This window comes from Treponema sp. UBA3813, from assembly GCA_002368605.1.
Classification (GTDB): Bacteria; Spirochaetota; Spirochaetia; order Treponematales; family Treponemataceae; genus Treponema_D.
This window is the reverse complement of sequence record DFEB01000050.1, coordinates 26,583-84,253: the sequence shown is the minus strand read 5'-3', so window position 1 is coordinate 84,253 and position 57,671 is coordinate 26,583. Positions and strand designations below refer to the sequence as shown.

The following is a 57,671-nucleotide window of genomic DNA, read 5'->3' as shown; positions in this document are numbered from 1 at the left end:
ATTTTCGCTTTCAGTTGACAGAAGCAGAAACGGATAATTTGCGGTCAAATTTTTTGACCGCAAATTATAGTAAAATGAGCAGAGTTCTTCCGTACGCATTCACTGAGCAGGGAATTTACATGCTCATGACCGTGCTGAAAGGCGAACTTGCCGTCACGCAAAGCAAAATGCTCATCAGAATGTTCAAGGAAATGAAGCATTTTCTTCAAAACAACGCAAATCTCTTCGTGGAAATCGACGGGATAAAAAAGCATCTGCTCGAATCAGACATTCATCAAAAAGAAACCGACAAAAAAGTCTCGGAAATCTTCACGCTCCTTGACAAGTACCATGTAAACGACACGCAGGGCATTTTTTTTCAAGGGCAGATTTTCGATGCCTACGCGAAATTTGAATCTTTTATCGCGCAGGCACAGAAAGAAATCATTTTGGTGGATAACTATGTCGATTTAAGCGTTTTGGAGCGGCTCGCGAAAAAGCAAGCAAATGTGACCGTCACTATTTTTACCGCCCCGAAAACGCCTCTGACCGCACAGGACATTCAGAAATTCAACGCGCAATATCCGAGCCTGACCGTAAATCACACGGCGAAAATGCACGACCGATTCCTGATTATCGACCAAAAAACGCTCTACCACATCGGCGCGTCGCTCAAAGACTTGGGAAAGAAATGCTTTGCGTTTGAAGTGCTCGACAATTCACTTATCCCGCATCTTTTGCAGAATGTGTAGACAGTCCAGCCACCACGCTCGCGATTCCGTTCACGGTGAAATTACGAGCGCAAGTAGCGGGAAAATAAAATGCCGATTCATTAGTATAAAGTATCTTTAAACTGCGGGCTTTTCTTCACATTGTCATATTCTTTCAGCAACTCGTTCGCCATGATACTTGCGAAGTAATCATAAATCTTCTGTTTTCCGATTTCTGACGAACGGTACCAAATACCTTTAAATTCTTTTTCGGCAGTTGAGGAAACATTCTTTTTGTAGATGATTTCCTTGATTTGCGCGTCATACACATAGATGTTTGCATTTGTCTTCATATACATTGTTGTTTTATACGGATGGGCAATAAGCAAAAGTCCGATTGGAAGACCGACTCCCGTACTACAAAAAACAATTCCCGCGATTCTCGCACCGTCCATCTCATTTGTCGTGTAGGTCAAATCAAAGTCAGGAATTTCAATAAAAGTGATGTATCGTTTTTTGTTCTTGTATTCTTTGATTTCCTGAAAACTATAGACGCCGAAATAAGAACTGCTTTCGTCAACCGCGATTCCGCCAAACTGCAGGGCAGAACCAACAGACCGAATCGACTGCGTGTTTTTTATCTGCCCCCAATCCGTGCGCGAAGAATTACCCCACTGTGCGTCGCCCGCCTTGAATCCGATGAATTCCATATTTGGCGTTTTATAACTTTCCTCAAATTGGTATGAATCAATACTTTCTGTAAGTTCCATTTCTGTCTGACAACTGATAAAAGCGAGCAAAGACAACAGTAAAGCAAAACCGAACATTTTGTGTGAAAAAAGTTTCATAAAGAATCTCCTTGTTTACCCTCGAATGGGAAAATGTATTTCAATTACACAATTTTATATTATGTAATTACATCTTATTTTAATATCAATTACATCACCTGTCAAATTGTAAAACCATAATCATGTTAGATTTTTTCCATGTCTGATGTAGAAAAATCGTTTAAAGAGCGACTTACAGAAGAATTGAATTATCAAGGGCTTTCAAATAAGGAATTCGCGCAAAAAGTTGGAATCAATATCGGAACACTCGGCATGTACCTCTACCGTGGCTCAATTCCTGCGGCGGATGTGGCGGTAAAAATGGCGCAGGTGCTCAACACAACGGTGGAATACCTTGTGCTTGGGACTGATAAGAATGTGCCCGTCTCAAAAACGAACACAAAATCCGAATGGCAGAAAAAAGAAATCAACACGATTCTGAACGCACTCTCGCCCGCACAACTCACCGCATTCTTGGAAATCGCACGCGCCTATAAACGAGGCGTAGAAAGTGAGGAAGTGTGAATCACATTCATCATTTTGCATTACGCATCATGACTTCAGCAGTGCCCATTACCTCAGCACGCTTCCCCGAATCCGCTTGACGAATTTCGCCTGACCTACGGCAAATTCCTTAACAAGAGACTCTTCATCCACCCGCTCAGGGTTTACCCGCATGAGAACAGTGGCGTCGCTCCCCTCTTTTGAAAGAGAAATCGGCACGCCTACGATTATGCGCTCCCCGAACTGAAGCTCCACCATACAGTTATTTGCGATTGAATCCTCAATGATGTGGACTTTTCCCGAAAAATCCATGCCACCGGCCTCAAACCGCTCATACTTTACGCTATCGGCGCGAAGTTGCACTGGAGAAAGGATGATTTTATGCTGAATTCGCTCCTCAAGACCTTCTTTTTTTTCGGGGGGAATGTTCATGCTTTCAAGGCAGGCACGCATGGCCTCAAAATGGGCAGCTCTCTCTTTGTCTGATGTAGGCTTGGCCTCTTCATCCGAGTCATAGCGATCTGTTTTTTGCGGAACTTCAAATTCCGGGAAGCCCACGCTTTCATAATTCTTTTCGGGAGTTTTGATTTTTCCGATGAAATCCAGTCCGCTCCGTGCGATAATATTCGCCGCCTGTTCGTCGCTTTCAACCGAAAGCAGGTAAATTCCCGCGCCCAATTTTTGTGCGATAAAGGGAGAAATTGCGGGATTGTTTTCTGTCATGGCCGCATTTTCTGCACTGACCTGAAGGACATAGCCCTTGTAAATCGTGGCAGATGAATATGAGCGGCTCCAGTCATCCACAGAAATTTCAAGGTTCTGGGGAATTTCATAAGGACTGTATTTTTTGAGAAGGGAGAAAATTCTGTTCTCGCTTAAACCTGCATCAAAGCCCCGCATTACAGACTTTCGGTTGATTTCAAAAACCGCCGCCGTGTCGAACTGGCGCAATTCCATGAAATCCATGAGGGGAATAAGATTTTCCAGGGAAAGGCCAGGCAAAATGGTTACGGTAAATCCCGCGTCAACACTCAGGCATTTTGGTCTGTCTTCAAATTTTTCGTTCTCGTCAAAAATCGCACCGGAAACAAAAATCTCCTCGCCTTTTACATCGACTCCTTTTTTTGAAAGAATCCCGAAAAGTGAAGCGCAATCAATCAGCCTGTCCAAAACGGAAGACAAATCCCCCTCATGCTCGACGATTGCCGAGTCAATGTTTTTCGCCCGGTTCAGGATTGAATTAAAACGGGAAGTCGAGCCAAAAGACGAAAGCCCCGCCGCATCACTCTGATCTTCAGAAATGATATGCGCAAGTCTTAAAATTATACTTCGTGAAAAGCCTCCGTGAGGAATTGAAGTCGCAACATCAAGCAGCAATTTTGCCTGCCGAATCAATCCGTTACGAGAAAAGCGCCCCTGACTGGCAACGCACAAATATGCGTACTGCAAGCGAGGATCCAGCCGGGCAAAAGCCAGCAATTTAGTTTTGTCGATTTCGTAACCGTCAGGAATTTCCCTAAGCAGAGACAAATTGATAAAAGCCTTGGTAAGATTAAAAAGAAGCTCCGTCTTGGAAGGAAAAAGTCGTTCGATTTCAGCCTGGGTTCGCTTTTTAAATGTACCGTCAGCCTTGCACAAATCTTGATTTTTGTTGATGAAAGAAATAAAGGCTGCAATCAGCTCCGGACTGAGCTTGGAAGGAGTTTCATAAGAAAGCTCTGCATAATCAGGATTTTCAAGAAGAACGGTCTGCTTCGTGTAAGGCTCAAGATCGTCTTCAAGATGAGGATTAAGAAGAATAATTGTTTTGTCCGTGTTTTTATCAGTCTTTCGATAAAGAATAAGGCGTTCCTCAAGATTCAGAATACGCTCATACAATTCGGCGTAAGAAAAGGAACCTGCAAAAAAAGAAAAGAGTTTTTCAAGAGTAGCGCGGGAAATGTACTTGACCGCCGAAATAATGCGCAAATCGGTCTCGCTGAGCAAGGAAACCAGCGTTTTTCGGCTTTCTTCCTTGCGGATAAAAGCCCCCAGCTCCTCGATGAGTTTCTGCTTGTTGAAAGGAGTCTTGATTTCACCCAAATACATGCGGATAATCTCGAAAAAATGATTATCAGGCAGGACGGCTATGCTCTCCCGCCAGTCGATGATTCTCTGTACTTTGGGATCTAATGTCATAATTCACTCCTTATTTTAAACAAACCTGCTCGCCATCCAAATATTCGCCCAAGTCCGCCGCGTCCTTGCAGCGCAGGAGCCGGTACTGGTAGCCCTGCTCCGCCAGAAATTTCTGACGGTTGGAACCAAATTCTTCTTCTACGGTGTTTCGTGTAATCAGTGTGAAGAAGCGGGATTTTCGTTCTTTCGGACGCAAGATTCGCCCCAATCGCTGGGCCTCTTCCTGACGGCTGCCGAATGTTCCGCTCACCTGAATTGCCATGCTGGCATCAGGTAAATCAATCGCAAAGTTGGCAACTTTACTTACAACGAGGACACGGATTTTGCCACTTCTAAAATCAGCGTAGATTTTATCCCTCTCATCGTTTGGAGTTTTCCCAGTGATAATCGGGCAAGAAAGCATTTTTGAAAGTTCGTCCAGCTGGCTCAAATACTGACCGATGACAAGAATCTTGTCCTGAGGGGATTTTTCCACCAGCATTTTGACAAATTCGGGCTTTTTGGGATTTTCGCTGGCGATTCTGTGCTTTTTGCGCAAATCTGCCACGGCGTATTCAATTTCTTTTTCTTCGCCCAGATCAATTCTCACTTCAATACATTCTGCCGTAGCGATAAAACCGCTGGTCTCCAAGTCCTTCCAGGGAACATCGTATCGCTTTGGGCCTACAAGAGAGAAAACATTGCCCTCGCAGCCGTCCTCGCGGACAAGGGTTGCCGTAAGACCGACCCGGCGCACTGCCTGAATCTCTGCGGCGACACGGAAAACAGGAGCCGGCAGGGTGTGAACCTCATCGTAAATGATAAGGCCCCAATTTCGCTTTCGGAACAAAGAAAAATGAGGATAAGGACCGTCCTTTTCGGGCCGCCATGTGAGAATCTGATAAGTGGCCACGGTAACGGGCTTGATTGTCTTGTTTTCGCCAGTGTACTCGGCTATGTCCTCGTCAGTCAGATTGGTTTTGTCTTTGAGCTCTTCAATCCACTGGTGGACGGCGGAAATGTTCGTGGTGACGATTAAAGTGCTGGTTTTGAGAAGATCCATGACCGTCATGCCCACGATTGTTTTACCCGCACCACAAGGAAGAACAATGGTGCCGAAGCCTGTTCCGGGGCCTTTGTTGCCCACGATGGCAGAAGCGGCTTCTTTCTGGTACTGGCGCAAAAGAAAGGGCTTACCCGAAAGAGTGGTCTCCCGGAGATTGATTTCCAGAGGCTCACCGTCAATGAGGGGAACATCGTCCTTAACAGGCCAGCCCATGCGCAAAAGTTCCTGCTTAATCGTTCCCCGGTCAGTGAGGGCAAGGCGGAAACAGTGGGATTTTTCTTCTTCGCTCACCACAGTCTGCTTCATCAGCTCGTCCTGAGGCTGCTCGTATTCGGCAAGGGTAAGATACTTCCGCCCCACCGCGCTGGCCGCAATTTCCTTAAAAACAGGAATGCTTTCCGTTACGAGATAAAGATATTCGATTTTCTGTTTTTCAACTTCTATCCATGGAGCCGGCACCAGGCGCAATTTTCCGAAACGGCCGGCGGTCTCCCGAATCCACATCTCGACGGCCTGGGGAACATCGTAGCGAGCAAATTCGTGGAGGACATTCACCGCGTCTTCTGGAGAAAAACCCGCCGCATTAGCATTCCACAAGGAAAGGGGCGTAAGCCTGTAAGTATGCAAATGTTCGGGCGAACGCTCAAGCTCGGCAAAAGGAATCAGCGCGTTCCGGCAATCTTCGGCGCGACTCGCATGCACATCAAGGAGAAGGGTTCTGTCACTCTGTACGATTAAAGGATTTGAATAGTCCATTTAAAATCCCAGAATTCCCAAACCTGACGGACTTTTTGCCCCGGCCTTGACCCAGGCGACTTTCTGTTTTGGAGAAAGGGGCTTTTTGAGATTGTCGATTGCGTCCATATATTCGCAAAGCCAGACAGAAAGAGAAGAGTCTCTCTTTGAAAGGTCGTTGTTCGGCTCGCAAGAGACTAGAATCGGAATGACGGAATTTCCCTCTGCCAGTTCAGCGGCCATATTCTCAGCGAAAGCCTTGAATGCTCCGCTTGCAGAAGCAACAATCGGATTTGAAAGCTCCACTCCAGAAGACCTAAGAGAAGAAGAATTAATTCCGTCAGCGAGACCATAATTGGATTTGTGAATGAAAGCGATTTTTCCAACTTTTTCAGGAAATCGGGCAAAACGAGAGACCAATTCCTGAGCAAGATACTGATAGCTTGCAATTAGCTCTTCGATAATTTGCGCATTGATATTTGAATCCCGGTACTTTGTCGCAAAATAAAACTCATCGAAAATGAGAACAGCTTCGTCAAGACCGCCTTCATTTTCACATTTGAGGGCAAGAGAGCGACAAGAAAGAGCTGAACCTCTGTTCCACGAAACTGCAATCACACCACTTGTATTAGCATGTTCTTCACCATCGGCAAGCACAGAACTCGTCGCAATTACTTTACGCCCCTGAAAAGAAGCTCCCGACGCAATATCGTTTCCGGCAGGAAGTTCCTTACCGGCAAATAAAATCATCTTTCCCATAGCGGACAATTATAGCATATTTTTTTAACAGGTGGTAGATTCTCTTGCAATTTGTTATAATGACTTCATGAAAGTTTGGATTAAATACATAATTGGAACGCTGCTCGGTATTATTGCAGCTTTTATTCTTCCGCTTAACATTCCGCAGGTAGAATCCGCAGTGTCAAGCATTTCGGAATTTGCCGTTCGTTTTGGTCGATATTCGCTCATTCCGCTCATTTTCTTCGGAACGGCAATGTCCATGTACAATTTGCGCAACAAAAAGCGCATTATGAAGACAAGCCTGTGGACAGCCAGCACAATCATCGGGTCAACCCTTATTTTGCTTCTACTCGGTCTGATTACGATTCTTATCGTTTCTTTGCCTCGAATTCCAATCACAGGCGAAAAGATTTCCGAAGACCCGACAATTAACATCAAAGAGATGATTTTCAGCACTTTCCCCTACTCTGGTTTTGACGCACTCAAGAACGGGCTTTTTCTGCTTCCTGTATTTGTAATCGCAGCCTTCGCAGGAGGTGCATGTGCGTCTGATATCAACGACTCAAAACCCGTCTTGAGTTTGTTTGAGTCTGCGATGAAAGTATGCCAAACCATGTCGGCATTTTTCGTTGAATGGCTTTCCGTTGGAATGATTGCCATTTCTTGTTATTGGATGCTTCAGGCTCGCTCCATTTTCTCAGTCACTACCTTTGTTCCGATTTTCGTAATGCTCCTTGCGGATTTTATAATTGTCGCGGGAGTAATCTATCCAATTATTTTGCGTTTTCTTTGTAAGGACTTACACCCCTACCATATTCTCTACGCCAGCATTTGTCCTATAATAACAGGATTTTTCTCCGGCGACTCAAATCTAACCTTACTCACGGCAAGCCGTCACACAAAAGAAAGCCTCGGTATCCACGATGAGACAAACAATTTCTCTCTCCCCCTCTTTTCGATTTTTGCAAGGGGAGGCACGGCTCTTGTCTCTACAATTTGTTTCGTAACGATTTTCCGCTCTTATACGCCACTTGGATTCACATTTTTTGATGTGTCATGGATTTTTGGAGTGGCGCTCGTCACTTCATTCGCTCTCGGTTCATTCCCGCAAGGAGGCACATTTGTCGCACTCACTGTTATATGCGCAATGTATGGCCGCGGATTTGAAGCTGGATACCTGCTTTTGCGCCCTATGATGCCGATTCTTTGCAGTTTTGCAGGGGCATTCGATGCCCTTTCTGCTATAACAGGAAGCTACATCGTAGCAGTTAAAACAAAATCATTTGATAAGGTGGATTTGAAGCACTATATTTAAGATTATTTCGTCTTTTTGTAAACATCTTTGTTTACATCAAGGCGCAAATGGTGCTCACGGAAATCTATATTGTTGCATGGGCGACCGAAATAGAAGCCCTGGAATTTATCTGGTCCATACTCAATAAGCTTCTCGATATCGCTCTTTTCTTCAATTCCTTCCATGCAGACTAGCATTCCAAGTTCGTGAGCCATTTGAGTAATATGCTTGATAATCTTGCGGTCGCCTTCATTGCCAGCAGTCGCTTTTTGAACGAATGTGTAGTCGAGCTTTAGAGTGTTTGCCTTGAGATATTGCAAGTAACGAAGATTTGAATAGCCTGTACCAAAATCATCGATGTCAACATTTACTCCAAGTTTTGAGAAAGCCTCTGTAAGCGCCTGCAATTCATCGCCATTGTCTATATATCCACTCTCGGTGAGTTCAAGCGTGACATTCTTGGGGTTGACCTCGGAAATAAGCAGAGCCGTCTCAACATCCCGCAAAATATCACTCTTTTTGACTTGAATGAAGGAGAGGTTTACGCTCACCCGAAAATCTTTTTGCAGACGGTTCCATTCAGCGCATTGCATAAAAGCCGTACGCAAAATCCATCGGCCGACCGAAACAATCATGCCAGTTCGTTCCAAAATAGGGATGAATTCATCAGGCGTAAGGATACCGTAACCAGGACAAGTCCAGCGGATGAGGGCTTCGCAACCGATGACATTGAGGACAGTTTTATCAACATCAAGGTAAAGATTTTTTGCATCGACGACAGGCTGGTAATACAATTCGAATCCAGAAAAATCATTTCGGATTGAATCTCGGATTTTTTCCTGAAAATCAAGGGTTTTTAGATGCTGTGTATAATCAACCGCATTGAATGTAACTAGATTATTGCGTCCGTTTCGTTTTGCCGTGTTTATTGAATAATTGACTTTTCGAAATAAGCCATCAAGCTGAGAAGCATCATTCATAAAAGCAACCATTCCGCCAGAGACAGTGAAGATGATGTCGTAACCTAATCCATGTTCGGCTTCTGAAATTTCGCGGCGCAAGTTCTCATACATTTTTTGAGCAACAAGCGCAGACTTTCCTGTAAGGTTCATACAGACAAATTCATCGCTTGACAGTTTATAGGCTTTTGCTGTTCCAGAGCAGACTTTTCGGCAACAATCACCGACTTTCGAGACGATGACATCACCTGTCATAACACCATACTGCTCATTGATTGCGCCAAGATTGTCGATATCAATTTTAAGCAAAAATCCTGAAACATTTTGCTTTTTTGTCCATACAGAGCCGAAGTCAATACGAAGCTGGGACTCTGTGGCAAGCCCAGTAAGCAAGTCGGTCTTATCTTCATCGGTGACGATTGAGACTTCCCCGACCAAAATGCGGCTTTCGTCATTATCATTGGGAAGAAGACGCCCACGGCAACGAATCCAAACCGGCTTTCCGTTTTTGTTAACCCAACGGTAATCAAGATTGTGCTCAGTTTTTTTACCAGTTTTAAGCAAATCAAGGTCAGCGCGCAAAGAAGGCTGATCCTCGGAGTAGACAATCTTCATGATTTCCTGCGTGGCGTTTTCTATTTTTTCTTCTGGGAAATTAAAAATATTGCGGGCATACGAAGATATAAAGTAAGTGTCTTTTGACAAATCGAACACAAAGAGAAAGGAATCCGTACATTGATTGAGTATCGTAACAAGGCCTTCGAGTTGCCTTGTTTCCAAATTTTCCAAACCGTAACTCATTTAAACCACGCGCTAAATTCAGTATAACACAAAAGCTGGAGTTTTCATATTTTTTTTGGAAAAAAAAGTTATATTTTTTTCAGTGAAAAATGGAAATTTGATTTTTTAGAGAGATGACCAATTTTCGTACAGAATTTTGTATTCAAAAGGAAAATTTGGCGAAAATGAAACCGTTCGGTTCTTTTCAATAAAGATAACATAAAAATCTTCACGGAAATTCTGCTCAATACGAGGCATAAGGGCAAGGGAAGCCTGTTTTCCAAGAACAAAGAAAGCCGTCGTAAGAGCATCGGCAAGCATGGAATTCTCGGAAATGACTGTAACAGAAGCCAATTCATTTTCGATTGGATAACCATCTTTGGGGGAAAGAATATGATGATAGCGTTTTTCGCCTTCTTCAAAAAAGCGCTCGTACATTCCGCTAGTCACGACAGCCATTTGCGGAATGGAAATTTTCAGCAAAGGCGCGGAAACATCTGGAAATTCTGGATTTTTTACGCCGACATTCCACAGGGCATTTTTTGCTTTTTTTCCATATACATAGACATTGCCGCCTAAATCTATGACAGCTCTGCGGATTTTATGCTTTTTACAGATTTTTGCAACTTCATCAGCCACATAGCCTTTTGCTATTCCGCCAAAATCAAGCTGCATTCCAGGCTTTAAGAGCCGAACTGATTTTTCCTCAGGATTAAGTTCAATATTTTTATAATCCACAAGGGGCAACAAGTCATCGATTTCTGATTGAGAAGCAACATGTGGGGATGGTGAATTTACATGCCAAAGGGATACCAAAGGCTCTATCGAAACATCAAAAGCACCGTCCGTAAGTGCTGCGATTTTTTGCGCTGTTTCAAGAACCTTAAACACATCATTCCCGACAAACACCTTTTCGTGAGAGGCAAAATGATTAATATTAAATAAATCAGACTCTGCTTTATTGAGGCTGAATTCAGTATTCAACTGATCGATACGAGCAAAAATTTCATCATAAATGGCTTCTGTGCCCTGATTGTACAAATCGACATAGCAGATTGTACCTAATGCCTGCTCAAAACGCGGGTCAGCCTTACTGCAAGAAGAAAAAGAAAAAAGCAGAAGCAAAAGCAGCAAGGGGGCAAAAGACTTCAAGTCTATTTTCATTCTATTTCAATATTACATTTTTACAATTCAAATTACAAGACTACAGGCAGATTCCAAGAAAAAACTTATTTTACAACCCCCTTTGCGAGAATAATATCAATTCCGGCTCTCTCATCCCTGCTGCCTTATCCTTCGGATCCATATCCATGAGACGAGCCGCATATTCAGGAACATGGTCAAGGGGAAAGAGCGGCAGAATCGCCTTGAGTAAATCATCAGCCCTTATGCCAGGAAATTGAAGGACTCGCTTTCCGTTAGTATTTGCCGGAAAATTTGCGTCAACAATAGCAATTTTATCCCCATGCCCCATATCAGAATTTTCAATAATCAATATTATTCTACATCGTTTTTGTTCTAATTTACAAGATTTTTCTCATTTTCCGACATTTTTCTTGACAATATCAAAATTCATGATATTCTAGAATTACAAAACAGCGTTCTCTATTTCAGAACATCGTTTTGTAAAACAAGGATGTCAAAATGGTCGTTTCAGATTTCAAAAATCTTCATCGCTACGATTCTCTAAACCCGCTTTTTAAAAAAGCTTTCGACTGGATTCAAAACACGAATCTTATTTCTCTTTCTCTGGGAAAACATGAAATTCAAGGCTCGGATTTATTCGTAAATGTTCAAGAATATGAAACAAAATCTATAGCGGAGAGTTTTTTTGAGGCTCATCGCTCCTACATTGACATTCAATTCCTAATAGAGGGGAGCGAGAATATTGGTTGGGCAGACACGGCCTCTCTTTCTGAGCTTGAGCCTTACAATCCAGAGTCTGACTTTCACAAACTCTCAGGAAAGGCAAAAGAAACGGTAACAATCGGCGGCAAAATTGCCTGCATTCTCTTTCCGGAAGATGCCCACATGCCCTGTCTCAAGGCAAGCGAAGGCAAAAAGGCAAAAGTCCGAAAAATCTGCATGAAAATCAAGTTATAGGAAGTTTTATGGAAGCGGAAGGCAAAGTCAAATCATTACATAAAGCCCTTAAAGTTCTCGAATGTTTCACGCCAAAAGCAAGGGAGCTTGGCGTTTCGGAAATAGCCCGTCTTCTCGATCTCAACAAAAGCAATGTCTACAATATTCTCGCCACCCTTGAAGAATGTGGCTATGTCAAAAAAAATAAGACCTCTGAAAAATACAGCCTCGACTTCAAGATGGTGCAATTCTCCTACACGGTCATGTCCAGCTACCCCTACACAAACCTCATCGTGCCGGTCATAAAAGATTTGGCAAGCGACTTAAATGCAATCGTCTATTTTGGAATTCCTCACGGAGACAAAGTTCTATATCTCTTTTCGGCATATCCAAAGAGTTACGGGAAAAACATTCCATACCGCTCAATTCTTGGGGAAACGGCCCCCTATTACTGCACTTCACTAGGCAAAGCTTTGCTCATATCAATGGAAGAAAACGAAATAATGCACCTCATCTCAGGTGAAAAAATCAAATACACGGAAAATACGCTAGTCGAAACAGAGGATATCCTCGCTGACATTAAACAATCAAAAGAACGGGGATATGCCATTGACAACATCGAGCATGAAATCGGCGTTCGCTGTGTGGGAGTTCCCGTAACTGACAGAAACGGCTCCCTAATTGGGGCAATCAGCGCATCAGGTCCTACCAGCATCGTCACAGAAGAAAAAATCGAGAGTTTCAGTCAAAAAATAATGACTGCGGCTTTTGAGATACAGTCACGGCTTTAGCCGTAAAAAGGTGGAAAGGCTTCAACAGGAGAGGCTTTTATATATTTTTTTTCATAAACAGAGGAGGCTAATTATGAAAAAAATTCTTGCTGCGTCATTGTGCGCGCTTCTTTCAATGGGTCTTCTTCTTTCCTGCAACGAAAAAGGAGAGAAGAAAGTCAATCATCGCGGAGACTTTCATTCTTCAGATTCTGAGCCTCTACCTTCAGATGGATTATGACCTTGACCCCAAACAGTATGTCAAATGGCATCCGGGCGGAAGTCTGGGTAAACTCCGTGAAAACGAAAAATAAGATTTAAAAGAGAAGTGCTGTATGGACTCAAAAGATTTTCTCAAGCTCCAGAACGGAAGCGACATCCGTGGAATTGCGATAGAAGGCATTGACGGCGAGCATGTAAACCTTACTTCCGAAGCCGTAAACAAAATCGCCCAAAGTTTCGCCCTTTGGCTTTCAAAAAAGACAGGCAAAGATATTTCTGCCCTTAGAATCGGCATCGGGCGGGATTCCCGCATTACCGGAGAAAATCTTGCTTATGCCTCTGCGGCGGGGCTTTCATACTGCGGAGTGCATGTCATCGACTGCGGCTTGTCTACGACTCCTGCCATGTTCATGAGCATAGTCTTTGAGGAAACGAATTTTGACGGCTCAATTATGATTACGGCCAGCCACCTCCCCTTCAACCGCAACGGACTGAAATTCTTTGACAAGAATGGAGGACTTGAGCACGAGGATATAAGGAATATTCTCGAAAATAGCTGTAATTTTAAAGAAAAATCTCAGCCGACAAACGAAGAACGATTTGATTTAATTTCCCTCTACGCTGGATTTCTTTCAAATAAGATTAAAAAAGAATTTGATTCCATCAGCCAGCAGGAAAATGACGGTAAAAAAGAAAAGCCTCTTTCTGGCCTGAAAATCTTAGTGGACGCAGGGAACGGAGCCGGCGGATTTTTCGTCTCAAAGATTCTCGAACCGCTGGGAGCCGACACGACCGGGAGCCAGTTTCTGGAGCCGGACGGAACTTTTCCCAATCACATTCCCAATCCCGAAAACAATGAGGCAATGGAGTCAATCCAAAGTGCCGTCCTCAAAAACAAGGCTGATTTGGGCTTGATTTTCGATACTGATGTTGACCGGATGTCAGCCGTGCTTCCAGACGGAAGCGAAGTGAACCGGGACGCAATCATCGCGCTGGTGGCGGCAATTCTCGCTCCCGATTACCCGAATTCTACTATTATAACGGACTCCGTCACCTCGGACAGGCTGACCCGCTTCCTTGAAAAAGATTTGGGGCTCAAGCACCACTGCTTCAAGCGGGGCTATAAAAATGTCATCAACGAGTGCAAGCGGCTCAATTCGGAAGGAATCGTTTCGCCGCTGGCTATGGAAACCAGCGGTCACGGCGCCCTCAAAGAAAATTACTACCTTGACGACGGAGCCTACCTCGCGGTCAAAATCATCATCGCACTGGCAAAGACACGCGCTCAGGGAAAGACGCTCTCAAGCCTTATCGAAAAGCTGGAGCCGCTACTTGAAGCCGAAGAAGTCCGCTACAAAATCACCGCAGAAGATTTTGCCTCTTACGGCGACAAAGTTCTTGCCGAATTCAAGGCAAGGGCAGAAAAGGCCGGGCTTGTCATGTCGAAGTCTTACGAAGGTGTAAGAATTTCTTTTGACGACAGCGAGAAAAAAGGCTGGCTCTTATTGCGAAAATCTCTGCACGACCCGGTGCTTCCTCTCAATATTGAGGGCGAGAGAGCCGGAAGCGCAAAAAAAATCCTGCAGGTTGCACAAGAGCTTTTAGCAGGATTTGATAAATTAGCAAAGTAGTTTTTTATTCCTTTTCGATTTCAGTACAAACGATGTGCAAATCTTTAAGCTGCTGCTCGTACGTCTGGTCAAGGCACGCTTCGCTTAAAGCCTTGACTCAGCCGTTTGCAGGCGGCCTGCTAAAGCGTACCGCCTTACATCTACCAGACTTAATCTTTCTCTACTTCAGTACACTTCAAGTGCAAGTCATCCAACTGCTGCTGGTCAACGAAACTTGGGCACTCGTCCATCGGGCTAGCTGCCAAATTGTTTTTCGGGAAGGCTATTACTTCGTGGATTGACTCTTCATGGCGCATGAGCATTACGAGGCGGTCAAGTCCTGGTGCGATTCCGCCGTGTGGTGGTGCACCGAACTTGAATGCCTGAACAAGGAAGCCGAATGCTTTCTGGGCGCGCTCTTCTGAGTATCCGACGATTTTGAAGATTCGCTGCTGCAAGGCCGGGTCATTGATACGCATAGAGCCAGAAGCCAGCTCGTAGCCGTTCAAAACCAGGTCGTAGAGGTCGCCTTTTACGGCTCCGGGGTCGCTCTCCAGCGTATCCCAGTATTTTTTCTGAGGAAGAGTGAACATGTGGTGCTCAGTCTCCCATTTGTTTTCGTCCTCGTTCCATGCGAAATAAGGGAAGTCAATAATCCATGCGAAGTGGAATTCATCTTTCGGGTCGTAGAGATTCAAATCCTTGCCCAGCTGCTTTCGCACTGCTCCCAAAGCGACGCAGGCTGTCTGCCATTTCTCATCGCTTACGAAAAGGAGAAGGTCGTTCTTTTCGGCACCGAGTTTGCCACAGATTTCAGACTCTTTTCCGGCGAAGAATTTTGAGATTCCGCCTTCGAATTTGCCCTCTGCGTCAACTTTCATCCAGGCCAAGCCCTTTGCGTGGTTGATTTTTGCCACGGATTCAAGAGCCTCAATCATCTTGCGGCTGTATTTGTCGGCCACATTCTTTACGACAAGGGCTTTAAGGCCGCTTCTCTTGTGACGCTCGATTGATTTGTCAGCATTTGCGGCTCCAGCCTTGAAGGCGTTGAAGTCGCTCAAATCCGCCATGAAGCTAGCATCCTGCATTTTAAGATCAAAGCGCAAGTCCGGCTTGTCGCTTCCGTACAAATCAAAAGCGTCGTCCCAGCTGATTCGGTCGAATTTTGCAGGCAAATCGTAGTTCAAGGTCTTTTTGAAGATGTAGCCCATGAGTCCTTCGGTGGTCTCAAGGACTTCCTCGCGGTTGGTGAAGCTCATCTCCATATCAATCTGGGTGAATTCCGGCTGTCGGTCGCCACGGGCATCCTCATCGCGGTAGCAGCGGGCAATCTGGAAATATTTGTCAAAGCCAGAGACCATCAAAAGCTGCTTGTAAAGCTGTGGCGACTGAGGCAAAGAATAGAATTTTCCAGGATGAACACGGCTGGGAACGAGATAGTCTCGCGCGCCCTCTGGAGTTGACTTGATGAAAGTCGGAGTTTCAATCTCCAAGAAGCCCTTGCCGGTCAAATATTCGCGGGTTGCAAAAGTGACCTGTGAACGCAGGATAATGTTTTTCTGCATGGGTTCCCGGCGCAAGTCCAAATATCGGTACTTCAAGCGCAAATCTTCGTTTGGAAGAACCACCGTGCCGTCCTTCTGGCGGACTTCCTCGATTGAAAAAGGCAATTCCTGGCTCGTGGTGAAGATTTCGATTTCCTTTGCCTCGACTTCGATTTCGCCGGTCGCCATGTCAGGATTCACATCCTTTTCGCTTCGTGCGGCAACGACTCCCGCCACCGCGATACAATATTCACTTTTCAAAGACGAGGCGATTTTTTTGACTTCTTCGCTGGCCCCGTCGCCCACCATAACCTGAGTGATTCCGTAGCGGTCACGCAACTGGATAAAAACAAGACCGCCCAAATCCCGTGAGCGAGAGACCCATCCGTTCAATACAACATTCTTACCAACATCGCCCTTGCGCAATTGGCCGCAAGTGACCGTTCTTTTTGAGTTTTCCATTTATTAAGCCTCTTATATTCGATTCATTGAAGAAAAAACTTTCTCTGCCATGATATTGATTTCTACGCCCATTTTTTCACTTGTTTCGGTGAGAATGGTGCGCAATCCGTCAATGGAAATGTCCGCCTCATCGAGAGAGACCATCATCATCATGACGAAGTTACCAGAGAGAATTGTCTGAGTGATATCAGCAATATTGATTTTATGCTTTGCGAGAAGCGCGCTGACGCTCGCAATGATTCCAACTTTGTCGCTTCCAACGACAGTAATAATCGCGTTCATAATGCTCAATAATATCAAAAGCAAGGGGAGAATTCAATCATTCTTCCCCACGGCCAAGGGATTCCGACACAATCGTTTTTATGAACTCTCCTGCCAAATGCATTGCGCTGTCCCGGATTTCTGAATCAAGCGAAGCGAAGGCCTTGATGATTTTTCCGGTGTTTTTAAGCGCGTCCCGGCTCAAATCCGAATTCGTAACAGCATTCGTCGTTTCCAAAAGGCCAAAAAGAGTCTCGATGAATTCTTCCCTCTGCTCAGGCTTTAGCGGCTCGAACCACTTGTTAAATGACTTGAAGAAAATCTCGCTGCCGGAATCAAGGTCTTCTTTTGATTTAAATTCTGTCGCAAGGGTAAACCATGAAAAGGGATTGTGCTGCATGACCAGTTTTTCGTCACTCTGCACGATTTTGTAGGAATCATAATGATGAAAGAGCATTCCCACGATTGAGAACTGGGGGTAAACAGAGCGGACTTTTGCCTTGATTGAGAAAAAAGCGTCGCTGTCCAGACTATCCTGAGAGAAGCCCGGCCCGTCAAAATTGTAGACGACAGAAAGATTTTTCTTAGATTTTTCGTCCAGATGGGCGGCGGCAAAAAGCGCAAGGTTTCCGCCCTTGGAGTGCCCGCCCACAAAAAGCTCTGCCTTTTTAAAAGAAAGAGCTGTGCGGGTAAGATAAGAAAGGGCATCTTCCTGAGCGGGGACTTTTTCCAAAAAAGCGAGGTTAAAATCTTCCTTCCAGCCGACGATTGTGTCATCCGTGCCCCGGAATGCGACAAAAATTTGCTGTCTTTCAAGAAGTCCGCCTTCGTTGAGCAGGAAAGTGACCGCAGAAAACTGCTCTTCTTTTTCCTGATCGTATTTTGAGACAAAGCCGGTGACCTCCACATTCTTAAATCGCTCGCACTCCCCTGCCTTTTTAAGCAATTCATTTGTGCGCTCGTCAATCAACATTCCCAAATCGGAGCGGGAAGCAAAATCACTGGAGGCGAAAAAAATCTTTGCCAATTCAGACAATTTAATAGAAGAATCCAAACTTTCTGGCGCAAGACTCGTAAAATTCATATAGGAAAGCTGGCAGAAAATAAGGGCGTCAACTTCGTTCAGAGGAGAATGATCAAAAGTCAAATCGCCCCGCCAATTCAGGTAATCAATGATGTCGAATTTTTGTTTTTTATGTGCCATAACCTTATTCTAAAACAATTTAGTGATTCACTCAAATCGTTTTATGTGATATATTTTGCAAACAATAACATATACTAGACTTTTTTAGAAAAGGAGATTCTAAAATGAAAAAAGCATTTCTAGTTTTCGTAACTTCAATTCTTATGGTCACAGGACTAAGCGCGCAGGTCTTGCAGTCTGAACAAATGAAAAACACTGCATGGTCAGGAATCGGCTCACCAATCGACGGAGACCCGACGATTTACGGCTTCACAGATACATTTCAGGCTCGTTTTGACCGTGGCAAGTTCACTGTAGAGGGTATGCTCAACTGGAGTTTTCTCGCAAATTACAAGAACAACGGCGATGTAGATTATTTCACTTTCGGCACATCGAACCTCAATCCTCTTTCAATCAAATACGGAATCCGTAACTGGAACAACGGTACTTGGGCAGGACAAAATAAGATTGATTCAAAAATTTCAGCCACTGATAAAGCAGCTACTGACCATCCAGACTGGCTGAACTATTCTGATCAGGCCAATGTCTCAAACACTCTTCAAGACTCATACTATGTAAATGTTCTTTATCATTTCACAAAAGAGTTTGAGGCTGGCGTTGGAACAAAGCTCAACTGGCAGGTTGGCCCCGCCCCAAGATACGGAAGCTGGCTTTGGGAGCCTGACGCACACGTTCGTCAGGGCGGTTTCTCAACTGCTTATGACGACCGGGCTGGCGTAAGGGCTCAGACTTCTTCCGAGACAGTCGGTTCTTACCTATTCCATGTGGACAGACCAGGCAGTGCTGATGTCGTCGGTTTCGTTCCTTACGCAAACAAATATGCAAAAAGGGCTGTGGGCGTGCGCTACAAGAAAGAAGGCGACATGACTCTCGAACTCGGTGCGGCTATTCCAAACGGCTTCAACACCGATGACCCTGTATCTAACTTTGGCGCTCAATTCGCTCCGGTAAAATGGCTTTCTATAGCTGCGGCAATCGAGGGCGCATTCGATGACGGCTCAAACTTCTATTCTGGCGCAACCTTGGGCATGGATTTCTTCATCCTTGACCTTTATTTCGCCGCTGACTCACTCTTCACAAAAGAAGATGATGATCAGGCTTACGGAACTGGAGCTGCAATCTCATTCACAATTCCAAACACTGAGCTCAGAATCCGTCCTGAATTGGGCGTGAACCTCTTCGAGAACTCAAATTACACCTTCGCATGGTACACTGGCGGTACTCTCTCAATGGAATTCACTGACAAAATCGGCTTCAATGTATGGGGCTCATTCGCAATGGGTTCAAAAGACAAACGCTGGGATGACTACGATTCAACAAAAGACTGGAACGGAGGTCACATTTTCAATGTAAGACCAGAAATCACTTTCGAATACACAAAACAGACTTCATTCGCAGCATACTTTGATTTTGAGAATCGGGAAGCCTTTGACCATGTAACTCGAAACTGCTGGTCAACAGGTCTTTATATGACACATACTTTCTAATTTATAAATAAAGGGGTACAAAAAAATGGGCGGCATTTTCGGTGTTGTTTCAAAAGACGATTGTTCGTTGGATTTGTTTTTCGGCGTGGACTACCACTCTCACTTGGGAACCCGGCGCGGAGGTCTTGCCGTCTGGCGACAGGACGAGCGATTCCAGAGGGCGATTCACAATATTCAGAACTCTCCCTTCAGGACAAAATTTGAAAGCGACATCGAAGAAATGAAAGGAAAAGTGGGAATCGGCTGTATTTCCGACTACGAGCCCCAGCCCCTCCTTGCCCGCTCACACTTGGGTCGTTTTGCCGTCACCACCGTGGGAATCGTCACCAACAAAGACGAACTTGTAAAAGAGCTTATGGATAACGGCGGCGCTTTCCTTGAAATGAGTGGCGGTGAAATAAACCAGACTGAATTGATTCTTGCCATGATCAACACGCAAAAGTCAATTCTCGAAGGAATCCAGTATGTTCAGTCAAAAATTCAAGGCTCAATCACCATGCTGGTAGCCACACCCGAAGGAATTTACGGCGCCCGCGACAAAATGGGTCGTACCCCCCTTCAAATCGGCATCAAAAAAGACGCGAAAGGCTCAATTCTTGCCCACTGTCTCTCATTTGAAAGTTTTGCCTACATCAATTTGGGATATCAGGACTTGCACGAGCTGGGGCCGGCAGAAATCGTCTATGTAACGGCCGACCGCTACGAAGTCTTGCAGAAGCCTCAAAAAGAAATGAAAATCTGTACCTTCCTCTGGATTTACTACGGCTACCCCACAGCCTGCTACGAAGGCGTAAATGTTGAGGCAATGCGCTACAACTGCGGAAAATACCTTGCAATGCGTGACAAAGACGACAACATTCACCCGGACTGTGCGGCTGGTGTTCCTGACTCAGGCACTGCCCACGCGGTAGGTTATGCAAACGAAGCGGGAATTCCTTTCACCCGCCCCTTCATCAAATACACGCCCACATGGCCACGAAGTTTCATGCCAACGAATCAGGAGCAGCGAAACTTAATCGCCCACATGAAGCTTATCCCGGTTCAGCAGCTGATTAAGGACAAGAGCATTCTTTTGATTGACGACTCTATCGTTCGGGGAACCCAGCTGCGGGAAACCACTGACTTTTTGTACCAGTCCGGGGCGAAGGAAGTTCATGTTCGCCCGGCTTGTCCGCCAATCATGTTCGGCTGTAAATACCTGAACTTCTCCCGCTCAAAAAGCGAGATGGACTTAATTGCCCGCCGAGTGGTAAAACAGTTTGAGGGCGAAAATGTGAGCATGGAAACCTTGCAGAAATACTGCGACCCGGATACTCCCGAATACGCAAAAATGCAGGAAGAAATCCGAAAGCAGCTCCACTTCACCACGCTCCGCTTCCACCGCCTTGACGACATGCTGGACTCCACCGGCCTTGACCACTGCAAGCTCTGCACCTACTGCTGGACGGGCAAAGAATGAAATTCATCAAGCAATTCTGCATTTTAGTCACCGTTTGCTTTATCGGTGAGATTTTGCATCGTCTCATTCCGCTGCCAGTTCCTGCCAGCATTTACGGGCTTGTGCTCATGTTTACGGCCTTGCAGACAAAAATCATGCCCCTGGATGCCGTGGAAGAAATTTCTGACGGTCTTTTGGGAATCATGCCACTTTTGTTCATTCCCTCAACGGTGGGGCTAATTCTCGCCTGGCCAATTCTCAAAGTACACTGGCTCCAGTTCACGATTATCGGCGTGGGAAGTACAATCGCCGTCTTCTTTGCCGCCGGTCATGTAACCCAACTGGTGATTCGAATCAAAAAGGCACTTTATGACAGAAATCACTGACTTTCTTTCTAATTCAGTATCTTTCGGGCTTTGCGTTTCTTTGGTCTGCTACTGGATTGCGACTATCATTTACAAAAAAACTAAATTTTTCCTCCTCGCGCCACTTTTGGTTTCCTGCGCCTTTGTCATTACGATTCTCATCGTGCTTAAAATCCCCTACGAAAAATACCTTAAAGGGGCAAATTTTATCTATTATCTTATGACCCCATGCACGGTCGCCCTGGCGATTCCCCTTTACCGGCAATTTTCCAAACTCAAGGAAAATGCCCTCGCCATACTCCTCGGAATCATTGCGGGAATTCTGGCAAACGCTTTCTTCATTTTCGCCTGCTGCTATCTTTTCAAAATCAACAATCAGGAATATGTCTCTATCCTGCCTAAGTCAATCACCACTCCCATCGGAATTGCCCTCTCAAACCAGAACGGCGGCATTGAGTCAGTCACCATTCTCTTAATCACCATTGCTGGCAACATGGCAAATATTTTCGGCGCGATTTTCTGCAAGATTTTCAGGATTTCTGAGCCGGTCGCTCAAGGTGTCGCCTGTGGAACGAGCGGGCACGCCATGGGAACGGCAAAAGCTTTGGAAATGGGCGAGATTCAGGGAGCCATGAGCGGCCTTTCCATTGCAGTCTGCGGTGTCCTTACGGTGGTGATTCTCCCCTTCTTTGTGAATCTCATTTAAATTTGCGAATTTAAGAATCCTGCCTTACAATGAAAGTCTATGGATTTTCAAGGATTCGTTAATACATTCGCCATGCCGTGTGCCGTTCTTTCAATTGAGCGTCTTTCAAGCCGTCACTACGGAAAAATCCGGATTGTCCGTGCAAATGACATCTACAAAGAGGCAATGGGTATTGCCCGCTACCACGATGACATGCTGTATTCCGACCTTGTTCCAAAAGACACCAAATTCGAGGACTTCTGCTACCGCTCGGCTATCCTTAAACAGCGATTGCATGCCTATGTTCCCACAAAAGGACTTAACTGCTGGTCTGACATCACTTTTATCCCCCTTAGTTGTGAAGATTCCGGGCTTAATTACTGCGCCTTTTTCTATGAATCCACAAGGAAAGCCGAAACGGATCGAATGACCGATGTTTCCATGACTACAGCACAGGCTGTCATCAAAAATTGCATAAACCTTCGGGGCAGCGAGGATTTTCAGGCCAGTATTCTTTCCGTCATCAGCGACATTCAAAAACAATCCGATGCATTTTGTGGCACGATTCTTCTATTAAATAAAGACAAGCGCAAATACGAAGTCCTCTGCGAAAAATTCAAGAATGATGCGGCCAAGGTTGCGGATTTCAGCGATTTGCTCACCTACGATATAGTCCTCTCCTGGGAAAAGACAATCGGCAAGAGTAACGGAATCATCATAAAAGACGAAGAAGACATGGAACGGCTGGCAGAAATAAATCCCCGCTGGGCCTACTCCCTCAAAAAATCCCATGTTGAGAGCGTAATTCTCTACCCGCTTCTTCAGGAGCGAAAGACACTTGGCTATCTTTTTGTCACGAATTACGATACAAGCAAAACAATCGAGCTAAAAGAACTTATAGAACTCACGGCATTTTTCCTTTCTGCGGAAATATCAAATCATCTCATGATGCAAAAACTGGAATTCTTAAGCAACACTGACTTGCTTACCGGGGTCAAAAACCGAAACGCCATGAACCAGCGGGTTGACGCATTTGTCCGCGGCGAAGAGGAAATTCCCCACCCCTTCGGAATTGTTTTCGCTGATGTAAACGGACTCAAGCAGATGAACGACGAGAACGGTCACGATTCTGGCGATGTGCTTTTAAAAGCCGCGGCGGATCTGCTCAAGGAAATTTTCTGGAAAGACGAGATTTACCGTTCCGGCGGCGATGAATTCGTGGTCATTGTGCCTGCCTGTCAGGAAGAAGATTTTATCAAAAAAGTGAATTCTCTCAAGGAAGTCTCCTGCTATGGCTCGGAAGTCTGCCTTGCGGTGGGCTACGCATGGAACGAAGAAGGCAAAAAACTCCGCCGCACAATGCATATAGCCGACGAAGCCATGTATTCCGATAAAGAAATCTTCTATAAAAATCATGGCGAAATCTTGCGGAGAAAATAAATTTTAATCTATAATAGTTCTAAGGAAATAAATCTTATGAAGAAAAGTCCTTTTCAAAAAGTTGGCTCAACCAGCATTATTCCTATTTCGTTAAAGCTTCTGGTTATCTTCGTTTCATTGCTCCTATTGTCAAATTTTTCTACAAATTTCGTCAATTCTCATCTTTCAAGAAGGCAAATCATCAACTTAAACAACACGATAATGATAAATCAGCTGAAGGACATTTACACGGCGGCTGGAAATCAATATCAAATTTTGACATTCACTGGAAAGAGAGATGAGTCTGTAGCCGCAATTTCCAACACAGCAAAGCGGGGATTTGAGTTTCCCAACAGTATCGCCGTAGCTTTCGACAAAAACGGGGAAATTTTATTCTGCGCCTCGGCAACTCCCCTTCCCCAAGAGCAAAAAGAAAAATCTGAAAAAGACACGCCCGCCCTAAATGAGCTTTCAACTGAATTTTCAGACTCCCAGGCTCTTCAAATTATGAATCAGCATCTGGAAGAAGGAATCACGGACGGTTCGATTCTTTTTATCTCGGACTTGGGGCAGTATTACGGCGTATACAAATATCAAGATGACTGGGATTGCTACTTTGTTCGTGCAGAGCTCCGCTCAGATACAATGCGCTCAAACAACACGCTTTTCGGCATCATCTCTCTTGTTATCGTTTTTATCGTTGCAGGATTTTTGATTGCCGGCATTTTCATGTTCAAGAAAATTCTTCTCAATGTTCACAAAATCACCGCCGATTTGTACGAAATGCAGGAAAAACAAAAACTTTCTACCATTGATTTGTCAGATTCTCCTAACGATGATGTCACTTATCTGGCGGCAAGTTTCAACTCACTTTCTTCCACAATCAACAACTTGCTCGGCATTTTCCAAAAATTCGCTTCGAAAGATGTCGTCGCAAAGGCCTACAAAGAACATCAGATTCGTCTCGAAGGAAGCCAGCGCAATCTGGTCATGCTTTTCTCGGACATAAAGAGCTTCACCTACCGCACCGAAACTTTGGGCAACGACATCATCGACTTGCTCAATGTCCATTACGACAAGGTAATCAAAAAAGTACACGACAATTCAGGCGTCATCGGCTCAATTATCGGCGACGCAATCCTTGCGATTTACGGCACTCAAACTTCCAAAAACAAATCACTGGATGCCCTCACCGCCGCATGGGAAATTACGAGAGTCACGGCCGAACTTCGCTCTAAAATGGTAGAACGACGCTCACAAATCGAGCAAGGACGCGCTCTCACCGAGGCAGAAGAGCGAATCTATCAGGCTGTTTTAATCGACATCGGCGTTGGTATCGACGGCGGTAATGTATTCTACGGAAACATCGGTTCAGACGAGCACATGACAAACACCGTAATCGGCGACAATGTAAACTCAGCCAGCCGTCTGGAAGGCTTAACGAGAATCTACAAACTTCCAGTTATCGTTTCGGGCTACATTAAAGACGAAATCGAGCAGGCAGGAATCACAAAATACAAGTTTTTCGAAATCGACACTGTTCAGGTCAAGGGCAAAACCGAAGGCAAAAAAATTTATTTCCCCATGGACACGGAACGGCAAAGCGGAGAAGAAAAATTCGAAATCTACGAAAAGGCACTTCAAGCATATTACAAAGGCGACTGGGACTCAGCCCGCACTGAATTCAAAAAATGCGAAATTGAAGCGGCGCAGGTATTCTTGGAGAGAATCGGAAGTGGCAGTGCGCCTAAAAACTGGAGCGGAATATGGACAATGCAGACGAAGTAAATCCAATCGATTCAAATTTGACTCACAAAGAAGTCGCGCTCTTTTTGGGAGATGAATTAAAATCTCAGAACAACGAAAGTGTAGTCACTTACAATCTTGTTGAAGAATACGCTAAAACGGCTAAACAGAAAAAGCCTTTTGTATGGATTTTGCTTGCCGTCTGCTTTTTTATTGTTACAGTGGGAACTATAACCACAATCGCCCTTGTTTCAACATCAAACCACAAAATCGCAATCAACATAGATTCTTTTGATGATTTGAACTTGCGCTCATTGCTCAGTTCTGCTGGAAGAGTTAAGACATCATACGAAAATGCAGTCAAAAACAAAAAAACATTAGAGCAGAATCTTTCAGACGAATTGAATCAGGCAGAGCAAAAACGAAAGATGGATTTGTTTACATTGGAATCAGTTTCAACTGTAGCAACAAAAAAATCAATTTCCGAAAGAAAAAACAAAATTGAAGCTGAATACAATGTGGCTGTCCAAAAAATCCACAAAGAATACGATGAAAAAATCGCTAAAGCAGAAGCTGATATCAAAAAATTCCAGTCACAGGTCAGTTCATACGATTCAGACAAACTTTCCCGCGCAAAAGACGCTGAATCTTCAATTGACTCAACAAAACAACTCCACGATATGGAAATGAAAAGTCAGGAAGAGCGATACGAAAAGAAGATTTCTGAACTCCGCTCTCAGCTTCTCGCACAACAGATAAAAGCCGCCGAGGATCAAAGAAAGGCCGTCGAAGAAGTAAGAGATATCTATCAGGCAAAAATCAATCTTCTTGATCCAAAAGCCCGTGAAGAAAGCAACGAACAGAATAAAATCATTCTCGACACAGGTATTCAAAATCAGCTTGCAAGTTCTGCCCTTTGGAAATCAGTCGAAAATCTTTCATTCAACGAAGAATCTTACACGACCATCGCACCTGATTCTTCATTTTCAGAAGCTGTCCGAAACAGTAATAAAGAACTCACGGAACTCCGAACGATTGCCTACCGTTTCAAACCGATTCCAATGGAGAATTCCATCAAAGATTATGTCCCTGCAATGATGCATCAGTCTTACAGAATCGCAACATCTCTTGCCGAAAGCGGGGCAAAAATCCAGTCAGATTTAAATGCTTTTGAAACAATCGCAGAACAATCTCTCATAAACGGCACGGACGGCATTATTCTTAGCACAAGCAAGGCTCCTGAGTTTTCGGTTTATGTTGCAAATGCAAGCAAGTACAAAATCAATCAAGACACTGAACTTCCCGTACAGATTTTAAATGGAAGCAAACATGTTGCTGACGGAACTATTGCCAATGTTAATGGTGATTACATTGTCAAACAAATTTTACCACAGACAAAAGAAGGCTCTCCAGCCCCACAGTATTACCACCCTGTTCCAGGAGACCGGATTAGAATAGTCCTTCAGACAAAATAGTGTAAAAAAAGTACGGTTGAAATCTTCTTATTAAAAGGATAAAATGATAATCTACACTTTTTGTAGTTTATTCAATAAGAGGATTCTAATGGAAACAGCAAATACAGTATTTACTCCAGCAGTTACACCGGTTCGTATTGGTATTGATGTCGGCTCTACAACAGTCAAGGTTGTCTGTCTCGACGAAAATGACAAGATGATTTACGGTGACTACCAGCGACACCGCGCCGATATACGCAACACGATTATTACTGTTGTCACAAAAGCGCTGAACGAAATCGAAAAAGTCGTGTCTTTGGGCGAAAAGCATACTGTTTCCGTAAAAGTCACTGGTTCTGGCGGGCTCTCTGTCTCTCAGTGGCTCAACATTCCTTTCATTCAGGAAGTCGTCGCGGCTACCACAGCCGTCCGTAAGCTTATTCCCCAGACTGATGTAGTAATTGAGCTTGGCGGTGAGGACGCAAAAATCACATATTTCACTGGTGGCGTTGAGCAGCGCATGAACGGAACTTGTGCCGGCGGTACGGGTGCCTTCATCGACCAGATGGCCGCCCTTTTGGAAACAGACGCTCCAGGCCTCAATAAATTGGCTGCCGGCTGCAAGCAGATTTATCCTATCGCGGCCCGCTGCGGCGTATTCGCAAAAACAGACGTTCAGCCTCTCATTAACGAGGGTGCCCGCCGCGAAGACATTGCGGCTTCTATTTTTCAGGCCGTAGTCAATCAGACGATTTCAGGTCTTGCCTGCGGTAAGCCGATTAAAGGTCATGTCGCTTTCTTGGGCGGCCCGCTCCACTTCCTTGACCAGCTGAGAGTGCGCTTTATCGAAACGCTCAAACTCAAAGATGATGAAATCATCGTTCCTGAAGACAGCCAGCTTTTCGTTGCGGCAGGTTCTGCATATTCTGCCGAAAAGGTCTGCAATCCCCTTTCTTCTTCAATGCAAAAACGATTTCCCACGATTGCGGAATTCCGTGACTCGCTCAAAAATCTTGAGGGAGCGGAACTCAGCGAAGTTCAGCGACTGGAGCCACTTTTCGTCGATGAAGAAGATTTGGCAAAATTCCGCGCCCGCCACGGCGAGGACAAGGCAAAACGGGGCGATTTGAATGCCGAGCATGGCCCTCTTTTCTTAGGTCTTGATGCTGGCTCAACCACCACAAAGGCAGTTTTGGTCAACAAAAAAGGCGAAATCTTGTGGGATTTCTACGATGTAAACGCAGGAAATCCTGTAGATTTGGCAGTACGGGTTCTCAAAGACTTGTACAAAATCCTTCCGAAAGACTGTTACATTGCCCGCGCCGTCTCAACTGGCTACGGCGAGGCTCTTTTCCAGGCGGCACTTGGCGTTGATGCCGGTGAAGTCGAGACAATCACACACTACCGCGCCGCCGAATTCTTTGTTCCGGGCGTTGAATTCCTTCTGGACATCGGCGGTCAGGACATGAAATGTCTTCGCATGAAGGATGGGGCAATCACTTCCATTCAGCTCAACGAGGCTTGCTCTGCCGGCTGTGGCTCATTCCTAGCAAACTTCGCAAATTCAATGAACCTTGACATCCGGGAATTCTCAAAACGCGCCCTTCTTGCCAAAAAGCCGGTCGATTTGGGTTCTCGCTGTACCGTCTTCATGAATAGCCGCGTAAAGCAGGCTCAAAAAGAAGGCGCTACAATTGACGATATTTCGGCAGGTCTTTCTTATTCAGTAATCAAAAACGCTCTTTTCAAAGTAATCAAACTCCGCCGCGCGAGCGAAATCGGAACTAAAGTCGTAGTTCAGGGCGGCACTTTCTATAACGACGCTGTTCTTCGTGCATTCGAAAAAATCGCCGGGGTCAATGTATTCCGCCCGGATGTTGCAGGCCTTATGGGCGCTTACGGCTCTGCCCTTATCGCATACGATCAGTGGTGCGACCTTACGGCTCCAAAACCAGGTCAGGAAAAGGGCTGGATTCCGCCGAAAATCGTCTCAAACATTGCGACTTTGGAGCAGCTGGAGCAGTTCAAAGTCGATTTGGAGCTCACTCGCTGCGGCGGCTGTCAGAACAACTGTCTTCTTACTATTAACACATTCACTACAGGCGGGCAAAAACGCCAGTTCATCACTGGAAACCGCTGTGAAAAGGGCCTGGAACGACACCAGCTCAAAGACGAAAACGCCAAGACCGTTGACGGCTCAAACAAAAGCAATACCGGCGTTGAAGACACCGGCTACGAGCTTCCAAACCTCTTCGACTGGAAGTACAAACGCCTTTTCAACCACTATGTTCCTCTCCGCCCGGAAGAGGCTCCAATGGGAAGCGTGGGAATTCCTCGCGTTCTCAACATGTACGAGAATTACCCGCTTTGGTTTACAATCTTTACAAAACTCGGCTTCCAGGTCAAAACATCACCTCGTTCCAGCCGCATGATTTACGAGCGGGGAATTGATTCGATTCCGTCTGAGTCGGTCTGTTACCCGGCAAAAATCTCACATGGTCACATGGAATCCTTGCTCAAAATGGGCTGCAAATTCATCTTCTATCCTTGTGTTCCATACGAAAAAATTGAGGACAAGGGCGCGGGCAACCACTACAACTGTCCGGTCGTCACATCATATCCTGAAGTCTTAAAGCACAATCTTGACTCTATCGAAGAAGCAAGCGATTTGCTCTTTATGAATCCATTCCTTCCGATTTACGATTTGCCACGCCTGCGTGAGCGAATGTATGAGGAACTTCACAAGCACTTCCCGACTCTCACAAAAGAAGCTGTTTACTCGGCTGTCGATGAGGGCTGGAAGGAGCAGGAGCAGTTTAAGATTGACACCCAGCGTGCCGCCGAAGAGGCTCTGGAACAGCTGGTAGTCACTGGCGGAAACGGCATTGTCTTGGCTGGCCGCCCCTACCACCTCGACCCTGAGATTAACCACGGTATCCCGGAAATGATTCACGGACTGGGGCTTGCGGTCTTCACAGAAGATTCTGTAGCTCACTTGGGCTCAATCGAGCGACCTTTGCGCATTATTGACCAGTGGACTTATCATAACCGACTCTACCGTGCGGCAAATTTCGTTTCGGGAATGCCGAATCTGGAGCTTGTTCAGCTCACTTCATTCGGATGCGGTCTCGATGCCGTTACAGCCGATCAGGTTGATGAAATCATGAAGTCAAAGAGCCGCATGTACACCCTCATCAAGATTGACGAAGGAAGCAACCTGGGTGCGGTGCGAATCCGAATCCGCTCACTCATTGCGGCAGTCAAAGCCCGCCAGCGAAACCGAAAGAAGCTTACCACAAAGAGCGCGGCTTATCAGCGAGTGATTTTCACAGAAGAAATGAAGCACGAATACACGATTCTCTGTCCGCAGATGTCGCCGATTCACTTCCGCTTGCTGCAGAAGGCTTTCCAATATTCTGGCTTCAACTTTGTCGTTTTGGACTCAGTTGATCCAAAAGCCGTGGATGCGGGACTTAAATTCGTCAACAACGATGCCTGCTATCCTTCAATTTTGGTCACGGGTCAGCTTATCGAAGCCCTTGAATCAGGAAAATACGACATCAACAAAACGGCTGTTATCATCTCACAGACTGGCGGTGGCTGCCGTGCGACAAACTACATCGGCTTTATCCGACGGGCATTGAACGACGCGGGCTGGAGTCATGTTCCTGTCATTTCGCTCAACGCTTTGGGCATGGAAAAGAACCCTGGCTTCACTTTCACGCCGGGCATGGTTCACAAGGCAATGATGGCCGCTTTCCTTGGTGATCTTCTCATGCGGGTGCTTTACCGTGTCAGACCTTACGAAGCCGAGCCAGGAAGCGCAAACCGTCTCTACGAAAAATGGAACGCAAAAGCCGAAGAAATGCTCAAATCAAATTCGATTTTCAAATACAGAAGGCTTATCCGCGGAATCGTGCGTGACTTCGACCGTTTGCCCATTCTTCCGATTAAAAAGCCGCGAGTTGGCGTTGTCGGCGAGATTCTCGTAAAATTCCATCCGACCGCAAACAACGACATGGTGAATGTAATCGAAAAAGAGGGCGCGGAGTGCGTCATGCCTGATTTGATGGACTTCCTCTTCTACACATTCAGTGACGGCGTTTTCCGCACAAGAGAACTTGCCTTCCCGAAATCAGAAGAGCGAAACGCAAAGATTTTCGTCTGGGCTTTGGAATTGTACCGCAACTACATGAAAAAATGCCTGCGCAAGAGCCGAAGGTTCGATCCGCCAAGCTCAATCTGGGACATGATGAAGAGCGTGGAAGGAATCATCCAGACCGGAAACATCTCAGGCGAAGGCTGGTTCCTTACGGCCGAAATGGTAGAGTTGATTCACTCTGGCGCGCCAAGCGTAGCCTGCGTCCAGCCTTTTGCCTGTCTGCCGAACCACATCACAGGCAAGGGCATGATTAAAGAGTTGCGACGAAGATTCCCCGAATCCAACATCAGCGCAATCGACTACGATCCGGGCGCAAGCGAAGTCAACCAGCTTAACCGACTCAAGCTTCTGCTCTCTAACGCACCAATCGGCAAAAACCCCGATGAGCTTCCCAACGGCAAAATCTGGACGAAAAAAGGCGAAGTTGAGCCAATCATCCAGTACGCAAGCGGCGGCGCTCAGTTCGTGGACGACGACCCCATTGACGCAAAGAACGCAGTGCCGGCAACTACGGCGGTGTAAGGCAATTCATAATTGCCCGATGATGCGAAAATACTCGCCTTGTCGGGCAATTTTTTGTTTGTGGCGGATTGCCTCACCTACTTTCTCGCTACAATGACCATGGTTCTTGCGTTCTGATTGTAGGGCGAAAAGTCAAAGTCGCCGTAGATTTCCACGGATTTAAAGCCGATTCCTATCATGACCCGCTTCAGCTCAATGGCGCTGTAGAGCCGCTGGATAAATTCGTGCTCAATGCGCTCGCCGGTCTCATTGTCGATTAAAATCCATCTTGAGCGCAGGCCTTCCCATGCTCCAACCACGGAAAAATCGGTGAGGACAGTCTTTCCTGCCCTCTCAAACCACTCACCTTCGGTAAAGTCTTTGATGGCGATTTCCCGGCTGATGTTCTCCAGAATGAAAAATCCGCCATCGCGCACGGAGTTGAAAATCGACTTGAGAATCTGCACATCCTCTTCAATGGTGTCACAATAGCCGAATGATGTGTACAAATTTATGGCGCAGTCAAATTTTTTTTCGCTTTTGAATGTGCGCAGGTCGGCCTTTATCAGCTCCAGGTCAACGCCCTCTGCACTGGCAGATTCTGCCGCCGCGTCAAGCTCGCTCTGAATCAAATCAACGCCTGTGACTTCAAGGCCCCGGCTGGCAAGTTCCACGGCGATTCGTCCAGGCCCGCAACCTGCGTCCAGAATCTTCGCGCCTTTTCCAAGCCCGGCGATTTTGCAGACGCTTTCTGCCACAGTGGGGGCTTCTGCCCAGCGGGCCGCGTCAAACATAATGGGAGCGTAATTGTTCCAGAAATCTTCTTTTTCAAACCATTCGGTCTTCTGGGCCTGAGTTTTTGCCTGCACGGAAATTTTATTTTCTGATTTTTTCGTCTTTTTTCCTTCGCTTTTCTTTGCCATAATTTCTCCTCGTTTCTATTCTATCACGAAAAACATAATTTTGAATAAAATTAAACTCGCATTTTTAAGTATTTGAAATGCAGGAGGTTTTATGATTTACGGTTATATTCGAGTCTCAACAGTTCATCAGAATCTTGAAAATCAGCAGCTTGAGATTAAAAAATTTGCAAGAAAAAATAAGTTAAGTATTGATGAATGGATTGAGGAAAAAATCAGTGGGACAAAAGAGCCTGAATTCAGAAAATTAGGCAAAGAACTGATGAAGAAATGTAAAAGCGGAGACATTATCATTTGCACAGAAATTTCCCGTTTTGGCCGCTCGCTAATCATGATTATGAATATTTTGCAGTATTTTCTAGAACGAGATATAAAAGTCTGGACGATAAAAGATAATTTCCGCTTGGGAGACGATATTCAGTCGAAAGTCCTTGCATTTGCCTTTGGCTTGTCGGCAGAAATTGAGCGAAAACTTATTTCTGAAAGAACAAAACAGGGGCTGGCGAGAGTCCGTGCTGAAGGAAAGCATATAGGACGCCATTTAGGAAGAAAGGCGACAAACTATAAACTTTCCACACACGATGAATACATAAAAGCACAGTTCAGGAACGGGCGCACGATTGGCTCCCTTGCAAGGGAACTTAATGTTGCATGGGGAACGATGAAGCGTCATCTGAAAAGAATTAATTCTCTTTAAGTGCTTCCAAAACTTTTTCTAACGGAGCATCCATATCTTTTGCCGCTTCTTCTGGGCTTACCTTGTATTTTTTTACGAGAGTAACAGCAGCCTCGACTTTTGCGTCAACAACATTTGATGCTTCGCTTTCATTTGTGCTTTCACTTTTACTTGCACGGCGGGCAGGGAGTGCAATTTTTGTTCCCTGTACGCTCTTTTCTTCAGCAATATTCTCGACTGCCGAAACACCGTCACCCATGTATTCAACGACAAACTGACGAATTACACTGTCGATTGCGTCATAAAAAAGCTGGACAAAAGCATCTTTATCATATTCTGAGCCATAGCGTCGAACAGTAGTTAAAGTCTTTGCAACATAAGTCTTGTTGATTGCCTCGCTTCCCCTTTCATTCAAAACTTTAACTTTCATTGTAACGACACCGCCACAATTCTGATTGTATTTTCCAGAATCAATCTTTTCTTTTTTGAAGGTGAATTCAAGCATTACGAGAGATTTTGCACCGAGACTGTCCATGAGATACCGTGCTTTTTTTGCTCCGAGGGTCGAAAAGTCTTTGAATTTTGTAGCCCGCACTGTTGAAGAGAGCGTGTTATAAAAACTAGCAGGAAGGATTTTGTAAGTTTCGCAATTTAAGACATCTTCTTTGTCAAGGACTTCTGCACCCGTAAGTTCGGTAACAATGCTTCTGAAACTTTCTTCCGCATAATCAAGACGATCAACAGCAGTTAAGACTTCAGGATTGTTTGAGCCTGCGACTTTATTGATAAGACCGTTAATAATGCCTTCTGAATCACCTTCTTCTTCATCAGAGCTGGAATTTTCTTCGACCACCCATGGAATATAGGAATTTCCTACGATTGAGATGAGAGCAATGGGGGCATTTTCTTGCAGGGCAATTTTTGTGCTTCCGCATGATGAAAAAATCATCGTTACAAAAAAAGCTGCCAAGACATAATGTGAAAGTTTTTTCATGAATTTCCTCTTTTTACTTTTTACTATGAAAACACTGTAGAAATATAATCGTAACAGTGAAAGTATAAAAAAATTATTAGATTTTTACTATTATTGCCCCGGATTTTTTGTCGATTTCGTCAAGATTTCCGGGGCTTTTTATTTGCAGAAGCTCGCCGTTTTTTGGCTGAATGTGACTTTCGTCTATTGCCAGAAGCAGGCCGTATTCGCTACAGGCATAGTAGCCTGATTTGTGAAGCTCCGGCAGGCGGATAAAGTCCGAGGCGATGCGGATAAAGGTCTTCTGAGCGGGAGAATCTGAATCAAGTTCAGATTGACGATGGCGTTCGGATTTACGGGCAAGGGCGGATTTTTTTGAGATGATGAAAGACAGGGAAGCCCTCTCTTTTGCAAGGCCCGCTTTTTCTGAAAATTTGAGCAGACGGCTGGGAGCGCTTTCTGTTTCAAAGGCGAAATTGCACCATTTTGCGTTCTTGCCCTGGGCGTTTGTGGTTCTTCCGTTAGTGCGGCCTGCCATCGGACAGTTTTCTGCATGGGGGCAGGGGGCAATCGGCGTAAAATCTTTTCGGATGAGTGAGTCTCTCATAAGTGAGAGAAAGCGGGCTGAGTGAGGATCGCCCGGCTCCACGAGCAGCACTGAGGACTCACCGTCTTTAAGATATGAAAGCAGTTCTCCAGTGTATTTTTTGGCGAGAAAATCTGTTGGCTGTTCATTGTGCTGTATGATTTCGTTGAATACATTGGCACAGGAGATAAAATCGGCTTTTTCTTTGATGCTCGTTCCCAGCGCACCTTTTACGCGGATAATGTTCCATGGGTCAAGGGGGGCTTGGGGCGCCGCCCCAGGAGAAGGGGTAGCGGAAATACCAGAACGGAGAGGAAGTGACCGAGCTTGCTCAGGTCTTTTCCGCGTAGTGAGTGGTATTGGAGCGAGGGGAAGGCTTTCCCCTTCTGTATCTTTTATCGTTTTTGCCGCGATTGCGTAGTACAAATCTTCACCGGCGGCAAGGGCTGTCTGGCTCAAATCAAGGCAGTACCAGCTGATTTTTTTGCTTCGGAGTTCCGGTCGGGCAAGCCAGAGGGCTATGACCACGGTGAGAGTGCCGCTTCCCACATCCAGGGCGACCGGTTTTTCTGATTTTACGAGAGATTCAAAGGCTGTTTTGGGCAAATTTGCGAAAAGCCGGGTCATGCGGACGAGATTCCACCACATGAAATAGCTGATGTAGGCGCTGATTGAGGCGGCTTCGTTCATGTAGCCAAGGCGGCGGGAAGAGCGTTCGTCAGTGAGCTGGTGGGAAAGATTTTTGACATGGCCGTAAAGGGCGACCTTTTGCTTTCCGCTTAAATTTCGCACGCTGGCGACGATTTCGTCAAATTTTTCGATGATTTCGCGGCTTTCTTCGGGAATTGCGCTTTCTGCGAACATCTCTCGTCGGATAGAGGCGGCCTTTTTGCGTTCAGTAAATTCTCTTCGGTGTGCGTGACTGCGTTTTCGGTCGATTTTTGGCTTTGTCTCGTTCATTTTTTTCCCTTTTTGATTTCAAAATAAAGCTGAGTGAGTTCCGTGCGGAGTTCTCTGATTGCGTTCATGGCTTCGGCGTTGTTTTCGTAGGCCTGACTTTCGTGGAGAATTTCCTTTCGCGCGCCCTCAATCGTGAATTTTCGCTCATAAATCAAGTGCTTGAGGCGGAGAACGATTTCAAAATCCCGCTCGGTGTAGACACGGCGGCCACCTAAATCTTTGCGGGGGGCAAAGCCGGGAATAACCGTTTCCCAATACCTGAGAATATTCTGCTTGATGCCAGTCAGTTCCTCAACTTCTCCGATTGTGTAGGTCACTGGCTTTCTCCGTCAAATCTGTTTTCCCAGCGTTTGCGGCTTGCTTTCATGTTCAGTTCTACCGGGATTTGGTCGAAGCCCAAGTCTTTTCGGATTGAGTTTTTGAGATAGGTAACATAACTTTCGGGCACATTGTCCGGGCTGGTGCAGAAAATGCGGAATGAGACGGGATTTGTGCTGGTCTGGGTCATGTAACGGATTTTGAAGTGAATCGCTTTGCTGGCTGGCGGCGGATAATGGAAAAGCCAGTCGGCAAGGGCCTTGTTAAGGGCTGATGTCTCCACTTTGCGGGTGAGCTGGCCGTAGAGTTCGATTGCCTTGTTAAGCAAGTCTTTGATTCCCTCGCCTTTGAGGGCAGAAAGAGGCAGAATCGGAGCCCAGTTCATGTGACCGAACATGGTCTTGATGTAGTCGGTGGTGTCCCGGAGAGTCTTCCGGCTCTGGTCCTGAGTGTCCCACTTGTTGAGGACAAAAATGATTCCCCGGCCCCGCTCGTAGGCCAGAGAACAGATTTTTTTGTCCTGGTCGGCCAAGCCTTCCTGCGCGTCAATCATCAAAAAGACGACATCGCACTTGTCCAGGGTTTTTATGGCCCGGTTTACCGAATAGTATTCTACATTTTCGTGGACTTTCTTTTTGCGGCGGATTCCTGCCGTGTCCATGATTTCAAAATTGCGCCCGGCGTAAGTGAATTTGCCTTCGACTACATCGCGGGTGGTTCCTGCATAGTCTGAGACGATGGATTTTTCGCTGTGAGTGAGGCGATTTGAGAGAGTGGATTTTCCTGTGTTCGGCTTGCCTAAAATCGCGATTCGGATTGGCTCCTGAGGTTTTTCGCCTTCTTCGACTTTTGAGAAATCAAGGTCGGCGGTGATTTTTTTTGCAAGGTCGGTGATGTGGTCGCCGTGGTCAGCGGAAATAAAAAGCAATTCCTTGAATCCGTACTGTAGATAGTTCCAGGAAACGCCTTCTTCCCGGCCTCCTTCGCATTTATTTACGGCTACAACGAGCTTCTCCCAGTAAGGACGCAAAAGATGAATGAATTCTTCGTCTTCGCCAGTGATTTTACCGGCTTCCAGCAAGAGCAGGATTTTGTCGGCACTTTTGATTGTGGCCAGGGTTTTCTGAACGACAAGCTCATCCATTTCGGATTCCCGGCTCGTGGGGTCTCTGTCAAGTTTGTATCCGCCTGTATCGATAAGATGAACGGGCTTTCCCATGATAAAGGCCATAGCCTCAACCGGATCGCGGGTAACGCCAGGAGTGGGATCGACAATCGCAAGACGACGGTGCATGAAACGGTTAAAGAGTGTTGATTTTCCTACATTTGGGCGGCCAGCGATTACAACCGTGGGGAGATTCACATAATATTTTGAAGTGTCGTAGCCGGCTTTTTTGACTTCGCTTTTATATGCGGCTTCTTCCGTGGAATCTTCGTGAGTGTCTGACTCGTTCCAGTCATCTGAATCGGATTCGTTTTCGTCCTCTGGAGGAAGTGATTTTTCTTCGATTTGAATTTCCCTTGGTTCAGCCTTTTTGGGTTTTGGTTTTGAGAAATCTGGTTTTCGTTTTGCTTTTGCCATTCTTCTATTATAAACTATTTAGTCTTTTTGAGGAAATGGCTTTAAGCTCATCTATGCTCATTTTTGACAAAAGTTCTTTGACGCTGGTGATTAATTTGGGGCTCATACTGAGAGTGCGCACGCCCATTCCCGCCAGAACCATGACGCTTTCGGGGCGGCTGGCCATTTCGCCACATACTGAGACAGGAATTCCTTCGGCTTCGGCGGCTTTAATCGTTTTGTGGAGCAAACGCAAAACCGCGAGATGGAATTCATCGTAAAGAGGAGCAACAAGCGCATTTTCTCGGTCTACACCGATTGTATATTGGGTAAGGTCGTTTGTTCCGATTGAGAAAAAGTCACTGACTTTTGCAAGACAATCTGAAATCATTGCGGCGGCGGCAGTCTCAATCATAACGCCGATGGGAACATTTTCGTCAAAGGGGATGTTCTCGGATTTTAACTCGTCACGGACTTTTTCGGCAAAAGCAAGCACCTCCTCAACCTGCTCAACGCTTGTAACAAGAGGAATCATGATTTTGAGATTGCCGAAAACGCTGGCCCTGTAGAGAGCGCGAAGCTGGGTACGCAAAAGAGAGGGATTTGCCAAAGTGAGACGGATTGCCCGCAAGCCCATAAGAGGATTTTTTTCTTCGCTTGAAGAATGTTGCACATCGAGAGAAGAAATTATTTTGTCTCCGCCGGCATCAAGAGTTCGGATGGTAACAGGCTTTCCACGCATGGTCTCAAGAACTCGTTTGTAAGCGTTGAATTGATTTTCTTCGCTGAAAGCCGCAACTTTTGAGTGAACAGCTCCCATCGCGTGATTTGCCTCGCTCATAAAAAGGAATTCTGTTCGGAACAAGCCGATTCCGTCAGCACCTTCCTCCATTGCAACGCGGGCTTCGTCTACCGTGCCGATATTTGCCATGAGCTGGAAAGATTCTCCATCTGCACTTTTTGCAGGCTTGTCGCGGAAAACCTTGAGTTTGTCGGCATGTTCCTTTGCCTTTGTGATTTTGTTCTGATAATAAGAAAGAGCAACTCCATCAGGAGACTCTATTACTTCGCCCGAAGTGCCGTCTACAATGACAAGTGCATCTGTTTTGATTTCATCAAGAATGTTTTCGATGTCAAAAACGGCTGGAATTCCGTAGTTGCGTGCCAAAATTCCCACATGAGATGAAACACCGCCGTCAGTGAGGGCAATTCCGGCAATCCGTCGCTTAGAGAGAATTACCGTATCACTTGGAGCCATTGATTTTGCTATGATAACCGCATCATCTGGAACCTGCTCAATATCAAATGGATGAAAATCAAGCAGGTCATTAAGGACTCGGCCAAAGATGTCACAGATATCTTCTGCACGCTCCGAAAGATAGGCGTTTCCGCTGGAACGAAGGCGGTCTGCATAGTCTTCAGTTTTTTGATTCAGTATGTACTCAATAGAATGATTTGACGCTTCAAAAGATTTTCTTACATCGCCCAAAAATTCCGGGTCATTAAGCATGAGAAAATAAGTTTCAAAAATCTCTGACTGAACTTTATCACCCTTTACGGCGTCAAGCTGAGAAGCAATCTGCCCGGTGACTTTTGCAAGGGAACGCTCAAAACGCTCAAGCTGCTTCGGCTTATCTTCGGCTTTGATTTTTTTTGAGGAAATTACGCGTTTTTCTGACTCTGGAACGACAAAAGCCTTGCCTATTCCGATACCATTAGAAGCCGAAAGCCCCAGCAGAACATTCATAAATCGATTGTATGACTATTTCAAGAGATTGTCAAATGCCGACCTGATTTTGAACTTTTCAGAAGAAACAAAAAGCATACAAAAAAAAGAAAAAAACTGTCTTTTTTTAAAATTTTGGGTTATAATTTATTGTACTATTTAATTATGCGAAGGAATTTTTTTTTCTTTTCATTCATTATTCTCATTTCGCTTGCCGCGTCTTTCGTATTTTTCTCTTGTTCTCAAATTGAGGATGCGCTCGGCATAAGTTCGCCGTCTTTAAATGTCAAAATCACACCTCCCCAGGAAGAATCCGAAGATTACGGCTATCTCATAAGTGACATCGCGACTTGCAGACTTGATTTTTACCGTGACAGCGGCAAATTTTATTCTTGCTATGGCGGAAGAAATTCAACAATCTCTCAAAATGTAAGCAAAGGCTCATATTCAATTTATGCCTACGGCTACGACAGCATGGGAACATATATCGCAAAAGGGCGGGCGAATGCTTCTGTTTCAAGTGGCGAGGAAAATGTTAAGATTCAACTTGAATGGGATGCGGCCGAAAAAGAAGATGGCGAATATGTAACTGTAAAGTTTAATACAAACGGCGGGCTTCCCATTGCCTCGTTAAAAGTCCTAAAAGGCTCAACCATCACCGTTCCTGCGACACCGGCAAAACTTGGCTATGTTTTCGATGGCTGGTACTCAAAAAGTGATTTTACTGAAACATTTAATTTTTCGACACCCATAACATACAACAGAACAATTTTCGCAAACTGGACAGGTGACGGAGTTGTTACGGTTCTCTATGCCTCCTCAACTGGAAATGATGAAACGGGCACAGGCTCGGAAGAAGCTCCATTCGCAACGCTACAAAAAGCAATCGACACGATTCAAGAAATCAATATTTCCTCAAGTGATTATACGATTTATATTTCCGGAACAATCACAGGGCTTTCAAACATTCCGTCAAACCTTGCGGCAAACATGCTCTCAATCGAAGGCAAAAACAACGCGACTTCAGACATTTTGGACGGAAATGCAAGCGGAACGGTTCTTACGATAAACACAGAGAAAAATATAACCCTCAAGAATCTTACTATTCAAAACGGGACTTGCGGTCTTTATTTAAACGGGGCTGGAATTCCTAATACAACAGTGACTCTTTCCAACTGCAATATAAAAGACAACAACTCCAGTTCAGACGGTGGCGGAATACGGATTGTTTCTTGCGGTAGTTTTTCAATGCAAGGCGGAAGCATAAGCGGAAACACATCAAGCGGCCGAGGCGGAGGAATCAGCATTTCTGGAATGCCTATTGGTGTTTTCATTTATGACGGAACTGTAATTTCTGGGAACACGGCGGCGACTTACGGCGGTGGAATTGACTACACGGTAAGCGGCGGCGGAACACTTATGATTTCAGATTGTGAAATCAGCTCGAACACAGCCACGGCAAATTCTGGCGGCGGAATCTATGCAGACATAGGCGGTGACGGCACGGTCATAACTTCAAATCTCACTTTAAAAAATAATCATGCCAATTCTGGCTCTGGCGGTGGAATTTACGCTACGGACAGTTTGAATTCTTTCAGAATGAAAAATGGAAGCATTTCAAATAATAGCGCAAAAAATGGTGGCGGAGTTGCCGTAAATACAAAATCTAGCGCGACCCCGTTGCTTTATGGAGTGGAAATAAAAGATAACACGGCGTCAGAAAATGGCGGTGGAATTCAAGTAACAACAGGTAAATATCTCACGGTAGAAGACTGCTCTATCTCCGAGAACACTGCGACAACTTACGGTGGTGGAATTTACGCGCCAGGAAAACTTACCGTTACAGGCAGCACAATCACAAGCAACAGCGCGAACAAAGGTGGTGGAATTTACAGTGACAGTTCAACTGCGCATTTGTCGATTAACAGCGGAATAATCACGACTAATACGGCAAGTTCAGATGGTGGCGGCATTTTCAGCGGCGGAAATCTTACAATAACAGGTGGAACAATCAGCTCAAACACAGCGGGTTTGAACGGTGGCGGCGTATTCAACTCAGGAACATTCATTATGACCGGAGGAGAAATCGTCTCAAATAAAACCCAAGAACAGAGTGGCGCGGGTATTTTCAACACAGACGGTGCAAGCCTTGAAATAAGCAACACCGCAAAAATAAGCAGCAACACTTCCAAACAAAGCGGTGGCGGAGTCTTCTCAATGGGAAGTTTCACCATGAAAGGCGGCGAAATTTCCTCAAACAATACGGGAAGCGGTCACAATGGCGGCGGCGTGTGTGTCTACAACAACCAAGGCAATACCGCGACATTTACAATGAGCGACGGTAAAATCACGGCCAACACATCCACTACCGGAAAAGGAATTGCCGTATTGGCTAATGGAGAATTTACAATCAGCGGAAGCGCAATCATCACAAGCGACAATGATGTATATCTTAAAAACGACACCTACATTAATATCGGAGGAAATCTCGTCGAATCAACGGCGGCAACGATTACACCCCAAACATACAGCAAAGACAGGCAGATTCTCACAGAAGAAAGTGAAGGTCTAATTGCTACGAACTACGATAAGTTTGCCTTGTCAAACACTTCAACTTACATAATAAATTTGCTTGGTAAACTTTCGTCAATCATCACCGAAAACGGAAAAAAATATACCGAATATGGCATTGACACATCAACTGACTTAATAAAAGTCATGGATGCGCTGAATTCCTATGACATCAACTCAGAAAATGTTTACATAAACCTTGCTTCGGATTTGACTCTTGATTCTGCATATACGCCATACGGTTATAATCCAGAGACAGGCAAAGAAACTTCTAATCTGGAATTTAAAGGCATTTTCGACGGTTGCGGTCACACAATCACGAGCGGTCAGGTAAATTCAGAAATTTTCAACATGATTTGTCATACAAACGCTGGAATCATACAGAATGTAAAACTCCAGATTGCTCCTGGTGTAGCAATCAGCGCAACAGAAGGAAATAATACAGGAGAATATATAGATTTTGCCGGTATATGCTATGAGAACTCAGGATTAATCAGAAACTGCTGGGTTGATTTGGGAACTGTCACCGTAACTCTCTGGACAAAAACCGGCGGAATTTCTGGCGGAAATGCTGGCATCATCGAAAATTGCGTAAACACTACGAATTTAATTTGTACATATAATCAAAGCAACTGGGCGGGTATATGGGGAATCGCAGGCGGAATCTGCGGCATAAATGATGGCACTGTTAAAAACTGCGTAAACTACGGCACAATAACCCTGCCGACAAAATATTCAGGCAGCACTTATGTAAACGGAGTTCCTGGAGCGATAGTCGGAATTCAGAGGAATGGCACTACTTCAACACAGAATTCTTATTGGCGAGAAAACTGCGTGTATTCAAACGCAGAACAGACAAGCACAACAAACGATATGGTCTACAATTCAAGCCTTTCTAACATCAGAAATGGAACATTCTCAGGAAACGGATATTTTGCAAGCAATACAAACGGTGCTCTTACGGCGGGAACTGCCAGTACAAGCGGCACAGAACAAACTTTAATCTACGGAACAGACTTGCTTTCAGCCACAAACAGCTATGTTTCGGCAAGCTCTGACTCCGCAGATTTAATGACATGGGTAAACAACGGCTCTTATGCGGCCGTCCTTGATTTTTAGGCTTTGAATAATTTTTTAATCTCGCCAGAGTAAATCTCGTTGATTCTGAAGCGCATGATTTCCTGCTTTGCGGAAAGCTCAACGCCCACCTCAAAGGGCTTTTCAAGCAAAGCGATTTTGTTGATTCGCTCGTACATTTTAAAGCCGTTCTTTGAGTTGACTCTGGTTGCAACTTCGGTTTCAATGAGATGAAGCACTTCCGCGCTTTTTACCATATCAGAATATTTTTTGTAAGGAAGATTTGACTCCTTGCAGAAGGCCTCGACCTCAGCCTGTTCAGGAACAACAAGGGCAGCCAGATAACGCTGGTCTTGTCCCAAAACAACAGCCGTCTGGATAAAGCGGGATTCCTGCATCTTCATTTCGATTGGAAGAGGCTCAATGTTCTCGCCGCCAGTCTGAACGATTGTATCTTTAGTGCGGCCCCGTAAGACGATTTCGTTGTTCGCCGTAAGACGAGCCAAATCCCCTGTGTCGAACCAGCCGTTATCATCTATTGCTTTTGCCGTGAGTTCAGGCTGCTTGTAGTAGCCCTTCATGACAGTGCCGCCCTTTACTTCGAGGACACCTTTTTTACCCCGCTTGAGAGGTTTTCTTGTAATCGGGTCAACGACGCGGGCAGAAAGTCCCCGCACTGCAGAACCGACATTTCCCAAAACCGGGCGGTCAATCGGCCTGACGGAGATAATCGGAGCCGTTTCGGTAAGGCCGTAGCCTTCAACGAGTTTGATTCCGATTGCCCAGAAGAATTTATCAACGGCAGGAGGCAATGCGCCACCGCCAGCAACACCCGCACGGAAGCCCGTACCCAGCATTTTTCGGATTTTGCGGAAAATAATCGCCCCGCCCAAAAGCTTGATGGGATAACAGAAGAGCCAGGGAAGGACAAAGGCGGGCCACTGAAGCCAGCGCTTATCCATGCCATAGCGTGTGGTTCGGTCAAAAAGAACTCGGTCAAGTTTTGAATGGAAGAGGGCGATTGCCACGAAGAAATTGAAGAGACGGAGGACTAATCCGCCGGTTTTTCGCATGTTGCGGTAAATGCCGTCGTATACAGCCTCGAAAACCCTGGGAACGGCAGGCAAAACCTGAGGATTAAGGGTTTTAAGGTCTGCGAGGAGAATGGGGCCAACAGGCTTTGAATAACAGATTGTAGCCGCCTGATTAATAACTACATATTCAACCGCACGCTGGAAAGCATGCCAGACCGGGAGAACCATAAGTCCCCGGTCGCCTGGGTGAAGGTAAATGCGCTCACAAACCTCGTCAAGTTGAGTGATGAAATTTCCGTGAGAGAGCATAACGCCCTTAGGCTTACCGGTTGTGCCAGATGTGAAGATAATCGTTGCCAAATCATCCCACTTGCCCTTGTCCATTTCTTCATCGACTTTACCGGGATTCGCCTCGTTGTATTTTTTACCGTCCTCGACAATCTGCTCAAAGGAATAAAGCGTGATTCCTGCCGTTTTGGTTGATTCAAGGTCTTTGTCGCTAGGCTTTTCAAAGACAATCATCTCACTTACGAGGGGCAATTTTTCTTTGATTCCAAGAATTTTCTCAATCTGGCTGGAATTTTCCACGATTACACGCTTGCACTCTGCGAAAGAAAGAATATACTCCAAATCGCCGATTGTAGCGTCACAGCCACGGGGAACATCAATCGCCCCCAGCATCATCAGGCCCATGTCGGCCTGCTCCCACTCTTTGCGGTTATCAGAGATAAGACCAATATGCTCCTCGCGAACTACTCCATGAGCCAAGAGGCCACCTGCAAAGGCAACTGCTGTTTCATACGCTTCTTTATAAGTGGTCGGCTCAAAATGCCCATCCTTAAAGCGGCTCATCTGAAAAGCAATCTCTGGATATTCTGAAGCTCTCTTTCTAAACAGGCGCGGAAGTGTGGTTTCCATAAAATCTCCAAGTCAAAAGTGAATGATTCTTCTATTATAATTCTCTTTTTTGGAAAAATCTATAATAAAAACTTTGATTGTTTTGTTATTATGACTTATAATTATTTTAAGAAAATATTGTCAGGAATGTGCCTAATGACCTATCGAAGCTTTAATTTTTACGGTTACTCACGGGAGTCCTACAAAGAATGTTCTGAATTAATCCGCTCAACAAACCGTAAGCACATTACAATCCTTACCACTTGGTTTATTTTAATCAATCTCCTTTATCTGTCATTCTCTTACTTGAATCTTTTTGGTGTTAATGAAGAGAAAATCCCTTTTTATGGCAGCTATGTAATCATCAGTACCATTTTTGAAATATGGCTTCTCTTCTTCCCTCGTTCAGTCATACGCCACAATTACCTGGCTGTGTTTGCGAGCATTCTTATCCTACTTTCTTATGGAATAGCCGCATCTATTGCCCAACCCTACATGCCGGCAACAATGTTCCTCGTTCTTTTGGTACTCACATCCCTTTCTTTCATCGGAAACATGTACACGATGATTTTCCTTACGATTTTAAATGTCACTGCCTTCTTAGTCACATCATATTCTTTCAAAACTTTTTCTATCGCCTATCACGACACATACAATGTTGCAGTCATCAGCACTCTTGCCATCGCGCTTCACTACACTTTCCAGCGAACACGAGTCGCACAGTTCATCTTGTATCAAAAAGATTTGCAGGTTCAACGAGAGCTTGAAATCAAGTCAAGTTTTGATGCACTCACAGGTCTATTAAATCGAGGCAAGCTTTTCTCAATCGCAGAGCAAATCCTTCATCAAAAACACGAAAATTATCTCGCCCTCTGTCTCTTGGATCTGGACGGATTCAAGCAAATCAACGACAACTTAGGTCATCAAATGGGCGACAAAGTTATCCAAACAGTGGGGAAAACAATCATCGCAAGCCTCGATCTCAACGAAGATGACAGAGAAAAAATCTCTTCATGGGATTTAAAAGTTCCTCACAGTCTGGCAGGGCGACTTGGAGGAGACGAATTCATCATCTTTATACGAGGCATGAAATCCCGAACGGAAGTAACAGACTTAATGCAAAAAATACTCAATTCCCTAAACGCCGTAAAATTTGACGGCATAAACGGAATTCACGCTTCTTTTGGCGTTACGGAAATCTGTCCCAGTGACATGGACATAGATAATGCCTACAAGCGGGCAGATGAAGCCCTCTATGAATCAAAACGGGCCGGTAAAAATCAAATTCACTTCAGCACGGAATCAATTCCAGGAGACGCATAATTATGGATTCAATCGCATTTTCAGAATATATGCTTATCGTTGGCATCATCATTATGATTGCGAATATGCTCGCAACTTTTTTCCTGCTTTTATACCGTCCCAATGCCTTATACCTGAGCGGAAAAGTAAAAATCCTCTCAAACATTTTCCTCATCATAGTCGAAATCTCATTCATCGCTGTTTCTGTCTTCTTTCTTAATTACGAACAGACGGCGGCCATATACGCCTTCCCATTACTGTGCATCGCCATCACCTTTTACATAATGCTTGCATGGGGCTTTATTCAAATGAAGGGAATCAGCGCACTTTCTATGGAAATTCTTGAGCGGCTGGTCGGAGTCATTGAGGCTGGAGACGAAAACCTCGACGGCCATTCTCTCCATGTACAGAACCTTACGATGCTCATCTACGATTACCTTCCATTGTCAGAACGCATAAAACTCAATCCCATGAACCTGCAATACGCATCGCTTCTTCTTGACATCGGCAAACTGGGAATTCCACGGAGCATCATTAACAAAAAGGGAAAGTTGCTTCCCGAAGAGCGGGAGTTGATTCAAAAGCATCCCGAAATCTGCATGGAAATTCTCAGCTCAATCCCCTCACTCAAAACGATTACATTCTGGATTAAATATCACCACGAAAGGGTCGATGGAACAGGCTATTATCATCTCAAAGGAGAAGAAATTCCTCTCGCCTCACGAATTCTCGCCATCGCCGACACATATTCTGCAATCACTATGGATCGCTCATACAGGCCTTCCCTTCCTTACGAAAATGCGATTTCAGAATTACGACTTGTCGCCGGTAAACAACTTGACGGTGAACTTGTAGAATTATTCTGTTCCATTCCAAAATCAAAAATCACCGTTTGTATGAATGATGTCCGCAACCGAATGAAAAAATATCAGTCAGGAACTTTCCGCTGATTTTAAAGCAGGATTTTGTCTATGCTGAAACCATCAATCCATAAGGCACTCGCTTTTATAAGCACAATTCTCATTATTACGCTCCTAAGCTCTTGCTTTGAAAAACACGAAAAGCACAAAACGAGCGAAACTCCAAGGAAAATTCTCAAACTTGCCTTGCGCTCAGGCATTTATTCAGATGTCATAAAGGAATCTACCCTTGAATTTGAAGAAAAAACAAATATCAGATGCGACATCGTAGAACTCAGTGAAAGCGAACTTTACAACAGGATAATCGACAACACCAGCTATCCTGAAGGTCAGTATGATTTATGCATGATTGACAGTTCATGGATGGCCGAATACATCTCTCAAGGGGTTCTCACAAATCTTTCAAAACAGAATTTTACCCTTGATGATGACATTATTCCTGCAACAAAATCGATTTGCTTCCATAAAGGCGACATTTACCTCGCTCCCTATTACGGCAATGTTACGGTTCTTTTGTACAACAAACTCATGATAAAAGAAGCAGGGTTTACGGAAGATAAAATAAATTCCCTTGAAGACATTCTCCAAATCTGCAAATTTCAGAAAAAGCGTCACAACCTCGGATTCATGTACCGCGGAGACACTCCTAACAATGTGGTCGTAGATTTTTTGCCGATTCTGCTATCACGAGGCACATGGGTCGTAGACAAGGACAACAAGCCAACAGTGAACACTTATGAATTTGCACAAGCCCTCTCATTGTACAAAACTTTAATAAAAACAGGGCGTTCTGCAAAAAAAGATGATTTAATCGCCGCGATAGCAAACAAATCCGCTGTAATGGGAATCGGCTGGCCAGGCTGGTACACACCGACCCGGAATTCTTCAATGGACTATATCGCACTTTCAGGTAAATATCGCACTGACGGAAAAGCAAACAATGCGAACATTTATGGAATTTGGGCAATCGGAATCCCATCAAACAGCGTCAACATCAAAGAAGCGACAGACTTGCTCACATTCCTTATGGACAAAGATGTGCAGAAAAGAACCGTCATACACGGCGGAGTTCCATGCCGTTACTCAAGCCTCAAAGACGAAGAAATTCTCCAAAGATTTCCACAGTATGAGGCAGTCTGCGAAGCGCTTGAAGGCGGTGTATACCGTCCTGTCATGCAAGAATGGACTCAATTTTACACGATTCTCGGCACGAAGATGAAACAAATTATTGAAGATGAAAAACCGGTTTTTGAGGGGTTGGATGAAGCCCAGCTGGAACTTGAGGAAATGCTTGAAAAATCACGGAAACAAAAATAAATTAGCCAGATTACTGTAAAAATAGTAAAAGAACATAAAGAAACACAATAAGTTTTTTCATTTTTCTCCTACTTCTTGCATGCTTGCTACTTTCCATTCATTATTGATTCCGCGGAATAGAAATTCCCCGCGCGGTCTATCACGCCGTCCGTGCCGTTCAGTTTTACGATGGCGTAATCGTTCATAAAATCAAATGCCTGCTCAAATATGCAGGGAATCGCAACCTTGCACTCATGGTCGATGTAGCCGTATTTTCTTGTGCCGTTTTCTTTTTTCACTACAAGCAAAAGACCGCTTTTGAATTCTTCGCCATCAACATGACTGGCGTATGCGGCATTGGCTTTTTGTACGCCGTCCGGCCAGTCGTATTTTTTCCCGCTTTTATCGTAAATCGCCCATTGGTTTTCAGCGGTTTCGACGACGGCTTTTCCCTCGCTGAACAGTCCTGCCACGAGCGGCGGTTTTGTTCTTCCCGGTTCCAGCCAATAATGAACAAACAGCGGACATTCAAAAACAAAATCTCCGTTTTCATCGATGAATCCCGTTCTGCCGTCTTCCATTTTGACAGCGCATAATCCTTCGGAATAAAATCCAGCCGAAGCATGTATATCCGAACAGATGACCTCCCCCTTTGCATTGATGACTTGAAAATTATCTTTGTTATTTTTATCGACATAGACCAACGCCCGATTTTTTCTGAACGGGTACACTTCCATATAATACGGCCATTCATTCTCAGGTATGACAGCCGGTGTCTCAAAATCTTTTTTGTAATACCCATGGTCAAAAGCGTAGCAGCCGCAGTCATCATTGTTCGCCAAAAAACGAGGGAAACCATACCGTCGCTTTGTTTTCATGGTTTTATTTTTCTGTACGTTCACAATACGCTCAGTGCCAACTTCAAAATATTTTTTGGACACAGGCGTAACGAATGTGTTTCCCTGATAGAGTATCTTTTTCTTGTCCGAAAATACCGTATAATTTTCATTCCCATCAGTTTCTTGAGATATACAAACATAATACGAGTTATTGTAGCGTATCTCATCATATTCGGGCGGTATGATTATCTCGCGCTTTTCGTTTATCACTCCGCGCTTTCCGTTGTATTGGAAAAAAAACACTCGTTCATCAGCACGAGATGACGAACAGCCTATGAGCGTTATGTAAAAAATTATGCTTACATTTTTTAAGAGAGATTTTTGCATTTTGTTTTTCCTATTTTATCAAAACCCGTTTCCGCAAGACCGAAAGAATCGGAATTTTTCCGTGTCTTCCGCAGACGGCAAATCGCTTTCGCGCCCCCTACAATCATAACACGACTGTCAAACGCCCCTTATGGTACTGTCATATTTTCCACCCCTTTAATTGCAAAAGAAAACATCGGGTGATAATTGCATGATGCTTCTGTCTCCCAAGCCCCAAAAATTCTCCGTTTCAGAAAGAAAATCATCAACTAAATCCGTTGAAGCGGAGTTTGACACCTTAGAAACATAAGTGAACCTGAATTTCTCACCGTCTTTTGTTATCACAAGAACTTTATACCGCAAACCACGCATTTTCGCATTGGTGATTTTTTGAATGTAAATCTGCGCGATGTCGGATTTTGTGATTTCGGCAATCCGCGCTCCTTTAGCAAATTTTAGGGTCTGGTAATCCACTCTTGAAACTTTCGCCTGTTCCCGAAAATGGAAAGTTCCGTAGACGAAAATCCAAAGGAGGTAGAAAAAGGTGATTATTCCGAACGACACAATTTCGTCCTTCACGAAAACCCAGCCGCTCAATTTCAGTCGGACTAGAAAAACGGCGCACGCGAGAAAGTAGAGACAATAGCTGTAGCGGTTCAATAGATAATGTGATGAAAGATTGTTTTTCATGATTTATCCCCGTTAGTTTATTAAGTTATAACCTGTACCAAAGTCATTTATACCAATGCGATACTATATATACGGAAGTGCAAATCAAAATCACAAGCCCGCCGATTCCCTGAATCAGCATTTTTACAGACTTCTGCTTCATGTGCCTGATTGGGTCTTTTGCTTTCCCGATTCCGACCAGAATTGCCCGTATTGACACAATCAGCAGGCAAATTCCGAAGAAAAGAAGAATAAGTATTTCTCGATTCATTTCCCCCCCCCTTTATAAATGGAATAGCATGAAAATCAATAGTCCAGTTACCGCGATGAAGGCAAGCGAGAAAATCACGAGTCCGATAATCCCCATCACCAACGCGCGTTTTGACTTCTGCGCTATATTCCGAATCGGGTCTTTTGCATTCCCGACTCCGACTAGAATCATGCGTATCGAGCACAACATGAAATATAGTATGCACAGTAACATTATAAGAAATCCTAGTGTTGTTTTTGAATTTCCGTTCATTTTGTTTTGAAGTTCTCCTATTCCCAATTTTTGTTTTTTATGCTCTCCTTTTTGCTTCTCTAATACCAACCCAAAGCAAAAATTGCCGTATTCTCCGGGGTATAATATTTAGGTCCGCCTCGCTCAACTGTGGCATAGCCGCCAAAAATCCATCCGTATTTTCCGTGCGCGTACTCAATTTTCAGCCAATAATCATTCATGCCGTCTATCGAATCTTTTTCCTCTGTCATCGCGACAACGGTGTAATTTTCCTGCGGATTTCTGCTTCCGCTGTCAAAATCATGAATCATGGAGATTTTTTTTCCGTCCAAACCTGGCTTTTCGCGGACATTCAGCCTTTCCCAAACCGCGACCGTCTGATTCATTCGCCTTACAATCCATTTTCTCCCCGAACTTTCGATTTTCTCAAGAACCTCAAACGAATTGTTTTTATACGGATTTGTACCTTCCGATTTGTGCAGCCAGCCGATTTCGCTCGATTTTTGTATTTTGTACCAGACTTCCTGCTGATAAATCTCCGTTTTTCCATTGGATTTTTTCAGTCTCGCGACGGTGCAAGTTTCCAAAACCTTTATATTGTCATTGTCTTTCAGCTTAAATATTTTTTTGCCGTTTTCATAACTGGTGAATACATTTCTGTCTGTTTCCTGCAGCAAGTCGCCCACCGTCACTTCAAGTTCCATCTTCCTTACGACAGTATGCGTGTTCCCGTCCGTTTTGTCCAAGAGAATCGTTCCGTTTCTGCCCATGTAATCAGGCTTGGAACTTTTCTCGCCAAAAATGCTCTGCCCATACAAAAGGCTCAGCGATAAACAAATCAAAAGGCAAAAGATATTTTTTTTCATTTTTTTTTAGGCTCCTGATACCTAGTCAACATACAATTATTTATTGGTAAAGTAAATCTCTCGTTCCACATTTATAATCTTTTTATAAACCAACAAATCTATAATGCCGCTCAACACGGTTTACTTTTTGAATATGTGCAAAAGAAAATCGGCGAGCAGCACAATCAGCACAAAAAGGCAGAATTTTAGTGATGTCTTTAGAATCGTTGCGCGAGGTTGCTTCTGATACCACCATACATCAATCTGAACAGCAGGATTCGCCTTTTTTATCGTGTCAAAGAATGCCCGCATTTTTTTTCGTTCATAAGGATAATACAGCATGTATTTTCGTATTCGGTCGTCACAGATTTGCACCCAGTAGCCGCCAGGATTTGACGAGCTATAAATCCTTATAATGTCCTCATATTTTATCTTTCTTTTAAACTGACCTGAAAAAAAACAAAAATACTCTTCATAATATTCTATTTTTGTTGTAAATCCCAAAAAAAGGACTATGCAAGGAATTATACCTAATTGAAGTTTTCTAAAAGTATTTGTATCACTCCAAGTAAATATTAGACCAGTTATAAAAAATAATGAAAGTGCCGAAAACTCAATTGCAAGAATTATCGGTCTGATTCTTTTCATTTTGCCTCTCCCCAGATTTCGAGCGTTTTCATACTACCTAATATATGCCCAAAACTCTTCAGCAAGTCGCTTTCTTATGTTTCCATCAAAATTATAGTTTTTGTATTTTGAAGTTTTTATGATGTTTCCGGAAACAAAATATAGTGCGTTGTCGCCCGAACTTGGTTTTGGCAATTCGGAGATTTTATTGTGGCATAAGTTAATGAATTTCAGATTTTTGCCGTGTTTCAATGTGGCACTGCAACTTGTTAAATCACAGTTCGTCATGGCAAAATATTCAAGATTTTCAAGATTCGCTAAATTCGGAAGTTTCGTTGCGTGAACAACGCCATCGAATGCAATGACCCGCAGTTTTTTGCATTTCGACAAAAAATCCAAATTTAAATTTTCTGTCATAATGGTATTCAATACCAAAACTTCAAGATTCTCACACTCAGCGATAAAAGAATAATCATGGATAAAGGCAGTCCCTTCCAAAATAATCTTGGTAATTTTAGGGCTGTTGCTTCCAAATTTTACTTCAGATACCTTGCTTCCGTATCCGAGATAGAAAGTACCTTCAGTTTCGACAACATCAAGAGAACCGTCGTCGTTTAAGATTGTTTTTTCGGCATATAAAGACAATGTAACTGCCAGCAAAAAATAGAATATTATTCCTTTTTTCATTTCTTATGCTCCTTTTTTTTAATTAATTTCCGTCAGAAAATATTTACCTACCGCACAAAGAAAAAGAACTATACTACTACCTATAAGTATTTTTCTTTTTCTTCTCAATTGTCCTTCACTTAATTTTTCTTTCCAATCTATTTTCTTTGCACAAATACCATATATAAGAAAAAGCACCCCCATGGATATTGCAAACCAATCTATCATGTCACTTTCCTCTATTTATCAAAACCTGTCTCCGCAAGACCAAAAGTAACTTGTTCAAGAAATAAATCCGTACTGGGTGGCAGACTTCCATATTTTTATTTATTTCTTTTTGCAGATTTGAATGTAGTTGAAAATTTCCTGCTTTTCGGAATCAGACTCTGCGAGTTCGAGGGCTTTTTCAAAATCGGCTAGGGCTTCTTTCTTTTGCTTTAGATACAGGTAAACGACACCGCGGCTTTTTAAATATTCAGACGAATCGCCGTCAAGTTGTATCGCTTTGCTAATATCCTTCAAAGCCTTATCATACTCACCCAGTTGTATATATACCCAGCCCCTGTTTTTATAGACAAGTGCGTATGTATCATTGCGTTTAATAAATTCCGTGAAGTCTGCTAAAGCCTCTTCATATTTCCCAAGTTTGCAATAAGCCTCACCCCTGCTATTGTAACACTCAATCTTTTGGGGGGCGAGCGAAAGTGCCCGTGTATCTTCAGCGATGGAATCGGAGTATCTGCCAGTGCGAAAATACACCGAGCCTCTGAGTTCTATACTAATCGGGTCGTTTGGATTTACTCCTAGCGCGGTCTCTATGTCTTTTAGGGCTTCAGCGTATCTTCCCAGTTTGATATAAATTCCACCTCGCGACAAATACAAATAGTAATAGTCAGGCTTCTCGGAAACAGGATATTTTGAAATAAGTTGCGAAGCGAAACCCAGAGATTTATCGAAATCTTTTTGGTTATAGGCATCTACCATCTTATCAAACAAGTGTCCATCTTCTTCCATAAGTTTAGGGCGAGTTATTCCTTGCACTTGCGAAAAAGAAGAAAACAAACAAAGCGAGTAGAGAAAAAATAGTAAGATGAATTTCTTTTTTAGAATCATGGGAAAATCCTTTTTATTAAAATTCAATAGTTGCTCCAACCGAGATATACGGAGATCCTGTGATATTATCGGTATTATATTCAGTTATTCCCTTCACACTCATACCAGGCACAGATACACTATATCCCGCCTTCGCATCCAACACTACGCTAGAGCCAGCAACTACAATATCTTTGCTATACTCAAAGAAAGCACCGCCCCATTCTCTTAAATCCGTCTTGTCTCCTTGCACACCAATCGACAAGCTCTCTCCAAATTGATAAGCGCACGATTTGTTATCAGCGTCTATTTTTATAGATTGAGGCAAACTTTCGATAAAATTCTGCTCTTTTCCCAAAGAAGAATCCAAATATGGATTTGGTGCAGTGAAATTACTCGCATTGTGATGAGTTTCATGAGGCAAAGTTTCCGCTTCTGTAGTGGTCTTTGCAGAATTTTCGCTTTCTTTCGTGGAATTTGCCGTTCCTTGTTCGGATTTTTCTTCCGCCGTGTTGTTTGCGGTGGAATTTGAGTTTGCAGAATTGCTTTCGTTTTCAAGAGAAGAATCGGAATTTTCTTCATCTTCTTTTGTCGTCAAATCGCCTTCTTTGTTTTCTGCTTCCTCGCTGTTGCCTTTTCCGTATGAGTCGCAATGCTCCTGCGCCCAGTCTATGTCGCCTTGCGTAATCGTCACTTGCGTTCCGTCGTCGCGGGTGAGAGTGTCGCCGACCTCGGCGTTCGCCACTGCTTCGACAGTGTTCTCTATTTCATGACCGCCGCTTTCCGACTCCGAGTTAGTTCCGCTCGAAGTGCTTTCGCTCGTTGGGTCGGCACTCGGCTCGCCCACGCCCTCTTCGCCAGTCGTGCTTTCGGTCGCAGTTTCTGCTCCTTCGTCCGAAGTCTCTTCGCTCTCGTTTCCTACCGCTTCGTCATCGCTGTCATCCGAGTCGTTTCCGCTCCCGCCGTTCACTTTGAGAAGTTCGTCGTAGGTAAGAATGTGCCAGCGGCTCAAATCTGGTTCTTCAAAGTTAAATTTTGCTTTTTTCATATTTATCCTCCTTATAAATTTTATGTGAAGCTATCGGCTTTTAACTACCTATCACATAGCCATCTTCATCTCCACCAAATCTTGCGGAATTCGCTTCGTTTTGAACAGATGACTCTGAATAAGTGTCGCCTTCATCTTCACTCGTTATCTGCGAACAAGACGCAAAAACAAATGAAAATGCCACAAAAAATGTAATGACCGTTGTTAGAATAAAGTGTTTTAATTTTTTCATGCCTAAAGCATATCACAGAAAAAAAAGTCAAACTTGTCGTTTTAGGAAAATTTCTAAAATTTATTTATGGCTAGGGGCAGTATAGGGAATAATTTTTTGCACATACTCGATACCTTTTTGTAATCGTTCTTTCTGCCCCTTCAGTTCCATGAGCGAAAAAGCTTGGTCTATGTACTTTATGCCTTCGTCTTTTCTCCCCAATTGAATGAGACTGTAGCCAATGTTAAACGCCATCACTTCAAGCACACTGAGTTTCCCCCGCCTAATGCAGAATTCCAAACCAGCTTTCGAAATCTCATATTCTTCTTCAAAGCGACCTGTGGCTTCCATCCAATTTGAGAGATTTGCAAGAACAATGGGATATTCTTTTTCCATTGAGGCATCATCGATTTTCCCCGATTCGTAATATTCTTTTAGGAAAAGCAAAATTTTCTCCGCCTCATCTTTTTTTCCAAGCCTATGCTCTTCAAGCGCAATGTTATTCAGAATGATAAGCTCAAACGAAGTAAAATATTTTTCTTTGGGCAATTTTTCCAAATCATATTCGGGGAATGTAATCTTCAAAGCTTGTATATAATAGGGCAGAATTTCTTCTGGGGCAGAATGTTTTAAATAGTTTTGGATTCCCGTCATCTGCAAATGGAACTGCTGCTCAAATTTATCCATTGGTTCGGGCAGATTCGCATATTCATTAAGCAATGCACTAATATCTTTTCCAAGCCCTGCCAAAATGTGGGTAATTTTCTGCTCCAACACGGCTCTTTGAAAGCGAACTTCCGTCACAGGAACATTATACAAGCCAATGGGAAGCCCCAGCCGTTCAAGGAGAGCTTCCATTACATTTGCCGAGGGATTCCGCTGACCGTTTTCGATTTTAGAAAGCGTTGCTATAGAGCAAATTCCGTCACAAAGAATTGCTTGAGAAATATCCTTTCGTTCGCGAGTACACTTTATTGCTTGACCGACACTGTATTGTGGCATAAAAATAGTATCTCACAGAATTTGAATAAAAAAAAGCGAAACTTATCGCAAAAACTACGGTCAATTTACCACAAAAACTACGATTTGCTTGCCCTATTCATAAACCGCCCGCACGAAATTCTCAAAAAGGGGGAGAGTGAATTTCAAAATGCCGCGTTCTTCGCCGTCTATCAAGCCTTTTTTTATCAAACGCTTTCGGTATGGGTTAAAACCGTTCGTGTCCAGCCCAAGTTGCTCCCTTATGGAAATAATCTTGTTGTCTTTTGCTCTCGCCATTCCATTTAAAACAAACTTGTCCTTTGGCGACAGCTCTGACCATAATTTTTCGTAGACGAATTCTTCAAGATATTGCTGGTAGTCATCAAGGACGGCTTCAAAATCACCGTTTTTGTTCCATGTCAGAAAACCGAGAACCTGAAAAGCGAACGGATAGCCTTTCGTGAGTTTTGCCATTCTCAAAGCGGCTTCTTCTTCGAGTTTGAAAATTGACTTGTATTTTGAAGCGATTGCCCGAATGTTAAGACCTTTCAGCTCGATTTTTGGCGTTCTGTATAAAAATGTCAGATTTTTTTCGTTTTGAAGTTCCTCGATATTCTCATAAAGCCCCGTCATCAAAAGGTACACTGGCAAATCCTGACGAATAAAAATCTGAAAGGAACTTGCAAAAATCCGCATATATTCGCTGTCGGTAACTTCATCGATGGAAATCAGAAGCCGTTTTTTCTTTTTTTTGAGGCTTTCAAGCATTTTCGTGATGGCAGTTTCCCTGTCCGTGATTTGCGCGCCCCCGCCGAGTTCAAGCCCGAAGCCCCAAAATGAAAGATTTATTTTCGCACTTTTGAAAATCTCCGAACATTGATTGTTGCTCACAAGTTTCGACATGAGGCTTTCAAGCAAATCAAGTTCCGGGTTCAGTTCAAGCACTATCCAGTCGCTTTCCTGCTTGAAGATTTTGCACACATCAGTCATTAAAACCGTTTTCCCAGAACCGCGAAGTCCTGTTATAAGGAACACCTGCTGATTTACCGTTTCCGATGAAAAATTCTCTACGATTTCTGAAATCTGAATAGGTCGAGCGATTGTCTCAAAAGGACTTTTGCCGAATGTCAGAGAAAAGGGATTTACCATACAGACCTCGCTTTTACTGAATTAAATTTCTTTTACTGTCTTTTACTGTTCTTTACTGATTGTAATATATTTTACTGTTTCGGTCAATTTTCCACAAAAAAAGCGGAACACGCCGAAAAGCAATGTTCCGCCTTTTATTATGAATTACGCATTACGCATTTCTTGGTTTATTAGACCAAACCTTGAGCCATGAGAGTCGCAAGCGACTCTCGCGCCGAAAAGTAAGATTTACTCTGCGCTCACGCGCAGGCGGCGTCATCGCTCGGTCAATTTTTTGGGTTCGATTAGACTAAACCTTGCGCCATCATCGCCCTTGCTACCTTCAAGAAGCCGTAGATGTTTGCGCCTGAAACGTAGTCGATTGTTGCGCTTGGAGCGTACTTTTTGGCTGTTTCGTAAGCGTTGTCGTGGATGTTTGTCATAATCTGCTTGAGTTTAGCGTCAACTTCCTCACGGCTCCATGAGAGGCGCTCTGAGTTCTGAGACATCTCAAGACCAGAAACTGCTACACCACCAGCGTTTGAAGCTTTTCCTGGAGCAAAGAGAACGCCCTTTGACTGGAGGAATGCGATTGCATCTGCACGAGTTGGCATGTTAGCGCCCTCTGCAACGAGTTTTACGCCGTTCTTAACGAGCTTTTCTGCGTCTTCCATGTAGATTTCGTCCTGAGTTGCACATGGGAATGCACAGTCAGC

Annotated in this window: 48 protein-coding genes and 1 pseudogene (1 of these 49 only partly in view); 20 read left to right on the top strand and 29 right to left on the bottom strand. The window is 44.3% G+C overall.

The window, feature by feature from the left end; genetic code table 11:
- Window positions 1-731 carry the 3' portion of an ORF6N domain-containing protein gene (locus tag B2089_RS08525; RefSeq protein ID WP_296324666.1) on the top strand. It extends 166 nt beyond the left edge of the window, so only the last 731 of its 897 coding nucleotides appear in the window; its start codon lies off the left edge, out of view; its stop codon occupies window positions 729-731.
- A gap of 80 nt (window positions 732-811) precedes the next feature.
- Here the strand turns inward: B2089_RS08525 and B2089_RS08520 are convergent, their stop codons facing one another.
- Entirely contained in the window at window positions 812-1,537 is a 726-nt protein-coding gene (locus B2089_RS08520; RefSeq protein WP_296324664.1) for a hypothetical protein, read from the bottom strand.
- A 138-nt stretch (window positions 1,538-1,675) separates the two neighbouring features.
- Here B2089_RS08520 and B2089_RS08515 point away from each other — a divergent pair, with 138 nt between their 5' ends.
- Complete coding sequence (locus tag B2089_RS08515) at window positions 1,676-2,041, top strand: helix-turn-helix domain-containing protein (RefSeq protein ID WP_296324662.1); 366 nt, start codon at window positions 1,676-1,678, stop codon at window positions 2,039-2,041.
- Between the two features lie 48 nt (window positions 2,042-2,089).
- Here the strand turns inward: B2089_RS08515 and B2089_RS08510 are convergent, their stop codons facing one another.
- The 3 genes from B2089_RS08510 to B2089_RS08500 are packed head-to-tail and all read right to left on the bottom strand — an operon-like array spanning window position 2,090 to window position 6,737.
- Window positions 2,090-4,198 (bottom strand): helicase-associated domain-containing protein, encoded by a 2,109-nt coding sequence (locus tag B2089_RS08510; RefSeq protein ID WP_296324659.1) that lies wholly within the window; start codon window positions 4,196-4,198, stop codon window positions 2,090-2,092.
- A 10-nt stretch (window positions 4,199-4,208) separates the two neighbouring features.
- Window positions 4,209-5,999: a DNA repair helicase XPB gene (locus B2089_RS08505; protein WP_296324656.1), complete on the bottom strand. Its 1,791-nt coding sequence runs from the start codon at window positions 5,997-5,999 to the stop codon at window positions 4,209-4,211.
- Entirely contained in the window at window positions 6,000-6,737 is a 738-nt protein-coding gene (locus B2089_RS08500) for a hypothetical protein (protein ID WP_296324653.1), read from the bottom strand.
- 67 nt (window positions 6,738-6,804) lie between these two features.
- On the opposite strand from B2089_RS08500, the gene B2089_RS08495 reads away from it, so the two are divergent.
- Complete coding sequence (locus tag B2089_RS08495; protein ID WP_296324650.1) at window positions 6,805-8,034, top strand: dicarboxylate/amino acid:cation symporter; 1,230 nt, start codon at window positions 6,805-6,807, stop codon at window positions 8,032-8,034.
- Between the two features lie 2 nt (window positions 8,035-8,036).
- On the opposite strand, the gene B2089_RS08490 is transcribed toward B2089_RS08495, so the two are convergent.
- From B2089_RS08490 to B2089_RS08480, 3 genes are all read right to left on the bottom strand, one after another.
- Window positions 8,037-9,761, bottom strand: coding sequence for a GGDEF and EAL domain-containing protein (locus tag B2089_RS08490; RefSeq protein ID WP_296686778.1), 1,725 nt, complete (start codon window positions 9,759-9,761; stop codon window positions 8,037-8,039).
- A gap of 117 nt (window positions 9,762-9,878) precedes the next feature.
- A complete protein-coding gene (locus tag B2089_RS08485; RefSeq protein WP_296324635.1) occupies window positions 9,879-10,916 on the bottom strand; it encodes an FAD:protein FMN transferase in 1,038 nt (345 codons plus the stop codon).
- A gap of 70 nt (window positions 10,917-10,986) precedes the next feature.
- Entirely contained in the window at window positions 10,987-11,247 is a 261-nt protein-coding gene (locus B2089_RS08480; RefSeq protein ID WP_296324632.1) for an RbsD/FucU domain-containing protein, read from the bottom strand.
- A 149-nt stretch (window positions 11,248-11,396) separates the two neighbouring features.
- Between B2089_RS08480 and B2089_RS08475 the strand changes: the two genes are divergently transcribed.
- From B2089_RS08475 to B2089_RS08460, 4 genes are all read left to right on the top strand, one after another.
- Entirely contained in the window at window positions 11,397-11,855 is a 459-nt protein-coding gene (locus tag B2089_RS08475; protein WP_296324628.1) for a YhcH/YjgK/YiaL family protein, read from the top strand.
- 8 nt (window positions 11,856-11,863) lie between these two features.
- Window positions 11,864-12,625, top strand: a complete 762-nt coding sequence (locus B2089_RS08470; protein ID WP_296324625.1) for an IclR family transcriptional regulator — start codon at window positions 11,864-11,866, stop codon at window positions 12,623-12,625.
- 73 nt (window positions 12,626-12,698) lie between these two features.
- On the top strand, window positions 12,699-12,845 hold the full coding sequence (locus tag B2089_RS08465) for a hypothetical protein (RefSeq protein ID WP_296324623.1): 147 nt from the start codon (window positions 12,699-12,701) through the stop codon (window positions 12,843-12,845).
- Between the two features lie 94 nt (window positions 12,846-12,939).
- Complete coding sequence (locus B2089_RS08460) at window positions 12,940-14,457, top strand: phosphomannomutase/phosphoglucomutase (protein WP_296324621.1); 1,518 nt, start codon at window positions 12,940-12,942, stop codon at window positions 14,455-14,457.
- Window positions 14,458-14,606: 149 nt separating this feature from the next.
- Here the strand turns inward: B2089_RS08460 and aspS are convergent, their stop codons facing one another.
- The 3 genes from aspS to B2089_RS08445 are packed head-to-tail and all read right to left on the bottom strand — an operon-like array spanning window position 14,607 to window position 17,907.
- Complete coding sequence (aspS, locus tag B2089_RS08455) at window positions 14,607-16,442, bottom strand: aspartate--tRNA ligase (protein ID WP_296324609.1); 1,836 nt, start codon at window positions 16,440-16,442, stop codon at window positions 14,607-14,609.
- A gap of 12 nt (window positions 16,443-16,454) precedes the next feature.
- Window positions 16,455-16,724, bottom strand: coding sequence for an ACT domain-containing protein (locus B2089_RS08450; RefSeq protein WP_296324606.1), 270 nt, complete (start codon window positions 16,722-16,724; stop codon window positions 16,455-16,457).
- Window positions 16,725-16,761: 37 nt separating this feature from the next.
- Window positions 16,762-17,907 carry an Mbeg1-like protein gene (locus B2089_RS08445; protein ID WP_296324602.1) on the bottom strand — a complete coding sequence of 382 codons (1,146 nt, stop codon included), beginning with the start codon at window positions 17,905-17,907 and terminating at the stop codon, window positions 16,762-16,764.
- A 104-nt stretch (window positions 17,908-18,011) separates the two neighbouring features.
- Between B2089_RS08445 and B2089_RS08440 the strand changes: the two genes are divergently transcribed.
- The 8 genes from B2089_RS08440 to B2089_RS08405 all read left to right on the top strand — a co-directional run bounded on the left by B2089_RS08440 (window position 18,012) and on the right by B2089_RS08405 (window position 31,185).
- A complete protein-coding gene (locus B2089_RS08440) occupies window positions 18,012-19,394 on the top strand; it encodes a hypothetical protein (protein WP_296324599.1) in 1,383 nt (460 codons plus the stop codon).
- A gap of 25 nt (window positions 19,395-19,419) precedes the next feature.
- Window positions 19,420-20,853, top strand: a complete 1,434-nt coding sequence (locus B2089_RS08435) for an amidophosphoribosyltransferase (protein ID WP_296324595.1) — start codon at window positions 19,420-19,422, stop codon at window positions 20,851-20,853.
- Window positions 20,850-21,218 carry a CidA/LrgA family protein gene (locus B2089_RS08430; RefSeq protein WP_296324592.1) on the top strand — a complete coding sequence of 123 codons (369 nt, stop codon included), beginning with the start codon at window positions 20,850-20,852 and terminating at the stop codon, window positions 21,216-21,218. Before B2089_RS08435 ends, B2089_RS08430 begins: the two co-directional genes overlap by 4 nt.
- Window positions 21,202-21,903: an LrgB family protein gene (locus B2089_RS08425; RefSeq protein ID WP_296324590.1), complete on the top strand. Its 702-nt coding sequence runs from the start codon at window positions 21,202-21,204 to the stop codon at window positions 21,901-21,903. The genes B2089_RS08430 and B2089_RS08425 overlap by 17 nt, the downstream gene beginning before the upstream one ends.
- Before the next feature lie 39 nt (window positions 21,904-21,942).
- Window positions 21,943-23,322 carry a GGDEF domain-containing protein gene (locus B2089_RS08420; RefSeq protein WP_296324588.1) on the top strand — a complete coding sequence of 460 codons (1,380 nt, stop codon included), beginning with the start codon at window positions 21,943-21,945 and terminating at the stop codon, window positions 23,320-23,322.
- A gap of 36 nt (window positions 23,323-23,358) precedes the next feature.
- A complete protein-coding gene (locus B2089_RS08415) occupies window positions 23,359-25,089 on the top strand; it encodes an adenylate/guanylate cyclase domain-containing protein (protein WP_296324585.1) in 1,731 nt (576 codons plus the stop codon).
- Window positions 25,068-26,522 (top strand): hypothetical protein, encoded by a 1,455-nt coding sequence (locus tag B2089_RS08410; protein WP_296324582.1) that lies wholly within the window; start codon window positions 25,068-25,070, stop codon window positions 26,520-26,522. The genes B2089_RS08415 and B2089_RS08410 overlap by 22 nt, the downstream gene beginning before the upstream one ends.
- 88 nt (window positions 26,523-26,610) lie before the next feature.
- Window positions 26,611-31,185: a 2-hydroxyacyl-CoA dehydratase gene (locus B2089_RS08405; protein WP_296324580.1), complete on the top strand. Its 4,575-nt coding sequence runs from the start codon at window positions 26,611-26,613 to the stop codon at window positions 31,183-31,185.
- Between the two features lie 77 nt (window positions 31,186-31,262).
- Here B2089_RS08405 and B2089_RS08400 read toward each other — a convergent pair whose 3' ends face one another.
- On the bottom strand, window positions 31,263-31,958 hold the full coding sequence (locus B2089_RS08400) for a class I SAM-dependent methyltransferase (protein WP_296324711.1): 696 nt from the start codon (window positions 31,956-31,958) through the stop codon (window positions 31,263-31,265).
- Between the two features lie 220 nt (window positions 31,959-32,178).
- Here B2089_RS08400 and B2089_RS08395 point away from each other — a divergent pair, with 220 nt between their 5' ends.
- Window positions 32,179-32,781: a recombinase family protein gene (locus B2089_RS08395; RefSeq protein WP_296324577.1), complete on the top strand. Its 603-nt coding sequence runs from the start codon at window positions 32,179-32,181 to the stop codon at window positions 32,779-32,781.
- Here the strand turns inward: B2089_RS08395 and B2089_RS08390 are convergent.
- From B2089_RS08390 to ptsP, 5 genes are all read right to left on the bottom strand, one after another.
- Window positions 32,768-33,754: a hypothetical protein gene (locus B2089_RS08390; protein WP_296324576.1), complete on the bottom strand. Its 987-nt coding sequence runs from the start codon at window positions 33,752-33,754 to the stop codon at window positions 32,768-32,770. The two genes, B2089_RS08395 and B2089_RS08390, sit on opposite strands and share 14 nt — an antisense overlap.
- 76 nt (window positions 33,755-33,830) lie before the next feature.
- A complete protein-coding gene (locus tag B2089_RS08385) occupies window positions 33,831-35,279 on the bottom strand; it encodes a small ribosomal subunit Rsm22 family protein (protein ID WP_296324574.1) in 1,449 nt (482 codons plus the stop codon).
- Window positions 35,276-35,596, bottom strand: a complete 321-nt coding sequence (locus B2089_RS08380) for a MerR family transcriptional regulator (protein ID WP_296324572.1) — start codon at window positions 35,594-35,596, stop codon at window positions 35,276-35,278. The genes B2089_RS08385 and B2089_RS08380 overlap by 4 nt, the downstream gene beginning before the upstream one ends.
- Window positions 35,593-37,179, bottom strand: a complete 1,587-nt coding sequence (gene der / locus B2089_RS08375) for a ribosome biogenesis GTPase Der (RefSeq protein WP_296324570.1) — start codon at window positions 37,177-37,179, stop codon at window positions 35,593-35,595. Before der ends, B2089_RS08380 begins: the two co-directional genes overlap by 4 nt.
- A 7-nt stretch (window positions 37,180-37,186) precedes the next feature.
- Window positions 37,187-38,905 (bottom strand): phosphoenolpyruvate--protein phosphotransferase, encoded by a 1,719-nt coding sequence (gene ptsP / locus B2089_RS08370; RefSeq protein ID WP_296324568.1) that lies wholly within the window; start codon window positions 38,903-38,905, stop codon window positions 37,187-37,189.
- A 144-nt stretch (window positions 38,906-39,049) separates the two neighbouring features.
- Between ptsP and B2089_RS08365 the strand changes: the two genes are divergently transcribed.
- The gene (locus tag B2089_RS08365; protein WP_296324565.1) at window positions 39,050-42,574 is read left to right on the top strand and encodes a beta strand repeat-containing protein; all 3,525 of its coding nucleotides are present in this window, start codon (window positions 39,050-39,052) and stop codon (window positions 42,572-42,574) included.
- Here B2089_RS08365 and B2089_RS08360 read toward each other — a convergent pair.
- Window positions 42,571-44,484 carry an AMP-dependent synthetase/ligase gene (locus tag B2089_RS08360; protein WP_296324561.1) on the bottom strand — a complete coding sequence of 638 codons (1,914 nt, stop codon included), beginning with the start codon at window positions 44,482-44,484 and terminating at the stop codon, window positions 42,571-42,573. The two genes, B2089_RS08365 and B2089_RS08360, sit on opposite strands and share 4 nt — an antisense overlap.
- A 135-nt stretch (window positions 44,485-44,619) precedes the next feature.
- On the opposite strand from B2089_RS08360, the gene B2089_RS08355 reads away from it, so the two are divergent.
- From B2089_RS08355 to B2089_RS08345, 3 genes are read left to right on the top strand one after another with little or no spacing between them, the layout of a single operon-like run.
- Window positions 44,620-45,786, top strand: coding sequence for a GGDEF domain-containing protein (locus tag B2089_RS08355; protein WP_296324558.1), 1,167 nt, complete (start codon window positions 44,620-44,622; stop codon window positions 45,784-45,786).
- A 2-nt stretch (window positions 45,787-45,788) separates the two neighbouring features.
- Window positions 45,789-46,715, top strand: a complete 927-nt coding sequence (locus B2089_RS08350; protein WP_296324553.1) for an HD-GYP domain-containing protein — start codon at window positions 45,789-45,791, stop codon at window positions 46,713-46,715.
- A gap of 21 nt (window positions 46,716-46,736) precedes the next feature.
- Window positions 46,737-48,002: an extracellular solute-binding protein gene (locus B2089_RS08345; RefSeq protein WP_296324550.1), complete on the top strand. Its 1,266-nt coding sequence runs from the start codon at window positions 46,737-46,739 to the stop codon at window positions 48,000-48,002.
- An 86-nt stretch (window positions 48,003-48,088) separates the two neighbouring features.
- Here the strand turns inward: B2089_RS08345 and B2089_RS08340 are convergent, their stop codons facing one another.
- The 12 genes and pseudogenes from B2089_RS08340 to B2089_RS08285 all read right to left on the bottom strand — a co-directional run.
- Window positions 48,089-49,207 carry a WG repeat-containing protein gene (locus tag B2089_RS08340; protein ID WP_296686761.1) on the bottom strand — a complete coding sequence of 373 codons (1,119 nt, stop codon included), beginning with the start codon at window positions 49,205-49,207 and terminating at the stop codon, window positions 48,089-48,091.
- Window positions 49,208-49,363: 156 nt separating this feature from the next.
- Window positions 49,364-49,876 (bottom strand): hypothetical protein, encoded by a 513-nt coding sequence (locus B2089_RS08335; protein WP_296324544.1) that lies wholly within the window; start codon window positions 49,874-49,876, stop codon window positions 49,364-49,366.
- A 43-nt stretch (window positions 49,877-49,919) separates the two neighbouring features.
- Complete coding sequence (locus tag B2089_RS08330) at window positions 49,920-50,126, bottom strand: hypothetical protein (protein WP_296324540.1); 207 nt, start codon at window positions 50,124-50,126, stop codon at window positions 49,920-49,922.
- A gap of 311 nt (window positions 50,127-50,437) precedes the next feature.
- Window positions 50,438-51,223, bottom strand: a complete 786-nt coding sequence (locus B2089_RS08325; RefSeq protein ID WP_296324535.1) for an SH3 domain-containing protein — start codon at window positions 51,221-51,223, stop codon at window positions 50,438-50,440.
- Window positions 51,224-51,883: 660 nt separating this feature from the next.
- On the bottom strand, window positions 51,884-52,516 hold the full coding sequence (locus B2089_RS08320) for a hypothetical protein (protein ID WP_296324532.1): 633 nt from the start codon (window positions 52,514-52,516) through the stop codon (window positions 51,884-51,886).
- Window positions 52,517-52,534: 18 nt separating this feature from the next.
- Window positions 52,535-52,723 (bottom strand): hypothetical protein, encoded by a 189-nt coding sequence (locus B2089_RS08315; protein WP_296324529.1) that lies wholly within the window; start codon window positions 52,721-52,723, stop codon window positions 52,535-52,537.
- Window positions 52,724-52,822: 99 nt separating this feature from the next.
- Window positions 52,823-53,557, bottom strand: coding sequence for a tetratricopeptide repeat protein (locus B2089_RS08310; protein WP_296324527.1), 735 nt, complete (start codon window positions 53,555-53,557; stop codon window positions 52,823-52,825).
- Window positions 53,558-53,624: 67 nt separating this feature from the next.
- Entirely contained in the window at window positions 53,625-54,635 is a 1,011-nt protein-coding gene (locus B2089_RS08305; RefSeq protein WP_296324523.1) for a hypothetical protein, read from the bottom strand.
- A gap of 40 nt (window positions 54,636-54,675) precedes the next feature.
- Window positions 54,676-54,867, bottom strand: a complete 192-nt coding sequence (locus B2089_RS08300) for a hypothetical protein (protein ID WP_296324520.1) — start codon at window positions 54,865-54,867, stop codon at window positions 54,676-54,678.
- Between the two features lie 60 nt (window positions 54,868-54,927).
- The gene (locus B2089_RS08295; protein ID WP_296324517.1) at window positions 54,928-55,848 is read right to left on the bottom strand and encodes a helix-turn-helix domain-containing protein; all 921 of its coding nucleotides are present in this window, start codon (window positions 55,846-55,848) and stop codon (window positions 54,928-54,930) included.
- A gap of 93 nt (window positions 55,849-55,941) precedes the next feature.
- Window positions 55,942-56,976 (bottom strand): ATP-binding protein, encoded by a 1,035-nt coding sequence (locus B2089_RS08290; protein ID WP_296324513.1) that lies wholly within the window; start codon window positions 56,974-56,976, stop codon window positions 55,942-55,944.
- Between the two features lie 284 nt (window positions 56,977-57,260).
- A pseudogene (locus tag B2089_RS08285) lies at window positions 57,261-57,671 on the bottom strand (NADP-specific glutamate dehydrogenase); the annotation flags it as partial.

Coding starts and splice junctions, on each gene's coding strand:
- B2089_RS08520 (WP_296324664.1), bottom strand. CDS start 1,537: ATGAAACTTTTTTCACACAAAATGTTCGGTTTTGCTTTACTGTTGTCT.
- B2089_RS08515 (WP_296324662.1), top strand. CDS start 1,676: ATGTCTGATGTAGAAAAATCGTTTAAAGAGCGACTTACAGAAGAATTG.
- B2089_RS08510 (WP_296324659.1), bottom strand. CDS start 4,198: ATGACATTAGATCCCAAAGTACAGAGAATCATCGACTGGCGGGAGAGC.
- B2089_RS08505 (WP_296324656.1), bottom strand. CDS start 5,999: ATGGACTATTCAAATCCTTTAATCGTACAGAGTGACAGAACCCTTCTC.
- B2089_RS08500 (WP_296324653.1), bottom strand. CDS start 6,737: ATGGGAAAGATGATTTTATTTGCCGGTAAGGAACTTCCTGCCGGAAAC.
- B2089_RS08495 (WP_296324650.1), top strand. CDS start 6,805: ATGAAAGTTTGGATTAAATACATAATTGGAACGCTGCTCGGTATTATT.
- B2089_RS08485 (WP_296324635.1), bottom strand. CDS start 10,916: ATGAAAATAGACTTGAAGTCTTTTGCCCCCTTGCTGCTTTTGCTTCTG.
- B2089_RS08475 (WP_296324628.1), top strand. CDS start 11,397: ATGGTCGTTTCAGATTTCAAAAATCTTCATCGCTACGATTCTCTAAAC.
- B2089_RS08470 (WP_296324625.1), top strand. CDS start 11,864: ATGGAAGCGGAAGGCAAAGTCAAATCATTACATAAAGCCCTTAAAGTT.
- B2089_RS08465 (WP_296324623.1), top strand. CDS start 12,699: ATGAAAAAAATTCTTGCTGCGTCATTGTGCGCGCTTCTTTCAATGGGT.
- B2089_RS08460 (WP_296324621.1), top strand. CDS start 12,940: ATGGACTCAAAAGATTTTCTCAAGCTCCAGAACGGAAGCGACATCCGT.
- aspS (WP_296324609.1), bottom strand. CDS start 16,442: ATGGAAAACTCAAAAAGAACGGTCACTTGCGGCCAATTGCGCAAGGGC.
- B2089_RS08450 (WP_296324606.1), bottom strand. CDS start 16,724: ATGAACGCGATTATTACTGTCGTTGGAAGCGACAAAGTTGGAATCATT.
- B2089_RS08445 (WP_296324602.1), bottom strand. CDS start 17,907: ATGGCACATAAAAAACAAAAATTCGACATCATTGATTACCTGAATTGG.
- B2089_RS08440 (WP_296324599.1), top strand. CDS start 18,012: ATGAAAAAAGCATTTCTAGTTTTCGTAACTTCAATTCTTATGGTCACA.
- B2089_RS08435 (WP_296324595.1), top strand. CDS start 19,420: ATGGGCGGCATTTTCGGTGTTGTTTCAAAAGACGATTGTTCGTTGGAT.
- B2089_RS08430 (WP_296324592.1), top strand. CDS start 20,850: ATGAAATTCATCAAGCAATTCTGCATTTTAGTCACCGTTTGCTTTATC.
- B2089_RS08425 (WP_296324590.1), top strand. CDS start 21,202: ATGACAGAAATCACTGACTTTCTTTCTAATTCAGTATCTTTCGGGCTT.
- B2089_RS08420 (WP_296324588.1), top strand. CDS start 21,943: ATGGATTTTCAAGGATTCGTTAATACATTCGCCATGCCGTGTGCCGTT.
- B2089_RS08415 (WP_296324585.1), top strand. CDS start 23,359: ATGAAGAAAAGTCCTTTTCAAAAAGTTGGCTCAACCAGCATTATTCCT.
- B2089_RS08410 (WP_296324582.1), top strand. CDS start 25,068: ATGGACAATGCAGACGAAGTAAATCCAATCGATTCAAATTTGACTCAC.
- B2089_RS08405 (WP_296324580.1), top strand. CDS start 26,611: ATGGAAACAGCAAATACAGTATTTACTCCAGCAGTTACACCGGTTCGT.
- B2089_RS08400 (WP_296324711.1), bottom strand. CDS start 31,958: ATGTTTGACGCGGCCCGCTGGGCAGAAGCCCCCACTGTGGCAGAAAGC.
- B2089_RS08395 (WP_296324577.1), top strand. CDS start 32,179: ATGATTTACGGTTATATTCGAGTCTCAACAGTTCATCAGAATCTTGAA.
- B2089_RS08390 (WP_296324576.1), bottom strand. CDS start 33,754: ATGAAAAAACTTTCACATTATGTCTTGGCAGCTTTTTTTGTAACGATG.
- B2089_RS08385 (WP_296324574.1), bottom strand. CDS start 35,279: ATGAACGAGACAAAGCCAAAAATCGACCGAAAACGCAGTCACGCACAC.
- der (WP_296324570.1), bottom strand. CDS start 37,179: ATGGCAAAAGCAAAACGAAAACCAGATTTCTCAAAACCAAAACCCAAA.
- ptsP (WP_296324568.1), bottom strand. CDS start 38,905: ATGAATGTTCTGCTGGGGCTTTCGGCTTCTAATGGTATCGGAATAGGC.
- B2089_RS08365 (WP_296324565.1), top strand. CDS start 39,050: ATGCGAAGGAATTTTTTTTTCTTTTCATTCATTATTCTCATTTCGCTT.
- B2089_RS08360 (WP_296324561.1), bottom strand. CDS start 44,484: ATGGAAACCACACTTCCGCGCCTGTTTAGAAAGAGAGCTTCAGAATAT.
- B2089_RS08355 (WP_296324558.1), top strand. CDS start 44,620: ATGACCTATCGAAGCTTTAATTTTTACGGTTACTCACGGGAGTCCTAC.
- B2089_RS08350 (WP_296324553.1), top strand. CDS start 45,789: ATGGATTCAATCGCATTTTCAGAATATATGCTTATCGTTGGCATCATC.
- B2089_RS08345 (WP_296324550.1), top strand. CDS start 46,737: ATGCTGAAACCATCAATCCATAAGGCACTCGCTTTTATAAGCACAATT.
- B2089_RS08340 (WP_296686761.1), bottom strand. CDS start 49,207: ATGCAAAAATCTCTCTTAAAAAATGTAAGCATAATTTTTTACATAACG.
- B2089_RS08335 (WP_296324544.1), bottom strand. CDS start 49,876: ATGAAAAACAATCTTTCATCACATTATCTATTGAACCGCTACAGCTAT.
- B2089_RS08330 (WP_296324540.1), bottom strand. CDS start 50,126: ATGAATCGAGAAATACTTATTCTTCTTTTCTTCGGAATTTGCCTGCTG.
- B2089_RS08325 (WP_296324535.1), bottom strand. CDS start 51,223: ATGAAAAAAAATATCTTTTGCCTTTTGATTTGTTTATCGCTGAGCCTT.
- B2089_RS08320 (WP_296324532.1), bottom strand. CDS start 52,516: ATGAAAAAAGGAATAATATTCTATTTTTTGCTGGCAGTTACATTGTCT.
- B2089_RS08315 (WP_296324529.1), bottom strand. CDS start 52,723: ATGATAGATTGGTTTGCAATATCCATGGGGGTGCTTTTTCTTATATAT.
- B2089_RS08305 (WP_296324523.1), bottom strand. CDS start 54,635: ATGAAAAAAGCAAAATTTAACTTTGAAGAACCAGATTTGAGCCGCTGG.
- B2089_RS08300 (WP_296324520.1), bottom strand. CDS start 54,867: ATGAAAAAATTAAAACACTTTATTCTAACAACGGTCATTACATTTTTT.
- B2089_RS08295 (WP_296324517.1), bottom strand. CDS start 55,848: ATGCCACAATACAGTGTCGGTCAAGCAATAAAGTGTACTCGCGAACGA.
- B2089_RS08290 (WP_296324513.1), bottom strand. CDS start 56,976: ATGGTAAATCCCTTTTCTCTGACATTCGGCAAAAGTCCTTTTGAGACA.